The sequence below is a fragment of the Budvicia aquatica DSM 5075 = ATCC 35567 genome, assembly GCF_000427805.1.
Taxonomy (GTDB): Bacteria; Pseudomonadota; Gammaproteobacteria; order Enterobacterales; family Enterobacteriaceae; genus Budvicia; species Budvicia aquatica.
Window position 1 is genome coordinate 1 of record NZ_ATYS01000011.1, and the last position, 57,671, is coordinate 57,671.

Below are 57,671 nucleotides of genomic sequence, written 5' to 3' on the forward strand. Positions count from 1 at the left end.
TAAGGAACGCCAACCTGACGACCTAACAGGATGTGCTCACGAGTCTGTGGCATAGGACCATCAGTTGCCGCAACAACTAAGATCGCGCCGTCCATTTGAGCAGCACCGGTGATCATGTTTTTCACATAGTCGGCGTGTCCTGGGCAGTCTACGTGTGCGTAGTGGCGAGCAGGAGTATCATACTCAACGTGAGAAGTGTTGATGGTGATACCACGTGCTTTTTCTTCTGGTGCATTATCGATTTGATCGAATGCACGAGCGTTACCGCCATAAGTTTTAGCTAAAACGCTGGTGATAGCAGCAGTCAGAGTTGTTTTACCGTGGTCAACGTGGCCGATAGTACCAACGTTAACGTGCGGTTTTGTACGTTCAAATTTTTCTTTAGACACGATTATCTTCCTTTACTCTATCCCCCTCTATACGAGGGGGACTGGGATATAAGTTTTACCCGAGGCTTATCTAGCCTTACGAGCTTCAATGATTGCTGTAGCAACGTTGTTTGGCGCTTCGTTGTACTTCAAGAACTCCATAGAGTAAGAAGCACGACCCTGTGTTTGTGAACGCAGGTCTGTAGCATAACCAAACATTTCTGACAATGGTACCTGGGCACGCACGATCTTACCTGTGGCTAAGTCGTCCATACCTTCAATCATACCACGGCGACGGTTTAAGTCACCGATCACGTCACCCATGTAATCTTCTGGCGTTTCAATTTCAACTTTCATGATTGGTTCCAGCAGAACTGGTTTTGCCTTCATGAAGCCTTCTTTAAATGCCATTGATCCAGCGATTTTAAACGCGAGTTCCGAGGAGTCGACGTCATGGAAAGAACCGTCGAATAATGAAACTTTAACGTCAACGATCGGATAACCGGCCAGAACACCGCCTTTCAGCTGCTCCTGAACACCTTTATCAACCGCTGGGATGAATTCTTTAGGAATTACACCACCAGAGATTTCGTTCACGAACTCGTAACCTTTGCCACCAGATGTCAGAGGCTCGATACGTAGCCATACGTGACCGAACTGACCACGACCACCAGACTGTTTAGCGTGCTTACCTTCTTGCTCAACAGAAGCGCGGATTGTTTCACGATAAGCAACCTGTGGTTTACCCACGTTAGCTTCAACGTTGAATTCACGACGCATACGGTCAACAAGAACGTCTAAGTGTAGTTCACCCATACCAGCAATAATGGTTTGGCCTGATTCTTCATCACTTGATACGCGGAAAGATGGATCTTCTTGAGCCAAACGGCCCAGAGCGATACCCATTTTTTCTTGGTCAGCTTTGGTTTTTGGTTCAATTGCCACAGAGATAACTGGCTCTGGGAATTCCATGCGCTCAAGAATAATTGGATTCGCTTGGTCACACAGAGTGTCACCAGTGGTCACATCTTTCAGACCGATTGCAGCAGCGATATCACCAGCACGAACTTCTTTGATCTCTTCACGCTTATTAGCATGCATCTGTACGATACGACCAAAACGCTCACGCTTACCTTTAATTGGGTTCAGTACGGTATCACCGGAGTTAATAACACCAGAATATACGCGGAAGAACGTCAAGTTACCTACAAACGGGTCGGTAGCAATTTTAAAGGCCAGAGCAGAGAACGGCTCTTTATCATCAGCATGACGAACAGCAGGAGTACTTGCTGCATCATCTAATGTACCGTTAATAGCTTTAACGTCTGTTGGTGCAGGTAAATACTCAATTACCGCATCCAGCATCGCCTGAACGCCTTTATTTTTAAACGCAGAACCACAAGTAACCAGAATGATTTCGTTGTTAAGTACGCGCTTACGCAGAGCTTCAGTAACTTCTTCTTCAGTCAGCTCTTCGCCGCCTAAATACTTATCCATCAGCTCTTCTGATGCTTCAGCTGCAGATTCAAAAGCAAACTGCTGCCATTTTTTAGCTTCTTCCAGCATGTCAGCAGGAACGTCTTCATAAGTAAATGAAACGCCCTGATCTTCTTCGCTCCAGTTGATTGCTTTCATTTTCAGCAAGTCAACAATGCCGGTAAATTTCTCTTCAGCACCGATAGGCAGCTGAATTGGAACAGCATTAGCGGCTAAACGCGTCTTCAACTGCTCGACAACACGCAGGAAGTTTGCACCCATACGGTCCATTTTATTAACGAACGCGATACGCGGTACATGATATTTATTAGCCTGACGCCATACTGTTTCTGACTGTGGCTGAACGCCGCCAACAGCACAATAAACCATTACGGCACCATCCAACACGCGCATTGAACGTTCTACTTCGATGGTGAAGTCAACGTGTCCTGGGGTGTCGATGATATTTACGCGGTGAGCATCAAACTGCTTCGCCATACCAGACCAGAATGCAGTTGTTGCTGCAGAGGTAATGGTAATACCACGTTCTTGTTCTTGCTCCATCCAGTCCATTGTTGCTGAACCTTCGTGAGTCTCACCGATTTTATGATTTACACCGGTATAGAATAAGATACGTTCGGTAGTAGTTGTTTTACCGGCATCAATGTGAGCACTGATACCGATATTACGATAACGCTCAATGGGGGTTGTACGAGCCATTTTATTCCTCTATTACTAGGTCGTTCTTCAGATAACCCATGCGGGTCAACTTAAAAAGCGCCCGCATGGTTAGCATGACTACCGAAAAGGGATTACCAACGGTAGTGGGCGAACGCCTTGTTAGCTTCAGCCATACGGTGAACGTCTTCACGTTTTTTCACTGCAGTGCCTTTGTTTTCTGCAGCATCAGACAGTTCATTCGCTAGGCGTAAAGCCATGGATTTATCACCGCGTTTACGGGCGGCTTCTACTATCCAGCGCATGGCAAGCGCATTACGGCGAACCGGACGAACTTCAACCGGCACCTGATAAGTAGAACCACCTACACGACGAGACTTAACTTCAACAGTTGGTCTTACGTTGTCCAGAGCAGTTTCAAAAGCTTCCAGGTGTCCTTTTCCAGAACGCTGAGCTAAGGTCTCTAACGCATTATAGACGATAGCTTCGGCGGTAGATTTTTTACCATCTACCATTAAAATATTTACAAATTTGGCCAGTAAGTCTGATCCGAACTTAGGATCCGGCAGAATTTTACGTTGACCAATGACGCGACGACGTGGCATGGAAATACTCCGTTGTTAATTCAGGATTGTCCAAAACTCTAAGAGTTTATTTTGACATTAAGTTAAAAATGTTTGGCCTTACTTAACGGGTAACCATTAAGCCTTCGGCTTCTTCACGCCATACTTGGAGCGGGATTGCTTACGGTCTTTAACACCTGAGCAGTCCAGCGCGCCGCGAACGGTATGATAGCGCACACCAGGCAAGTCTTTAACACGACCACCACGGATCAGGATCACGGAGTGTTCCTGTAGGTTATGGCCTTCACCACCGATATATGAAGAAACTTCAAAACCGTTAGTTAAGCGTACACGACAAACTTTACGTAAAGCAGAGTTTGGTTTTTTAGGGGTGGTAGTATATACGCGAGTACATACGCCACGTTTCTGCGGGCAAGCTTCCAGCGCAGGAACGTTGCTTTTTGCAACCTTCATTGAGCGCGGTTTGCGTACCAGCTGATTAATTGTTGCCATTAAAAAAAGCTCCTGGGTTTTACTTCGTAAACACGTGATAAATCGATCCCTTAGCATATAGGTATACTGAGGGACGCAAAATTTTATGGCTGAAGCAGTGAAGTGTCAAGAAATATACAGCTATAGATGACTAACAGGACCATATATTTCTTATTTCTCTAAATATCGTTGGATAATATGGTTACTGGCCGAATAAAAGCGTGATTTGTTGAATTATATCTTGCCGAGTCGCCAATAGATCAGGTGTTACTTTAGCAGGAATAGAAAACTACCAGGCCATCTGCTGTGGATAGGCAACCGTCAACGCAACAAAGCCTTTATAATCAACTAGTTTAATGTCATCAGCAACCATAGTCAGCAATCCTCTGGCGATGACATCTTCCTGTAAAGCATAAACAGGAACTCCGCTGCTCATCAGCACGGAAAAATGCTGACTGCCAGAGACAGCCGAGGTTACCCCATCCTGAAACAATAATACGCAGTCATTCGGCCCGAGATGTCGTAATAAAGCCTCTATATCAAGATGAAACAAAGAGTGAGAAACAGTATGTAGCACGGCCACTCCTTAAAATGTGAGGATTACATCGTAAGCCGACAGGGATTGCTGCATTTGTTGACGGTTTAAATGAGCCGCATCCAGTACCAGATCAACATCATCATCAAGCCCTCTGGCGGAGAGTGACTCAGAGCAGATAAAACAGTTATTGATGTCATATAAAGCCAGAACACCAAAAGTCGCAATGTAATTACGTGATAAAATCGTTTCCGGTTTCTGCTGGGATAGCAGCTGAAAAACCCCGTCAGAGATAAAAAATAGCCCAATCTCTTCCGTTAATGCTGAGGTTGCCAAAACGGCATCCAGGCCTTCCCGCCCCCCAGAAGAGCCATGTGGTGCATGGGTAAAGACAAACGCAATCTTTTTCATCATCGGCAACCTAAAACTGAATAACACGATCGCTGGTTAGCATGGCTTCAGCCAATGTACCGAGCCCGCTCAAGACAAATCCTGATTGTAAATTCGCCGCAACCAGCGTCTGACGTAATTCAGCCTCCTGAGCATCAATAACACCCCGCCTCAACGCTGCTGCAACGCATACATTTAAAACTGTACCTTGCTGCTGCGCCAACGCTTGCCATGCTCTGACCAAATCAAATTCATCGCCTGCCGGTGAAACTAATTGGTTAGCGTTGCTGATACCTTCCCGATAGAAGAAAATACTGTCGATTTGGTGTCCGCTGTCGACTAATGCCTGAGAAAATTGATAGGCACTGGTTGCCTGCTGAGTGCCGTATGCGGGACCGGTGACCAGCAATACATAACGCAATTTCAACGTTCATTTCCCGAAAAATCACCGTTTTTAAACTGGCGAATATAAAGATAAACCGTATGTTTAGAAATATTCAGACGATCTGCCACCTGATTAATTGAATCCTTAATATCAAAAATACCCTTTTCGTACAGGTTAAGGACTATCTGGCGATTCTTGGCATTATTAGATACGTTACGATCGGCATTAACTTCTTCAATACTAAACTCTAGAGTTTGCGCAACTAAGTCATCAACCGATGAAGCGAAGTTTACATTGGAATGCGCTTCATTGGTTTCTGGCGGTAAAAATGTCTGCATGATCTGCGAGAAAGGAACATCAAGATTCATATTGATGCACAGCAGGCCAATAACCCGACGATCTTTATTACGAATAGCAATAGTCAGCGACTTCATCAATGAACCGCTTTTAGCCCGCGTGAAATAGGCTTTAGAAACACTGCTGTCATCATGGGACATCGCGTGCAGCATGCGCAAAGCCATATCGGTAATTGGAGAACCTATTTTACGGCCGGTATGTTCACCGTTAGCAATACGCACGGCTGAACATTTTAAATCTTCAAGGGAGTGTAGGACTATCTCGCAATGCGAACCAATTAGCATGGCTAACCCATCAACCACGGACTCATACGATTTAAGAATATCGTGGTCTTCAGCCGTAAAGGGTTTCTCATCCAGAGCTTCATACTCGCTCGATAACTGCGAACTTGGCATTGCCTTCTCTCCAATAATTTAGTCTATGTTCGTCCTCAGACAGAAAAGAAACCTGGAGACTCTGTTTCAGTAAGTCGCTCTAGTCTAACAAATACCACAATAACTCAGGTAATAAAAAAACCGCAGGATTTCTCTTGCGGTTTTTAGCATTCAGTCAGAAAGCTTATTTAGGTTCTGGACCTTTTGCTTCTGGTTTGATATCTAAAATTTCAACATCAAACACCAGCGTAGAGCCAACAGGAATCCCCGGAACGGCATTATCGCCATAAGCTAAGCTTGATGGGATAACTAATTTAATTTTCCCGCCTTTCTTAACGTGTTTCAGACCTTCGGTCCAGCCAGGAATGACGCTATCCAGACGGAAAGTTGCTGGTTGACCACGAGTATACGAGTTATCAAACTCGGTACCATCAATCAAAGAACCTTTGTAGTTTACAACAACGCTGTCGCTGTCTTTTGGTGCGTTACCAGTACCGGCAGCATCAACTTTGTACAGCAGGCCTGATTCAGTTTTCTTAACGCCTGACTCTTTCGCAAACTTGGTACGATACTCGGCACCCTTCTCTTCGTTTACTTTAGCTTCAGCAGCAGCTTTAGCCGCAGCTTGCTCTTTAATTCGAGCTTCGAATGCTTGCAGTGTTTGCTCAATTTCAGCATCGCTTAGCTTGCTTTTGCTATCAAAAGCATCGGTAAAGCCAGCCTGAATCTGAGTACGATCTAACACTACGCCCAGCTTATCTTGCTCTTTCAGTGAGTTATGCATATAACCACCTAATGAAGCACCTAACGCATAAGCGGCTTTCTGATCTTCATTGTCAAACTTAACGGTAGATGCTGCAGCGGCAGGTGCTACTGGAGCATCAGTTTTAGGCTTTGCATCTTCAGCCATAGCGCCGGTTGCCAGAGCCATAGTGGTTGCTAGCAGCGTTACTTTAAATAATGATTTCATCTACTTCTCCAGTGATAGGAAAACGTTCTGTAATAAAAATTTAGACCTAGTCTTTAGGTAAAAGCTCTTTATGTAACCGATTCATATTCGACAACAAAAATAACATTGGTTCGTCAAGATAGTAATTATATTAGCCGACAAACAGCAAAAATCTATACTACTGAAGAAAGAACATGAGCGAACATCGCAGTAAGTTACACTTAAGACACCGCCCATGCATCAGGAATTACTTAGATTTACTTGCGCCAGCCTGCAGCACTTTAATATTAAAAATCAACGTCGCATTTGGTGGTATTCCGGGCTGGGCCCCTTTAACCCCGTATCCTTGCTCAGGAGGAACCACTAACTTCACCTCACCGCCTTTTCCCGCCAGCTTAATTCCGCTACGTAATGCAGGAATAACATCACTGACTTTTAAAGCGATCGGACTGGTTGTTTTTTCAAACACTTTACCGCTAGCTAATGTACCGACCAACTCAATTTCAACCATGTCGGTATCTTTAATCGCTGCGCCGCTGCCTTTAGTGACGATCTGATAGAGTAATCCGGTTTTACTTTTCTTTACGCCGTCCTCTTTTGCAAAATCAGCCTGATAAGCCGCACCAATATCCAGCTCACGACGGGACTCTTGCTCAAATTTCGCTTTATTTAGCACATTAACTTGTTCATCAAACACCGCCATTGTCTTCTGGATAGTTGCCTCATCCATTTTTATGTCACTTTTAAAGGTGTCGACAATACCGGCAAGCACAATTTGAGGATCTAACGTGATATGCAACTTTTGTTGCTGGGCCATATTCTCTTGCAGATATCGGGCTAATGTCACTCCGCTGGCATAAGCTCGCTTCTGCTCTTCACTATCCAGCGTAAACTTAACCGGTGCCAAAGCTGATGTTTCTAATTGTTTAGTCGCAGGAGCTGTTAGCGGAGCAGCAGCCACAGGAGTGGGCTCACTGACGTTAACTTCTGTATCAGTCTTAACGACCTCAGCAGTGCCCGGAGCCTGCGTTGGCTCTTTAGCAACAGATTCTTCCACAACTACCGGTTCGGGCGCTGATTCTGGTACCGGTGATAATTCCGGCTCCGGCGCGGGTGCCACCGCGGTGGTTTTTTCTTCTGAAGCTTTAGTTTCTTGTTCTGCTGAGACTAAAACTGGAACAGCCTCAGGTTGAGCAGAAACGGCTACAGGCGCTTGTTTATCATCAGTTGACTGATTTGCCGATGCACTGAAGATCGGAAGCGTTAACAACAATACTCCGACGGTGCATAACCGCTTAGCTAAAAAAGACATCAATAAGTTCCTTGTGTTTCATTGTAGAATAAGAAAATTCGTATTCATTTCCCCTGCCATTACTAACTATGGCAAGTACACTCAATTAATGCGCATATTAATATCATATTCACCGCATGAGATTCATTAATATTCACCGGAGACAAGATGCAAAAGATGGACACTGACGAACTACTACAACGCTTCGAATTATTGGAGAGTAGACAGGCCTTTCAAGAAGTGACTATCGAGGACCTGAATCAGACCATAATCCAACACCAGTGGGAGATAACTAAACTCCGAGAGCAGCTGCGATTACTGACTGATAAACTCAAAGCATCACAACCGTCGATGATTGCCTCACAGTCAGAAGAAGTTCCTCCACCCCATTACTAATTCATATTGCCCGCTGAAAACCAAAAAAAATGGCGGCTTTTATAGCCGCCATTTTTAAATTTATCAATCGGGAATTAGTGACTACAGCCGCAGCCGCCGTTACCTTTTCCACCACAGCCGCCAGCGCCATGTTGATGATCGTGGTCATGTCCATGATCGTGATCGTGCCCGTGACCACCGCCACCACAGCAACCGCCACCTTCACCGTGATCGTGACCACCGCCGCCGCAGCAACCGCCGCCTTCGCCGTGATCGTGTTCACCATGTACGTGACCATGAGCTAATTCTTCTTCGGTAGCTTCACGGATCGCAACAACTTCAACGTTGAAATTCAGGTTTTGACCGGCCAGCATATGGTTTCCGTCAACCACCACGTGGTCATCTTCAACTTCTGTAATTTCAACAGGAACCGGACCCTGATCGGTATCAGCTAAAAAGCGCATACCAACCTGAAGTTCTTCAACGCCCATAAATACATCTTTTGGTACGCGCTGAACCAGCACGTCATCATAATTGCCGTATGCTTCATTTGCAGGAACAAAAACATCAAAACGATCGCCAACGCTATGTTCTTCTAATGCTTTTTCTAAGCCAGCAATCAGCGAGCCATGTCCATGCAGATAATCCAACGGTGCACTCACCGGAGACTCATCAACTAATACACCGTCTTCTGTACGAACCTGGTATGCCAGGCTGACCACTAGGTCTTTTGCTACTTTCATGATTACTCCTAACCGTTGATACTAAATTTCCGCTGATTGTAGCTGAAATCAACGGTGCTGTACTCACTGAGATAAAAATTTAGGCAATTTTATATTACTAAGTATGATGAATGTCGAATATTCATTTACATTAGCCAATATTTTTTGTCACTAATTCAAGGTGTCATTCTTATTATCTTGAGCTTCTTCATCAAGATCCCAACCATCAGACAGCTTGCTCTCATGCTGCATTTCACGCTGGAAAAGATTCTCCAGCTCTCGGCGCGCCTCGGCAACTCGAGATATCTGTTGAACGTCACTTTGACGATTCGGCACCAGTTCACGCAGCATATTTTCATCCAGTCGCTTAAAGTGCTGCTGAGCTCGATAAGCCTGATGAGGGTGCATACCTAAATTAATGAGTGTTTTACGACTGAGATCTAAGGCGCTGGCAAAAGTCTCTCTGGCTAATAGCTCTACGCCGGCATTGAGGAGCTCATGAGCTTCGACACGCCCTCTGGCCCGGGCAAGAATAGACAGGTTAGGAAAATATTGCTGACATAGGCGCACAATCGTCATTGTCTCTTCGGCCAAATCACTGGCAATAACAATGGCTTTTGCTTTCTCCGCACCGGCAGCCCGTAGTAACTCTAATTCCGTCGCATCGCCATAGTAAACTTTGTATCCGTAGCTCCTCAGTATGCCGACCTGACTAACATCACGTTCTAATACTGTCAGGCGAATTTCGTTGGCCATTAATAATCGGCCAACGACCTGACCAAAGCGCCCGAAGCCAACAATAATAACCTGCGGCTCATCGTCTTCTACATCGGCCTTTTCGTCACTCTCTTCAGAAGGGTTATAACGTCTTGCCAGAATTTTATCGACCATTTGCATCAGTAAAGGCGTTGTCATCATCGATATTGTCACCACAACCAGCAGCATCGCTATTTGGTTTACATCAAATATTTTTTGCGCTTGAGCTGCGGCAAACAGAACGAAAGCAAATTCGCCCCCCTGACTTAATACCGCGGAGAACTGTAACCGTTCGGAACGTTTAATGCCGAAGTAATGAGCCAAAACATACAATACAACGCCTTTGACCATCAGCAGGATAAAAACGCTGGCCAGTACCTGTAAGAGGTGAGAGTAAAAAACCCCGAGGTTTAGCACCATACCAACAGAAATAAAAAACAGCCCCAACAACAGCCCTTTAAAAGGTTCTATTGCGACTTCTAATTCATGTTGATACTCACTTTCTGCCAAAAGGACGCCCGCAAGGAACGTACCCAGCGCCATAGAGAATCCGATTTCCTGCATCAAGACTGCTGCCCCCAAAACCACCAACAGCGCGGTGGCGGTAAATACCTCACGAATCCCGGACGCAGCGACATAGCGAAACAGAGGCTTTAACAGATAACGACATCCCAGAACTAATATTGCCAGACCCAAAACTTTACTCAGAATGGTAAACCAGTCAGCATCAGCATTACCTTTACCGGCTAAAATGGGGACTAAAGCCAAAGCCGGAACAACCGCCATATCTTGAAATAATAAAACGGCAAAACCTGCCTGCCCGCCCTCATTACCCTGCATTCCCTTCTCTTTCATCAGTTGCAAAGCCATGGCCGTTGATGACATAGAGAGACCCAGTGCAGCAATAATCGCGGCAGAAAGACCAAACCCGGCCCAATACAGCAACCCACATAAAATGCCGGTCGTCAGTAAAACTTGGGCGGTGCCAAGCCCAAAGATAGGCTTTCTCATCTTCCATAATTTAGCCGGATTAAGTTCCAGACCAATAACAAATAGCAGTAATACCACGCCCATTTCTGAAAAATGGAGAATCTCATCCACATCATCAATCAGGCGAAATCCCCAAGGGCCAATGGCAATACCTGCAATTAAATAACCTAAAACTGCACCGATCCCCAATTTACGCGCCAGAGGCACCATCAGCACAGCAACAAACAGGAACAGCAAAACGGCGATCAATTGCGGTGACGTTTCCATTATGTACGTTCCTCAGCCAGTGATAAATTAAGCCACTGAGCAAACTCAAGAGCATGCTGCTGTAATTCGTCCCCTTCAATACGTCGGGCACGATAAAGAATCAACGGAGGAACCCACACCATTCCGCAGGCATTAGCCATAATTTTGAACGGCAGTAAAATATCGTCCAGAGAATAGCCAACCACACCACCCGACTGATAGCTCGCCTCAGTGGCGCCGGCGGTAACCACTAACCTAAATAATTTCCCGCTCAGCTCACTGGCACCAAGGCTGCCGGTAAATTGCAGATTTAGCACCCGGTCAATCCACTCTTTCATCAGGGCCGGGCAGCTATAAGTGTGAATAGGAAACTGGAACACAATAATATTATGCTCTCTGAGCAACTGATGTTCCCGATGAACATTTATAAAGAAATCAGGGTAATAGGCATATAAATCACGAACGGTGACGTTGTCCAGATTTCTGGCAATCTTTAATAATGCCCGGTTAGCGACCGAACGCTTAGGCTCCGGATGAGCGTACAATATAAGAGCCTTAGATAATTGCGACATTTTTGCGTCCCCTAAACATCGTCATCATTAACATTTTCCGCTACCATGCATGACTTATAAATTGCCGGCGGTAAAAACCACGATGACATATCATCGTCGCACCCGCTAGGTTTAGCTAAATTATGGGTAAGCTAATAAATAATAGCATTGAAATAATAGGCTTTTATTTAAAAGCCTGATTTATTTATCTGAAGCTAAACAGCACAAAAAAATGATTCTCAACAAACGGTTTGTGACAGTAAATCGAAGCCAATCTTTGGCCCGTCGCCTTTCCGATTAATAACCCAGTGACTGATAACCTGATACGTGGCCTTATGATTGTATTTTCTTCATTGCAAATCCGACGCGGTGTAAATGTCTTACTCGATAACGCAACGGCAACGATTAACCCCGGACAAAAAGTCGGTCTGGTAGGAAAAAATGGCTGTGGCAAATCAACCTTACTTTCCTTGCTAAAAGGCGAGCTTTCGGCCGACGGCGGAAACGTCACATTCCCTAGTAATTGGGCTATGTCGTGGGTCAATCAAGAAACACCAGCATTAGAAATTCCGGCTGTTGAATATGTTATTGACGGTGACAGAGAGTATCGCAGGCTAGAAAAAGCCCTGGCCGAGGCTAATCTGAAAAATGATGGCCACGAAATTGCCGTCGTTCACGGCCAGCTAGATGCTATTCAGGCCTGGACTATCTACCCGAGAGCATCAAGTTTATTACATGGCCTAGGATTTTCACAGGAACAGTTGCAACAGCCCGTCAGCGCTTTCTCGGGCGGCTGGCGAATGCGTTTAAACCTTGCTCAAGCGCTGCTTTGTCGCTCAGACCTACTGTTACTGGATGAGCCGACTAACCACTTAGATTTAGATGCCGTTATCTGGCTGGAAAAGTGGCTAAAAAGCTACACCGGAACATTGATTCTAATTTCTCACGATCGTGACTTCCTCGATCCAATCGTGGATAAAATCCTGCATATTGAACAACAGCAGATGAATGAGTACACCGGAAACTACTCATCATTTGAGCGCCAGCGGGCGACTAAACTGTCGCAACAACAGGCAATGTTCCAGTCACAGCAAGAAAAAGTTGCTCACTTACAAAGCTATATTGACCGGTTTAAAGCGCAAGCCACTAAGGCAAAACAGGCCCAAAGCCGAATCAAAATGCTAGAGCGCATGGAACTTATTGCGCCGGCGCATGTTGATAACCCGTTTAGTTTTAGCTTCCGTAAACCGGAGAGCCTGCCCAATCCGCTATTACGGATGGAAAAAGTCAGCGCCGGATACAACGACAAAACCATTCTGGAATCGATAAAACTTAATCTGGTTCCCGGCTCGAGAATTGGTCTGCTTGGCCGTAACGGGGCAGGTAAATCAACCCTGATCAAACTACTGGCCGGTACTCTTGCGCCACAGCAAGGTGAAATAGGTTTAGCTAAAGGAATTAAGTTAGGCTATTTCGCTCAACACCAGCTTGAAACCCTAAGGGCTGATGAGACCCCGCTACAGCATCTCAGCCGTTTAGCACCAAATGAGTATGAGCAACAGCTGCGGGATTATCTTGGCGGATTTGGTTTTCGCGGCGATAAAGTGACTGAAAATACAGAACGCTTCTCCGGCGGCGAAAAAGCCCGTTTGGTATTAGCATTGGTTGTCTGGCAGCGACCAAACCTACTGCTGCTCGATGAACCAACTAACCACCTCGACCTCGATATGCGTCAGGCATTAACTGAAGCACTGATAGACTTTGAGGGAGCTCTGGTTGTCGTTTCACATGACCGTCATTTATTACGTTCAACCACCGATGACTTATATCTGGTTCATGATAAAAAAGTAGAGCCTTTTGACGGCGATCTCGATGATTACCAACAATGGCTGGCCAACCTGCAGCGTTTAGAATCGCAGCCGGAAGAGGGAAGTAAAGAAACCTCCACCAACAGTGCTCAGGCACGTAAAGACCAAAAGCGCCGCGAAGCTGATTTCAGAACTCAAACCCAGCCTATCCGTAAAAAGATCGACAAACTGGATGCTGAACTGGAAAAACTGAGTAAACAGCTCAATGACATTGAGCAATCCCTCTCTGACAGTGCCATCTATGACATGGCTAAAAAAGCAGAATTAACCCAGCTATTGCAACAGCAAATAGCGGTTAAGTCAGCACAGGAAGAGAAGGAAATGACGTGGTTAGAGCTTCAGGAACAGCTTGAAGAAATGACAGCGGTGTTTAATCAGGACATTAGCTAACCAAGATTAAAGGCGCCACCCGGCGCCTTTATCAATCACAATAAGGCGACTGCGCCCTGTTCTAACCTAAATCCAGATAAAAAACACACAGCCAGCCGTCAGCACGCCCATGGTGAAATTAAAAATGGCCCATGACTTACGGCTTTGTAGTAAACGGCTAATAGCGGTACCAAAACCCATCCAGATAACACCAGCCACAATATTTACTGAACACATTGCAATACTGATGGCGATGACTGATGCGCTATAATTGCTGCCGGCTAAACTGTAGCTGGCAATAGAGCCAATTCCCATCAACCATGCTTTTGGATTTAAAGCCTGCAACAGTAACCCTTGATATAACCGCACCGGCTTGATAGTGCCTTTATCTGTTTCCAACTTTTCATAACGGGAAGTCGCAATCTTCCATGCCAGCCAGACCAAATATAAACTGCCTAAAATCTTGAGGGCTAAATGCAATTGAGGATAGGCAATAATAATACTGCCAACGCCCGCAGCCACCAGCAACAGCAATAACTGCATTCCGATCATAATACCCAGCATTAGCGGCAAAGTTCTGATAAACCCGAAGTTCGCCGTCGATGAAGTCAGTAACATATTATTCGGGCCGGGCGTCACTGCTGCAATCCATAAAAACATTAACATTGAAAGAAACCAGCCTAACTCCATTTTGCGTAACCCTTCGCTTTTGTGGTGTGTTTATTCATTCCATTCAAGCTAGCAGTGTGATATTGATCGCACAAGTCCCCTAGAGTGAATTTTATTTAGTTATGGATGCACAATTTCAGCCAATGCGGGGAGCGGCTAACCCGCATATACAAACTTTACTTCCGCGATTATTTCGACGAAAAATAAAACAACAGCCGGTCTGGCAACGTTTAGAGTTACCGGATGGCGACTTTATCGATCTCGCGTGGAGCGAAGATCCCCAGCAAGCCCGTCATAAACCGCGGCTGGTGGTGTTTCATGGGCTAGAGGGCAGTTTTTATAGCCCTTATGCTCATGGCTTATTAGATACATGTAAAGACCTTGGCTGGCTCTGTGTGGTTATGCATTTTCGCGGCTGTAGCGGTGAGCCAAACAGAAGCCCGCGAGCTTATCATTCGGGTGAAACCAGCGATACACGCTTCTTTTTAAACTGGCTGCAAGAAAACTTAGGCCAATCCCCTACCGCTGCCGTCGGATATTCACTGGGCGGGAATATGCTAGGCTGCTATCTGGCAGAAGAAGGACATCAGGTACCACTACAGGCGGCGGTAATTGTCTCAGCGCCTCTAATGTTAGCCCCCTGTTCTCAACAGTTGGAGCAAGGATTTTCCCGGATTTATAACCGTTATTTAGTCGGGCAGCTAAAGCAAAGTACCAAACGTAAACTCAGCCGTTATCCCGAAATACTGCCGCTGCCTGGTTTAGCCCTAAAACACATTCATTCACTGCGTGAATTTGATGATGCCATCACTGCACCGCTGCACGGATTCAAAGACTCATCGGACTATTACCAGCAATGTAGCGCCTTACCGCTGCTACCCAAAATAAGCATTCCGCTATTAATTATTCATGCCAAAGACGATCCCTTTATGGCTGCAGAAGTGATTCCGGCCAAAGAGTCCCTTCCCGATAATATTGAGTATCAGTTGACCGCACACGGCGGACACGTTGGGTTTGTCGGCGGCACATGGAGCAAACCTCAAATGTGGCTGGAACAGCGGATCCCCGAGTGGCTCAAACCTTATCTGGAGAAAACACTATGATTATTCCGTGGCGTGATATTCCTGCAGAAACTCTAGACAGCGTGATTGAATCTTTTGTTCTGCGTGAAGGGACAGACTACGGCGAATACGAAAAGTCCCTGGACCAAAAAGTAGATGATATCAAGCGGCAGTTGAAAAATGGCGATATCGTTCTCGTCTGGTCTGAATTGCATGAAACGATTAATATTATGCCTAAAAGTCAGTTTAACGAAGGTGATGAAGAAGCCTCTGAACAACCATATGATTTTTAAGTAACAATATGGGATTCATCTCGCCATCCCTGCCGGGCACTGCTCTACCGATAACAATGAAAATCAAGGAATCAGGCAAATGTCAGCAAAACACCCAATTATCGCGGTTACCGGATCGAGTGGTGCCGGTACCACCACAACCAGTCAGGCCTTTCGTAAAATATTTCAATTGCTGAATCTCAACGCAGCCAGAATCGAAGGTGATGCCTACCATCGTTATACCCGCCCGGAAATGGATGCAGAAATCCGAAAAGCCCGGGAGCAAGGCCGCCATATCAGTTATTTTGGTCCGGAGGCCAATGACTTCGCCCAGTTAGAAAATAGCTTCCTCGAATATGGAAAAACAGGTACCGGGCGCACCCGTAAATATCTGCATACCTATGATGAAGCCGTACCCTATAATCAAGTGCCGGGCACGTTTACACCTTGGCAGCCATTACCTGAGTCTACCGACCTTCTTTTCTATGAAGGGCTGCACGGCGGAATTGTTACCGCACAGCATAATGTCGTACAGCATGTAGACCTGCTGGTCGGCGTAGTCCCTATTGTGAATCTGGAATGGATACAAAAACTCATCAGAGATACCGTTGAGAGAGAACACTCACGAGAAGCGGTGATTGATTCAGTTGTTCGCTCAATGGATGACTACATCAACTACATTACACCGCAATTTTCCCGTACTCATATTAACTTCCAGCGGGTACCGACCGTCGATACATCCGATCCTTTCTCTGCAAAAAGCATCCCGACGATGGATGAAAGCCTGGTGGTGATTCATTTCAGAGGATTAACCGGCATCGATTTCCCGTATTTACTGGCCATGCTCCATGGTTCATATATCTCCCAAATCAATACGCTGGTTATTCCGGGAGGAAAAGTCGGATTAGCCATGGAGCTTATAATTACACCGTTAATACAACAACTGCTGGAAGGAAGGATTCTGGAATAACAGATAGCAGTTAAAATGAGCAAATAATCTCGAGTTGAATCGTTTAACCCTCATTTCGGTAAGACAATACGAGACTCTTTGCCTAACCTGTGTTACAACCATATAGCAGAACAAGTACATAAAATAAGTTATGCCTAAACGATGCAAAACAGGTAAATACCTCTTATTCTAATATGCATCGTCTAAGATAACGACGCTCACTGAGCAAACTATTATGTTCAGGAGCGGGCTAGGTTTCGGCGAGCGAATGACTTTGCTGTTTTAAGCAGTGATTACAAAGAGGATAACAACAAATGGTTCTCGGCAAACCACAAACAGACCCTACTCTCGAATGGTTTTTATCTCATTGCCATATCCATAAATACCCATCCAAGAGTACGCTTATTCACCAGGGTGAAAAAGCAGAGACTCTTTACTATATTGTAAAAGGTGCCGTAGCCGTTCTGATTAAGGATGAAGAAGGCAAAGAAATGATCCTCTCCTATCTTAATCAGGGGGATTTCATTGGTGAATTAGGCCTTTTTGAAGAAGGTCAGGAGCGCAGTGCCTGGGTAAGAGCAAAAACTGCCTGTGAAGTTGCTGAAATTTCATATAAGAAGTTTCGCCAACTGATTCAAGTTAATCCGGACATTTTAATGCGGTTATCCGCTCAGATGGCCAGCCGTTTGCAAGTTACATCAGAAAAAGTCGGTAGTTTAGCTTTCCTTGACGTAACGGGCCGTATCGCACAAACTTTACTCAACCTTGCGAAACAACCTGATGCAATGACTCACCCGGACGGAATGCAAATCAAAATTACCCGTCAGGAAATTGGACAAATCGTTGGTTGTTCCCGTGAAACCGTAGGACGTATATTAAAAATGCTGGAAGATCAGAATCTGATCTCGGCACATGGGAAGACCATAGTCGTTTACGGAACACGTTAATTATCAAGCAAAAACGGGTACAGCCTAGATAGCGTACCCGTTTATCCTCTCCGGGAAGCGTATGTGGCGACGTGTTATTTACCATCCTGAAGTTAATTACGCTCTGCGCCAAACGCTAGTTCTGTGTTTACCTATTGCTTTAGCCTGGTCTTTAGGTGAACTACGCTTAGGTTTCTTACTCTCACTGGTTCCCGCCTGCTGTAATATTGGCGGTCTCGATACTCCCCATAAACGTTTTTTCAAACGGCTGGCTATCGGTGGTTTACTATTTACCGTCAGCAGCTTATTGCTTCAACAACTGCTCTTCTGGTCAGTACCTTTACCCGCCTGTTTATTGATTTTAGCCCTGCTATTTGGTGTCACCGCTGAAATTAGTCCATTGCATGGCAGAATGCTGCCCGCAGCCATGGTTGCCGCAATATTTACCCTTAGTCTGGTTGGTGTTTATCCCCAATGGTATGCTCCTGCAATCTATATTATCGGTACCGTTTGGTATGGTTTATTTACCTACGTCTGGTTCAGGCTATGGCAAGAACAGCCAATGAGAGAAGCGCTGAGCCAGCTATACCGTGAGTTAGCCGACTACTTTGAAGATAAATATAGCCTGCTAACCCAGCACACCAATCCTGAAACCGCACTGCCGCCGTTGCTGAAACGGCAACAGCAGGTGATGGATACCATTACGTTGGTATACCAGCAGATCTATATGATTACCGATCTAAAGCACCCGCGGCATAAACGTTTAATGCAGGCATTTCAGGTGGCATTAGATCTGCAGGAACATATTACCGTCAGCCTCCATCAGCCGGATGAAGTTCAAAAGCTGGTGGAAGAGAGTCATGCCGAAGCGGTTATCCGTTTTAACGCTAAAATTATCAGCCAGCGGCTAAGGGTTTTGGCCGACAACATCCTTTACCATCAGCGGCCAACTGCGTTTAATATGGATAATGAACTCTCGGCCCTGGCAAAAATTGCTCACCAGCATCCGGACAATCCGGTAGGGGCTTTTTGCTACTACCATTTTAGCCGCATCGCCCACTTATTGAGCTCCCAATGTCCGCTGTACACCCGCAGCCTGATGCAGGGCCAAAATATACTGCCATTCTGGCGCGCCCTTAAAAGCTATTGTTCACTAAAATCTGTTGCACTGAGAAATTCAGCTCGACTGGGAATTACGCTGGCGGTAGGCAGCGGAATTGGTACCGTTCTTGATTTACCTAAACCCTACTGGATACTTCTGACCATCATGCTGGTCAGCCAGAATGGCTATAATGCGACACGAATCAGAATTCAGCACCGTGCATTGGGCACCATGTTTGGCATCATTGCCGGCGCAGGTATTCTTCAGCTTCACTATCCACAAAACACCATGCTGCTTTTAATGCTGGTGATTACTCTCTGCTCCTATCTCATTGTGCGAAAAAATTATGGTATCGCCGTCATCGGATTCACCATTACAGCGGTATATACCTTACAAATCATTGCTCTCAGCGGCATGGATATTCTGGTACCGCGTCTGATTGATACTGTAATTGGTTGTATTTTAGTCTTTGCCAGCACTATCTGGCTGTGGCCCCAGTGGCAAAGTGGCCTGCTGCGAAAAAATGCACACGACGCACTGGAAAGCTATCAACAGCACCTACGTATGATGTTCGATATGACGGATAACGCACCGGAGCTTTCATATACTCGAATGAAAGTGAATCAGGCTCACAATGCGCTGTTTACTTCACTTAATCAGGCGATGCAGGAACCGGGATTTAACTCGCGCTATCTTACCGATATGCGGCTGTGGATTACCCATAGCCAGTTTTTGGTAGAGCACCTCAATGGCATGACCGTTATCGCACGGGATCAGTATGTTTTGGTGCCGGAGCTGTCAAAGGCGTATCTAAACTCCTGTGAAATTGCCATTCAGATCTGCCAACAGCGGCTGGAATATGATGGCCCGAGCAGCGATACCAGTATGATGCAGATCATTGAGCCCGCGAATGAATTACCCGAAACCCTGATGGAAAGACATATCGAACGAGTGCTATCACATCTTAAAGCAATGCATACCATATCGTCACTGGCATGGCAGCAGCGCCCGCATCATGGAATTTGGTTAAAGCGCAAGTTACGCGATAATAATTAAAGAGGTGGCCGCCATATTGCCGGTAAGCGAAATGGCGGCATTAGAACTCAACGGCGGTATTAGCCTTGCGCTTCAACAATTGCCTTAACCGCCTTCTCAAACTTAGCCATTCCTGACTCCAGTTCTTCGGAAGTAATCACCAGTGACGGGGCAAAGCGAATCACATCCGGGCCGGCATTCAAAACCATTAACCCCTGCTCAACGGATGCTGCAAGAAAGTCTCTGGCTTTACCCTGATATTTCGGCTGTAGCTGAGCGCCTATTAATAACCCCAACCCGCGAACTTCAGAAAACGCATGATACTGATGATTGATCTCTTCCAAGCGGGAAACAATATACTGATGACGTTGCTGCACGCCGGATAAAACCGCCGAAGTATTAATCACATCAAAGGCAGCTTCAGCTACGGCACAGGCTAACGGATTTCCACCGTATGTTGTCCCGTGCACACCCGGCTCCATCACGCTAGCAATCTCATTGGTGGTCAGCATGGCGCTGATAGGGAAACCGCCGCCGAGCGCTTTAGCAGAGGTTAAAATATCCGGCGTTATGCCATATTGCATATAGGTAAACAGCGTTCCCGTCCGGCCCATACCTGACTGAACCTCATCAAACACTAACAGAGCCTGATGCTTATCACACAGTTCCCGCACCCCGCGTAAAAAATCAGCATCAACCGCGGTAATTCCACCTTCACCTTGAACCGGTTCAAGTACTACCGCACAGGTATGATCATCTATTACCGCTTTTACTGCGGCTAAATCATTGAAAGGAACGTGGATGATATCTGCCGGTTTAGGGCCAAATCCATCTGAATACTTGGGCTGACCACCGACCGAAACGGTAAATAGCGTACGACCATGAAAAGCATTATGGAAGGCTATAATTTTAGTTTTATAAGGACTATGGCGTTGAATAGCATAACGACGGGCTAGCTTGAAGGCGGCTTCATTAGCTTCAGCGCCGGAATTGGCAAAAAAGACTCGTTCAGCAAAAGTGGCATCAATCAGCTTTTTGGCCAGGCGCAACGCGGGCTCATTGGTGAACAAATTACTGGTATGCCAGATTGCCTCGCCCTGAGTTTTTAAGGCTGCGACCAGCGCCGGATGGCAATGACCTAAGGCCGTGACCGCAATACCACCGGAGAAATCTATAAATTCATTTCCCTGCTGGTCCCAGACTCGACTTCCTTGGCCTTTTACCGGCACAAAAGTCGCTGGAGCATAAACAGGCAACATAACACTATCAAACGTCTCACGGGTCACTGGAGCAGAGCCACTCATATCATTCAGCCTTATTATTTTTTCGTCAATGTCACAACATTATCAAAAATGAATATAAAATCAATTTATTCAAATAAAAAATCAAATTAATTATTTTTAATCATTTAAATTCAGTTTATTAGTAATAATTTATTTTGAATTATTAACCAAACCAATACCTGCCCACCTTCTTTTCTGGCGATAAAATCGTCTATTACTCCGAGTGATGCAAATCACAAATTTAAGATCTTCACATCATATTTATATCGAACATACTTGTATGGTAGTCACACTAGAAGTATCTTGAGCCAACTTTCTCATCTCACTAGATTCAAAAATGACCCATCAGGATGGATGAATTATGAAAATCGTAAAGGCCGAAGTATTTGTGACTTGTCCGGGACGTAACTTTGTTACCGTCAAAATTACCACCGATGAAGGCTTATATGGCGTTGGCGACGCAACGTTAAACGGGCGCGAGTTGTCGGTTGCCTCCTATCTAAAAGACCATCTTTGCCCGCAGTTGATTGGCCGCGACGCCCATCAGATAGAAGATATTTGGCAGTTCTTCTATAAGGGTGCCTACTGGCGCCGCGGCCCGGTCACTATGTCTGCGATATCAGCTATTGACATGGCCCTGTGGGATATCAAAGGTAAAGCCGCCAATATGCCGGTTTATCAGCTGTTAGGTGGAGCCTCCCGCACCGGCGTCATGGTTTATTGCCATACCACCGGTCGTAGCATTGACGAAGTACTGGAAGATTACGCAAAACACAAAGAGATGGGCTTTAAAGCGATTCGCGTGCAGTGCGGTGTTCCGGGTATGAAGACCACTTACGGATTAAGCAAAGGTAAGAATCTGGCCTATGAACCGGCCACTAAGGGTCATCATCCGGAAGAACAACTTTGGTCAACTGAAAAATATTTAGACTTCACGCCAAAACTGTTTGATGCCGTACGTAATAAATTTGGCTTCGACGAACATCTGCTACATGACATGCATCACCGCTTAACGCCGATAGAAGCAGCCCGTTTCGGTAAAAGCATTGAAGACTATCGTCTGTTCTGGATGGAAGATCCAACGCCGGCAGAAAATCAGGAATGCTTTCGCTTAATTCGTCAGCACACCGTGACGCCAATTGCCGTTGGTGAGGTTTTCAATAGCATTTGGGACTGTAAACAGCTGATTGAAGAGCAGCTAATTGACTATATCCGCACCACTATTACTCACGCGGGTGGCATTACCCATATGCGCCGCATTGCTGATTTTGCCGCAATGTATCAGGTTCGCACCGGTTCTCATGGCCCTTCGGATCTTTCTCCCATTTGCCACGCGGCGGCGCTGCACTTTGACCTTTGGGTTCCTAACTTTGGCGTTCAGGAATATATGGGTTATTCAGAAAAAATGTTGGAGGTATTCCCACATAACTGGACCTTCGACGATGGCTATATGCACCCAAGCGATAAACCGGGCCTGGGCATCGACTTTGACGAGAAACTGGCTGCGAAATATCCGTATGAACCCGCCTATCTTCCTGTAGCTCGTCTGGAAGATGGCACGCTTTGGAACTGGTAATCATTCGACTCTGAGCCCTATCATATAACCTGAATGAAGCATATTGCCTCATTCAGCCAAAACAACGAGATAAAAATAAGGCGTTAAAGATGGCTAATCTTTCTGAATCCGAAAATAACACTCCAATTATTAAACGTGTTGCCACAGCCTCAGCCATTGGTACAGCGGCTGAATATTATGATTTCTTTGCCTACGGTACAGCTGCTGTACTGTTTTTTGGTCATCTATTTTTCCCAAGTTCAGATCCATTAATTAGCACCCTTGCGGCATTTGCTACCTATGCCGTTGGTTTCTTAGCCAGGCCATTAGGCGGCATCGTTTTTGGTCATATCGGTGACAAAGTTGGTCGTAAAAAAGCATTAGTTATTACTATTCTCATCGTTGGTTTAGGCACGTTCTGTATTGGCTTGTTACCAACCTACGAAAAAATTGGCATATGGGCACCAATCCTGCTGATCCTGATTCGTATTTTGCAAGGCTTTGGGGTAGGAGGTGAACAGGCTGGTGCAGTCCTGATGACAGCTGAATATTCACAACCTAAACGTCGCGGCTTCTATGCCAGTTGGGTACAAATCGGAGCACCTGTCGGCTTCCTGTTGCCGCTGGCACTATTTGCCGCACTAAATGCAACGCTATCACCTGAGCAAATGATGGATTGGGGATGGCGAATTCCATTCTTACTAAGCCTACTGTTAGTCATCGTTGGGCTATTTATTCGTCTACGCATTGATGAGTCACCCGTTTTTGAACAAATTCGTGAAACAAAGGCCGCAGAATCCCGTCCAGTTATTGAGGTTATACGAGATTTCCCGGGTATCGTTGCAAAAGGCGTTTGTGCAAAATTGATTGAAGCCTGCACCTTTGCGATGTTTACCGTTATAGTTCTGGCCTACGCTAAAGCCAACCAACTCAATGAAACTATGCTGATGGAAACAATGATTATTGCCATCATCCTTGAGGTCATGATCATTCCAGTCATGGGGCACTTATCCGATAAGTTTGGGCGGAAACCTATCTATATCACCGGAGCCATACTGCAAGTCATCATGATCATTCCATTCTTTATGGCTATCAACCAAGATATATTCTGGTTAACACAGTTAGTCATGATTATAGTTCTGACATTTGGCCATAGCATGTGCTATGCCCCACAAGCTTCATACTTCCCTGAACTATTTCCAACACATATCCGTTGTAGCGGGATTGCCCTGATTTGGCAAACGGGCTCCCTAATTGGTAGCGGTGTACTCGGTCTGGTTGCCATCAAGATTCTACAAATGACCGGGGGACATTACTACGGACTGGCCAGCTATGTAATCATTTTAGGGGTTATTTCTGTTATTGGCCTGATGCTGATGCCTGAAAGTGCACCACAAAAAATCGGAAAAGAGCTCCACTCGTGGGAAAAATCGTAATATTAAAATAACAGGTTAATGGCATCGATATATAAACCTTTCGCTACATCAAACCACTTAGCCAGTGATATAGCGAAAGGCCCACAAATTACAGGAGGGTTTTATGAAAAGCGTTGTAATTAAACATCCAAGGAAATTGTCAAGTAAAGCGTTATTAAATCTTCCTGACAACATTGTTGTTCCGTCTTATGACAGAACCAAGATTAAACCGCGCATTGCTCATTTGGGATTTGGCGCTTTCCACCGGGCCCATCAGGCGGTGTATGCTGACCAGTTGGCTTCCCGGTTCGGCAGCGATTGGGGATTTTGTGAAATTAACCTGATTGGCGGCGAGCAGCAAATTTCAGATCTTAATGCTCAGGATTGCCTCTATTCGGTTGCTGAAATGGCATCTGAAGGCTGGTCCGGGCGCGTAGTTGGTGTCGTTTGTCAGGCAATTCATGGCGAAACAGACGGCATCGACAGGGTTCTGCAGGCCATGTCTGAACCTGAAATTGCTATTGTTTCGATTACCATCACCGAGAAAGGCTATTGCTACCAGCCGGCAACCGGAACGCTAATCGAAGATCACCCGCTGATTCAACATGATATTGCTCATCCGCAGGCGCCGAAATCAGCGCCCGGGGTTATTGTTGAGGCACTTCGTTTACGACGTAAGCGTCAGCTACCCGCATTTAGCGTTATGTCATGCGACAATATGCCGGAAAACGGCCACGTTACCCGCAACGTAATTTTAGGTTTAGCCAAGCTGCAAGACGCCGATTTAGCGAAATGGATTGAAGACCATGTCAGTTTCCCGTCAACCATGGTTGATCGTATCGTCCCTGCCGTCACAGCGGAAACCTTAGCAAAAGTCACACAACAGCTTGGAGGCATAGAAGATCCGGCGGGCGTTGCCTGTGAGCCTTTCCGTCAGTGGGTTATTGAAGATAACTTCGTTAACGGCCGCCCGGAGTGGGAAAAAGTGGGCGCTGAATTGGTACAGGATGTATTACCGTTCGAAGAAATGAAACTGCGCATGCTCAATGGCAGTCACTCTTTCTTAGCCTATCTGGGCTATCTGGCCGGTTACCAGCATATTAATGACTGTATGCAGGATGACAACTATGTCGCCACAGCCCGCCACCTGATGCTTAATGAACAAGCTCCGACCCTAAGAACCAAGGGGGTCGATCTAGCGGCTTACGCTGACTCGCTGATTCGCCGCTACCGCAACACCGCGCTGAAGCATCGGACATGGCAGATTGCCATGGACGGTACGCAAAAATTACCACAACGTATGTTGGATTCCGTCCGCTACCATTTAACGCATAACAGCAACTTTGACTGTTTAGCTTTAGGTATTGCAGCATGGATGCGCTATGTCGGCGGCATTGATGAACAAGGCCAGGCCATTGAAGTCAGCGATCCCCTGCTGAATCAAATACAAACGCTGGTTGGCGAAAGCCCGCAAGGGGAGCTGAGAGTTAAAGCATTATTATCTCTGGAAGTGGTATTTGGTAAAGATTTACCTATAAATCAACGATTCGTTAGTGAAGTGACTAATGCCTATCAGAATTTACTTAAATTAGGCGCCCGCGAATCCGTGGCTAAATTGGCACAACGTATTTAAATCGTCATGATTATTTAATCATTTTATATGAAATATCTAATAAGGCACCTGCGGGTGCCTTCAATTTTTTAAGGGCATTATCAATATCAAAAGCATGAATTAAAGGTGCCGATCAGCAATTAAATTTATCAGATAGTGATATTCATATGGAATTAAGTTAGCGAAACCTCGAACAAATACCTCTATAATGCAAAAATATTGCTAATAACAATAAAGGCATAAATAAGTCTAATGACCATTGTCTACCCATTCACTACCAATGAACCGGTTAATCAGCAAATATACCGACTGCTAAGACAGGAAATCGTTGATTGTACGATCCGTCCGGGGACTTTGTTGTCAGAAAAAGAAATTTCAACAAGGTTTAACGTATCAAGACAGCCGGTCAGAGAAGCCTTTATTAAGCTCTCGGAAACAGGACTAGTCCAGATATTGCCTCAGCGCGGTACCTTCGTTATGAAGATATCAGCCAAACGCGTCGCTGACGGGCGCTTTATTCGTGAGGCGGTAGAATCTGCGATTATTCGCCGGGTCGCATTAGCGATTACGCCGGAACACTTGCTGCAATTAAAACATAACTTACACCGCCAAGAACTGGCCGCAAGCAATAAGCGCACTAAAGAATTTCTAGAGTTGGATGACGAGTTCCACAGAACCTTTACCCAAATTATTGACTGCCCAATGGCATGGGAAACCATCGAAAGCATTAAAGCAACAATGGACCGGGTTCGTTTTATGAGCCTTGCTGATGTATCTCCGCCAGAAAGCCTGATTGAGCAGCACTATAAAATCTATCACGCATTAGAAAAGCACGACCCCGATGAGGCTGAAAATGCTATCCACCAGCATCTGATCGAAATGGTTTCAACCCTGACGACAATTTCAAGCCGTAATACAGACTGGTTTGAACCGAACGAGTAATCATCCAGCTTTCGGATAAAAAAAGCGGCATTTATCAGCCGCTTTCTTTGATCTGCACAGCCAGAATTTGTTATTTCTTCCTGCCACCTAAAATGCTACCTAGAATGCCACGAACAATCTGATTGCCCAATTGGCGAGTCATGGATTTGGCCGCAGTCTGAACGATGCCATCTTTTTTCCCGCCCCTCGGTCCGGTTGTGCCGAACAGAATGTCACTCAAGCCGCCAAACAATCCGCCGTCGTTACTCTCCGCTTGCTTGCCGGCAGGTGAACGAGGCGAGCCTGCTGGCTCATTTTCTGCCGCGGAAGATGCACCCGCCAAAAGTTTTTCGTAAGCTGATTCACGATCGATCATATCTTCATAGCGACCGTAAAGTGGAGAATGGTTCACCAAGTTATTGCGTTCATCGTCAGTCAATGCCCCCATTCGCGAACAGGGAGCAATAACAAATCCACGCTCAACCACATTCGGGCGGCCTTTCTCATCAAGAAAAGAAATTAATGCTTCACCAACGCCCAGCTCGGTAATTGCCTGCTCAGCGCTAAATGCCGGATTGGCTCTCATTGTTTCTGCCGCGGCTTTGACTGCTTTTTGATCCCGTGGAGTAAAAGCACGAAGGGCATGTTGAACGCGGTTACCCAGTTGGCCGAGTACGCTATCAGGAATATCCAGCGGATTTTGAGTCACAAAATAGACGCCCACGCCCTTAGAACGGATCAGGCGAACAACTTGCTCAATTTTCTGTAGCAGCGCCGCCGGAGCATCACTAAATAACAGATGGGCCTCATCAAAGAAAAAGACCACTTTCGGCTTATCCATATCGCCAACTTCAGGCAAATGCTCAAAAAGCTCTGACAGCAGCCACAATAAGAAAATTGCGTACAATTTTGGCTGGTTATAGAGTTTATCCGCTGCCAGAATATTCACGATGCCTTGACCGGATGCATCAGTCTTAATCAGATCGAAAATATCCAACATTGGCTCGCCAAAGAAAGACTCTGCCCCTTGCTGTTCAAGCGTTAACAATCCACGCTGAATTGCACCAATAGAGGCACTGGAAATATTGCCGTATTCCGTCTGAAACTGCTTCGCATTATCGCCAACAAATTGCACCATGGAACGCAGGTCTTTCATATCGAGTAACAATAGACCTTTATCATCGGCAATTTTAAACACTAATTGTAAAACACCGGATTGAACATCATTAAGATTCAACAGCCGGCCCAATAAGATCGGCCCCATATCAGACACGGTAGCTCTCACCGGGTGTCCTTTCTCACCAAAAACATCCCAGAAAACGGTCGGACATGCCGCCGGTTGCCAATCCGTTACCTTTAGCGCATCCAATCTAGACTGAAGCTTTGGTGATAATACGCCCTGGGCAGCAATACCAGACAGATCGCCTTTAACATCGGCCATAAAAACAGGAACGCCAATCCGGGAAAAACTTTCCGCCATTTTCTGCAACGTCACCGTTTTTCCGGTTCCCGTTGCGCCGGTAATCAATCCATGACGGTTAGCCAGTGCAGGCAAAATGGCCAACGCTAATTCATTACTTTTGGCGATAACAAGAGGTTCAAACATCAGAATGGGTCCTATTTAAAATGATTAACCACATACAGTATAAATGAGCGGGCAAAGAACATGAGTAAAAATCCACTAACGTAAATCCCGATAAATATTCCATTAACAATATCTATCACTTCATCATGAAACAGTCCCCTTCTCCATAGGTGAATCCATTCACCTATGGAGAAGGGGATTAAATGGGGATTAGGATCACGGTAATTTTTAGGCTTTTTCTATTATAATCAAGGCTAAAGAAGTACATAAATAAAGTGTGAGTACATAATAAGGAAACACTAATGGAAGCATCCTACCAACCTTTTTATCGTGAGCTGAGTCGTTTTATTGCTAAAGAGTGTATTTTTACCGACCCTTCCAGAACAATGGCTTATGGCACCGATGCCAGTTGCTATCGATTAATTCCTCAAATTGTTGTCAGGCTCGACAGCGAAAGAGAAGTTCAGCAAACGTTGGTTCTGGCTCAGAAATATAAACTTCCGGTCACCTTCAGAGCTGCGGGTACAAGTTTATCCGGCCAGGCGATTACTGACTCAATTCTTATTACGCTAGGCGATAACTGGCGGCAGTATAAGATTTTTGGCGATGCAGGTTATATCAGACTCAAGCCCGGCGTTATTGGTGCCGACGCTAATCGCTACCTTGCCCCCTTTGGCCGAAAAATTGGCCCGGATCCGGCATCCATTGATGCCTGTAAAATTGGCGGCATTGCCGCCAACAATGCCAGCGGAATGTGTTGTGGTACGGCCCAGAACTCTTACCAGACACTCCATGCCATGCGCCTGATTCTGGCCGACGGCACACTAATTGATACTGCCGACAGTGAGTCTATTGCCGCTTTTAAAAAGACCCACGGCCCAATGCTGGCACAGCTTCAGAGCTTATCTCAGCAGACTAAAGCCAATCCGCATTTGGCCGACCTTATCCGTCATAAATACCGGTTGAAAAACACTACCGGTTACAGCCTGAATGCGTTGGTTGATTTTGACGATCCGCTGGATATCCTGACCCATTTAATGATTGGTTCTGAAGGTACCCTTGGATTTATTGCTGAAATCACCTATGAAACCGTAGAAGAGCACCAATTTAAAGCCTCAGCACTGTTTGTATTCAGCGATATTGAAACCGCCTGTGAAGCTACCCGAATTCTGAAAAAACAACCCGTTTCGGCCGTTGAACTCATGGACAGAGGCGCATTAGCCTCGGTTGAAAATGAGGATGGACTGCCTGACTTTATGCCACTTCTGACGGACGACGCCACCGCATTGCTGGTTGAAGTCAGAGGGGCAGACCAAGAGACACTACAGAATAAGATGGCACAAATTATGTCATCTATCGCTGAATTCAATTTAGAACAACAGGTACCATTCACCGACAAGCCGGAAGAATTTGGTCGCCTGTGGGCTATCCGTAAAGGCATATTCCCGGCTATCGGTGCCGTTCGTCCGGTAGGCTCAACGGTCATTATTGAAGATGTCGCGTTCCCGATTGAGCAGTTGGCTGATGGTGTGAAGGATCTGCGAAAACTGTTTATCAAACATGACTATAACGCTGTTATTTATGGTCATGCGCTAGATGGCAATATGCACTTTGTATTCCAGCAATCTTTCGATACGCCGCAGCAAGTCACCCGCTATCAGGAATTTATGGAGGCTATCGCCCATCTGGTTGCGGTGGAATACAAAGGATCTCTTAAAGCTGAACACGGAACAGGCCGGAATATGGCGTCCTTCGTTGAGCTGGAATGGGGAAATGAAGCCTATGAGCTGATGTGGCAACTGAAGAATCTGCTCGACCCGCAGCACCTTCTAAGCCCCGGCGTACTGCTTAACCGCGATAATCAAGGGCACCTGAAAAATCTAAAACTATTACCGGCGGCTGATAAGCGAGTTGATAGTTGTATTGAATGTGGATTCTGTGAACCGGTATGCCCGTCTACCGCACTGTCATTTACCCCGCGCCAGCGTATTGTTATCTGGCGTGAAATAAACCGCCTGCGTCGCAGCGGTGATGATAATAAGCGATTAAAACTGCTAGAAAAAGATTTCCGCTATTTAGGTGATGATACCTGTGCAGCAACGGGCTTATGCGCCCGCCGTTGCCCGGTAGGCATTAATACCGGAGAACTGATCAGAGATATCCGGACTCAGCGCAATATGCGCCACGAGAAGGTCGCACGTTGGACCGCCAGTCACTTCACGACGATTACCGGAGGTGCACGTCTGGCTCTCAATACGGTAGCCGGAGCCAGCAAACTCATTGGTCCTCAGCGTATGGGGAAAGTCACCAAAGCGCTGTACACCCTAAGCGCAGGAAATATTCCATTATTAACCCCGGCGTTCCCGCGCGGCACCTCATGCCCACAGCCCCCTAAACTGAGCACCGGTGATGAGAAAGTCGTCTATCTGCCAAGCTGTGCCACCCGCACCATGGGTGCGGCCGTCACCGATCCAGATCAACGGCCATTAACACAAGTGGTTGAACAACTGCTCACTAAGGCCGGATTCAGTATTATCTATCCTGAAGGTTTAGATAGTTTATGCTGCGGAATGCCTTATAACAGTAAAGGTATCAAGACGGTAGCAGCAGAACGGCTTGCTGATATGGAACAGGCATTATGGCAAGCCAGTGAACAAGGTAAGTACCCGATACTGATTGATACCAGCCCTTGTGCGCTGCGGGCAGTGGAAGGTTTTACTAAGCCGATGGCACTGTTTGAACCTATTGGCTTCGTTAATCACTACCTGACGGATAAATTGGAGTTTATACCAGAAGACAAACCGGTGATGATGCATGTTACCTGCTCCAGCGTAAAAATGGGTCTGTCTGCACCAATGAAAGCGCTGCTTGACCGTTGCTGTAAGCAAGTTGTTATTCCTGACGGAATCCACTGCTGTGGATTTGCCGGTGATAAGGGTATGAAAACTCCTGAGCTGAATGCCAGCGCTTTACGGTTACTTAATCAGCAAGTACCTACTAACTGTACTGAAGGTGTATCAAACAGCCGGACCTGTGAAATAGGACTGTCGGAACACTCAGGTGTACCTTACCGCTCAGTGCTGTACCTGGTTGATCGGGTCACTAAGCCTCTGCCTAAAACAATAAGTTAGTCAGTGCTTACCGCTTTTAGCTAAAGCTTCTCTGATAAAAAAAGCGCCATCAGGCGCTTTTTTTATCATTATCAGATTGACCGTTATGGCAAAATCTTCGCAGAAGTAATCACAATGGGTGTGACCGGAACATCCTGGTGACCACTGACAGATTTAGTCGGAGCCGCCATCATTTTATCAACAACGTCCATGCCTTTAACAACTTTGCCAAATACCGCATAACCAAAGCTATCCGGGGTATTATCCAAAAACTCATTATCTACAACGTTAATAAAGAACTGGCTGGTTGCACTATCTACCACATTGGTACGGGCCATCGCTACCGAGCCTCTGACGTTTTTCAGCCCGTTTTTAGCTTCATTAGTAATCGGCGCGTTTGGTTTCTTTTGATTCATATCAGCGGTGAATCCGCCACCTTGGGCCATAAAGCCGGGGATTACGCGATGAAAAATAGTATCGTTATAGAAACCATCGTTAACATAAGCAACGAAGTTTCTGACAGAAACCGGGGCCTTGTCGCTATCAAGCTCAATCTCAATATTGCCCGCAGTGGTAGTCAATAAAACATGGGGGTTTGCAGCCAGTGCCGCTGGCGCAATAAACACCAGTGAAAACAGTGCTGCCAAAGTAATACAGATACGTTTAAACATGGGTACACACCTTATTGTTATTTAGACTAATCGATTTTAACTTTAGGGGATTTTAGAGTCTTTAGCCATCATCGGCTACTGATTTATACCTAAAATCATTCGAGTTGTCGGTAGGCGGTCAGGGAATATATTCCAGTTTAGTGCTTATCTGGAATAGTCGCCGGATAAAACAAAGGGCTTCAATAAAATATTGAAGCCCTTTAGTTCACTCAACAAAAATGCTTAACGTTTAAAATTAACCGACTCAGGTTGGTCTAAAAACAACGTTGTTTGGCTCGGCAAAGTTTGAGCGATGACTTTCCCGCCACGAATAGAGTATCGAGCCGGGGTTTGACGACGCACCGCATCAAAACCATTCTCCGCAGGAAGAATCACCAGATTGCCCGAACGCCCTGTTTCCAGCCCATAATCCTGCAAATTCAACGTTTTTGCACTGTGGGTCGTAATCAGGTTCAATCCGTCATTAATTTGACCATATCCCATCAGTTGGCAAACGTGCAGTCCCATGTGTAAAACCTGTAGCATATTGGCAGTTCCCAGCGGATACCACGGGTCAAATACGTCATCATGGCCGAAACAAACATTAATATCCGCTTCCAGCATCTCCTTAACCCGGGTAATACCACGGCGCTTAGGATAAGTGTCAAACCGGCCCTGCAGGTGAATATTCACTAACGGATTGGCGACAAAGTTAATACCGGACATTTTTAGCAGCCGGAACAAACGGGAAGTATAGGCGCCATTATAAGAGTGCATTGCCGTCGTATGGCTGGCAGTAACTCGAGCCCCCATACCATCACGATGAGCCAGAGCCGCTACTGTTTCAACAAACCGAGACTGCTCATCATCAATTTCATCGCAATGAACATCGATCAGGCGATCATATTTATTCGCCAGCGCAAAGGTTTTATGCAGCGACTCAACGCCGTATTCACGGGTGAACTCAAAGTGAGGAATAGCGCCAATAACATCAGCACCTAGACGCACTGCCTCTTCCAGCAACTCCACACCGTTAGGATAAGAAAGGATACCTTCCTGAGGGAAAGCCACTATCTGAACATCGACCCACGGTGCAACATCCTGCTTCACTTCCAGCATGGCTTTTAAAGCCGTCAGCGTTGGGTCAGAGACATCGACATGAGTACGTACATGCTGAATGCCGTTAGCCATTTGCCATTTAAGCGTCTGCATAGCACGAGTTTTGACATCATCATGGGTTAGCATTGCCTTGCGCTCGGCCCAACGCTCAATGCCTTCAAACAGCGTCCCGGACTGATTCCAGCTAGGCTCACCCGCCGTCTGGGTTGTGTCTAAGTGGATATGGGGTTCAATAAAAGGCGGAATCGCTAATCCACCTTCAGCATCAATAACATCACCAGCCACCGGTGCCGCTGACTGTTGGGGTTCAATCGCCTGAAAAATACCGTTCTCAATACGCAGTTGCCATAAACCTTCACGGTTTTGCAAACGGGCATTAGTAATGATTAAGGAATTATTCTGCATGACTAACCTCAGGTAACTTATTGAATTTACGATTAACGATAGGATTCATAATGAGATAACTCACTACACCACCTAAAACAGCATTAATAGGAACAACGCCCGGTAAATAGTTACCGGCAGCGATACCAATGGCGACAGCAAGGATAGCAACCCAGTTAACCACCATAAATTTTGCATCAGCAAAGCTATCATAACGACGGCGATTCATCAGGTAGTCGGCAATAATCACCCCACCGATAGGTGGAATTGCCGCTGACAGGAAGGTCAACCAGCCGACAAAGTTATTATATAGCCACAGAGCGGTCAGTGTACCTATCAGGCCATTCATCACGGATAGAGTACGGCTGGAGAGCCCGGTGATATTAGCGAAACCTAATCCGGAGGCATACAAAGCATTGTCATTAGTGGTCCAGATATTTAGCCCTAACACAACAATTGCCGGAATTAACAGGCCCTGAGCAATCATCACATCAGAAATATCAGCCATACCTACTGCCGCCGCACCCGCCGCGCCGAAGATAAACATCAGTGAATTGCCCAGAAAAAAAGCAATCATCGCAACCAAAACGGCCCCTTTCGCGTTACGACCAAAGCGGACAAAATCGGCGGTTAAAGTACCGGCGCTGACAAAAGAACCCACAACTAACGCCAGTGCCGTTGAGAAGCTGAGAGGGGTTGCCGGAATAATATCCCGAAGGTGGTCAATTCCGCCAACTTCGTTAACGGCCAGATATACGGAATAGCTGCCTAAAATGGCAATAGCGGGTACCGCGATAACTGACAGAATAGTTAACGCTGAGATACCAAAGAAAATGGTTACTGTCATCAAGATACCGGAAACCATAATCAACATATTGATATCTAACCCGGTAGCTTTACCGACTGGAATAGCAAACATCGCAACGCCAACGCCAAACCAGCCGACCTGAGTACCACCTAGCAGGAAGGACGGAAGCCATGAACCTTTAATACCAAATGAGTAACGAGCAAGAAGATGGGTAGAGAGTCCGGTTTTAGCACCGATATAACCGAGGAAAGCTGTATAAATACCGAGAAGAAGATTACCTAAAAACACTGCGAGGAAGAAATCATGAAAAGTTAAACCGGTACCGAGTGTACCGCCGGTCCACATACTGGCTGAAAAAAACGTTAACCCCAACATGACAAAAGTCAGTGCAACAACGCCTTTCCGCGCAGCCAGAGGGACGGGCCCCTGACTATAATTGTTATCTTGCGACACAATAACTCCTCTATAGTAAATTCGGGCCAAAAAATCCGGCGAATTGTATATGCTTCCCACAACAAAGCAATCGATTTCGTATTCCTTTACGTTGAATAACCTGTCATAGTGATGAAAATTAAGGTGTTTTTTTTATAAAAAAATGGATTGTCAATGACGAATTTCCCTCAAGCTTTGCTGTATATAACTATATTTTTAACTTCTCTTTCCGGTGCTTATGCCAGTGCACAACCAGAAACTGTAACTCAGCAGGCAGCAAAGTTTGTCCCTGAGAGTACCGTCGATAATTTTTATCAGGTCAGTGAAGAGCTTTATCGTTCAGGGCAACCCGGAGCTCCTCAAATGCAAGAGCTTGAGCAGCGGGGAATTAAATCAATTCTTAATCTGCGTAACTTCCATACCGATGACGCCGAAGCTAAAGGAACCATGCTCAATCTATTTCATGTCCCAATGGAAGCCGGGCGTTTTACTGAGCCACAGCTTATTGCCGCATTGAAAATCATGAAGGATGCACCAAAACCGATGGTGGTTCATTGCTGGCACGGCAGCGACAGAACCGGGCTAATGGTGGCAATGTATCGTATGGTTTTTCAGGATTGGTCAAAAGAAGCGGCGTTGGCTGAACTTAAACAACCCGAATTTGGCTATCACCAGTGGGCTTATTACAATATCATTCAGTATATTGAGCAGGTAGATATCAACAATATCCGCAGCCAGATCGACAGTTATTGACCATCGACATCACGAATGGTAAATGGCTCAAAGGGTGAGCAAAGTGAATCATCCAACTCTTAGGATAAGTGCAAATTTGTGAGCTAAAACCTGGATCCCCGCTTTCGCGGGGATGACGATATAGTCAGTTAATACGATATAGAAAAACTTAGCTAACAATCGCTTAGATACTAAAGCGGCATTTTCTGATTTATCGGATACGTAAAACCTTTATGGCAAAGTCACAAAACCAACGGCTTTATTGACTTTCTCCATGGTGGCTTTAGCCTTGATACTGGCTTTGGCGGCACCTTCGCGCATAACCTGCTGCAAGAAAGCTTCATCATTACGGAAACGGTGATAACGCTCTTGAAGTTCAGTCAACATTCCGGCTACGGCATCAGCAACCTCGGTCTTCAAATGACCATACATCTTACCTTCAAACTCTTGTTCAAGAGTTGCAATAGACTTGCCAGTCACGCCAGACAGAATATCCAATAGGTTGGAGATACCCGCTTTATTCACGACATCGTAGCGAATGACCGGTGGCTCATCGGAATCAGTCACCGCACGCTTCAGCTTTTTAGACACCGATTTAGGATCTTCTAATAAACCAATGACGTTATTACGGTTTTCATCCGACTTAGACATTTTCTTTGTCGGCTCCAACAATGACATTACCCGAGCACCTGATTTTGGAATAAATGGCTCAGGTACTTTAAATATATCGCCATACAGCGCGTTAAAGCGTTGTGCAACGTCACGACTGAGTTCAAGGTGCTGTTTCTGGTCTTCACCGACGGGAACCTGTGCAGTTTGATACAGGAGTATATCTGCAGCCATCAACACCGGGTAGTCAAACAGGCCAGCGTTAATATTTTCGGCATAGCGGGCTGACTTATCTTTAAATTGGGTCATACGGCTAAGCTCACCAAAATAGGTATAGCAATTTAATACCCAGCTTAGCTGCACATGCTCCGGTACGTGAGACTGCACAAAGATAGTGCTTTTCTTAGGATCAATACCGCAGGCAAGATACAGAGCTAAAGTATCTAACGTAGCTTTATGCAGTTTCTGAGGGTCTTGGCGAACGGTAATGGCATGAAGGTCAACGATGCAGTAGACACAATCATATTCATCTTGCATGTGTACCCACTGACGTAACGCACCCATATAGTTACCAATGGAAAGTTCTCCGGATGGCTGTGCGCCACTAAATACAATGGGTTTACTCATGATTTCTTCCTAATTATTCTTTGAAGTAAGCTGCCCGATAACGGGCAAGATATCGGCAAATGAAGTTAATACGCGATCGGGGTTGCTCAACGAAATAGATTCACCATAGTTATACCCATATGAAAAACCTATTGTCGGGCAACCAGCGGCCTGACCAGCCTGAATGTCATTGCGAGAATCGCCCACAAAAACCAACTCATTGGCCCGCAGACCCAAGCGTCCTAACACTAAATAGATCGGTGCCGGATGCGGTTTTTTTTCAACAACGTCATCACCACCGATAATCACGCTGAAGTAATCTAAAATACCAAGAGAGCTTAATAATGGTCGAACAAAAGGCGTAGGCTTATTGGTCACCAACGCCATTTTCATTCCGTCATTAGCCAGCTGCTTTAGGGTTGTTGCTACCTGCGGATAAAGCTCAGTACCGCTTTCAACCGACTGGCTATAGTGTCGGTCAAACAAAATTCGGGCACTGTCTAACTGTTCTTTTGCCATCTCGCAACCAGCCCAGTTCAATGCACGCATAATTAAAACGCTGGCACCGTTGCCGATCCAGTGAGATACCCTCTCCTGACCTGCTTCAGGTAAACCTAACGTTTTTAGCGTCGCATCTACTGCGCTGGCCAGTCCAGGTAAACTATTGACTAAAGTGCCATCAAGATCGAAACCTAAACCTCTGACTCCGTTAAATATCGGCATATTTATACCTTTGCTAGCTCAGCCCGCATTTGATCGATAACCGCTTTGTAATCCGGCTGATTGAAAATAGCAGAACCGGCAACAAACATATCTGCACCCGCCGCTGCAATTTCACCGATGTTATCCACCTTAACGCCGCCATCAACTTCCAGGCGAATATCAAAACCGCTGTCATCGATAAGCTTACGTACCTGACGCAGCTTATCTAACGTTGCCGGTATAAAAGATTGCCCGCCAAAGCCGGGGTTCACAGACATCAGTAAGATCACATCTAGCTTATCCATCACGTAATCAAGGTAGCTTAGCGGTGTCGCGGGATTAAACACCAGGCCGGCTTTACAGCCATTCTCTTTAATCAGTTGAAGCGTACGGTCAACGTGCTCAGAGGCTTCCGGATGGAATGAAATATAGCTGGCACCTGCCTTGGCAAAGTCAGGAACAATGCGGTCTACCGGTTTAACCATCAAATGCACATCGATAGGGGCAGTAATGCCATAATCACGCAATGCTTTACACACCATCGGACCGATAGTCAGATTGGGCACATAGTGATTATCCATAACGTCAAAATGCACGATATCAGCACCGGCGGCGAGAACATTGGCGGTATCATCACCTAACCGTGCAAAATCGGCAGAAAGAATAGAAGGTGCTATCAGAAAATTACTCATCTACGTGTCCACTCGTTATAGAAAATAGCGTTTTAGCAAAGATATGATTAAAAACGTAAAGTGCTGCCATTAAAAAGCAGCACTCAGGTATTTAATCAACGCTGGCTGTATAACGCCAGCAGTTCATCCACTTTAGTTCGTCCAAGAACGTTACGACTAATCGTTCGGCGACCTTTAACAACCACTAATTCTGCTGCACTGTACCATTCACGGGTTAGCTCCGTATCATGGTTAGAAATTAATACCGGCACACCAAGACTTTCAGAGACATCTTGAGCCAATAATGCCAACCGTTGCTGATCGTAGAGGTTGAAGCTATTGGTATGATAAGCCGTAAAATTAGCCGTTGCTGACAAAGGTGCATAAGGAGGATCGCAATAAACAACGGCTCCTTTTACGGCCTTCATCATCGTTTGCTCATAATTTTCACAAAAAAACGTGGCTCGTTTGGCTTTTTCGGCAAAGCAATACAGCTCAGTTTCGGGAAAATAAGGCTTTTTATAGCGACCAAAAGGCACGTTGAATTCGCCACTCAGATTATAACGACAAAGACCGTTATAACAGTGACGATTCAGATAAAGAAATAGCAACGCACGACGATAGGGATCACGACTTTGATTAAATTCAGTGCGCAGTTGGTAATAAACTGGCTCCTGATTATATTCGTCAGTAAAAAGCTCTCGCGAATCCTGAACTACCTGATCGGTACGCTGTTTAACGATGTTATAAAGATTAATCAGATCGCTGTTAATATCAGCTAACACATATTCATCATAATCCGTATTTAAGAACACCGAGCCTGCGCCAACAAATGGCTCAATTAAACATTCACCTCTCGGTAAATATTCACGTATCTCATTAACAAGAGGATATTTTCCTCCCGCCCACTTTAAAAAAGAACGGCTTTTTTTCATGCTGCGAGTCAGCTACTTATACAATTCAAAACGGCGTTTTGCACTCTGTTTCAAGCAGCACATTTGCACATCTATAATTTATTTTAGTTTTAGATCTTGGTGCACTTGTTGCACAGATCTTACCCATGGTTTGTTAGCTTGAACGTCTTTCGGTAGAGTCGATAAGGCAGCACGGGCTTCTGAAGAAGAAGCATAATTACCCGTAATTAGGATAAACCAAGGCTTACCATCGCGACGGGTAGGATAAACCCAGTAGTTGGTCATGTTATTCTTTTTAGCAAAAGCTAAAAGCGTATCTGAACGAGAGGCACTACTCACTTGTAAAGTCACATGACTTGCTGGAATCGCTGATAATTCAGTCACCGAGCCCGGGGTTGTAGAGCCCTTGACGCCAGATGTTTTACTACTTGTTGTTGATGCTTTAGTCGTTGTTGTTTCTGTCGTTTTTGTCGAAGTTTTCGTTTCGGTAGCGGGTTTAGCCTTAACCTGATTTGGCTGATTGACACTATTTTGATGGGATGTCGTCTGTTCTCCCTGAGACGAAGTCGTTGCCGATGATCCCTTTGGCGGTGGCGTCGTATTTGACGTTGATGACGAACCAGACATCTCCGTCTCTTTTAATCTGTTCAACTGTTCTTGCTGTGCTGAAAGTGCATCGGTAATTTCACCCGGAATCTCTACACGCTGTTGATTAGCCACTTCCGGCAGAGCAGGTGATTCAGTCGGGGTGCCTGACACCGGTGGGGCACTAATTTCCGGTACCGTTGAAGGTGGTGTTCCAGTCTGAGCATTAGCATCAGCTGGCTGAGATGTACCTGCAGGTGAATTACCTAAATTCACTTCCCGAGGCTGAGAATTGGTACTTTCAGGTGCAGGTGATTTCAATGCCGTACTGACCAGTAAAACCAGAAGCAATAGAACTAATATTCCAATACCAATTTTTATATGCTGGCGTGACAACGCCATACTTTTACGGGGCTTCGCTCGTTCACGCTGAGGAGCGCGATCGCTGGCATCAGGTCTCATACTATTACCATTAGATTCAGATTCGAAGTCTTCTTGCACTTTCCCACCCCTCAAAATAAATGACACACTACGACTACATTAAAATGCAACGCTTATGCAGAATAACCGAATTACAATTACCCGATTATATCAGGCAATGACTAATACCAGACAACACAACTTCGTGGGCAATCCCGCCTCTGACTTCAGATTGTCCGATAGCTGTCGGTAAAACTAAGCGTAACTCACCCGCCAGTGTCTTTTTATCCCGTAGCATATGAGGTAGATAAGCTTCTGGCTTCATACTCTCTGGCCCATTAACAGGCAGATTCGCACGCGCCAATAAACGCTTTATTCGGTCAACATCACTTTGACTAAATTGGCCTAACAATCTTGAAGTTTCAGCGGCCATAACCATACCCGCTGAAACAGCCTCACCATGCAACCAATTGCCATAGCCCATTTCAGCTTCAATTGCATGACCAAAGGTATGACCTAGATTTAACAATGCACGAACACCGCCTTCACGTTCATCTGCAGCAACAACCTGAGCCTTTATTTCACAACACCGGCGAATGCAATACCCCATCGCTTGGACATCGAGAGCTAACAAAGCATCAATATTCTGTTCGAGCCAATCAAATAAGTCAGCATCAAGAATAATGCCGTATTTAATTACCTCAGCCAGACCAGAGGATAGCTCGCGCGCAGGCAATGTTTTCAGGCAATCAATATCAATAACCACGGCAGCCGGCTGGTAAAAAGCACCAATCATGTTTTTTCCCAGTGGATGATTTACCGCGGTTTTACCACCAACGGATGAATCGACCTGGGATAACAGCGTTGTAGGGACCTGAATAAAGCGCACGCCCCGTTGGTAGCTGGCAGCTGCGAATCCCGTCAGATCCCCAATAACACCGCCGCCTAAAGCAATTAACGTAGTATCGCGGCCATGATTACCTTGCAATAGTTTAGTAAAGACCTGATCCATAACGGATAATGTCTTATATTTTTCACCATCAGGTAATATAGCGGTATCGACATTGACACCCAACTTTTCCAGACTGTGACGAACAACATCAAGATAAAGTGGCGCAATCGAATCGTTGGTGACAAGCAGCGCTTTGTCTCCGGCACGAAGAGGCTCAAAAGAAGCAGGATGATTAAACAGCCCAGCTTCTATAGTAATAGGATAGCTGCGCTCTCCTAAAGTAACGGTAACCCTCTCCATGACATGCCTTTCTTATATATCGTTATTGGGCTCAAAGCAGAATGAATGCTTTATAAATCAGCTGTTTTCAATCAATTGAATAATTTGATTCGCAACAACTTTGGCGCTTTGTTCATCAGTCTGAATGGTCACATCAGCAATTTCTTCATACAGCGGATTCCGCTCTAATGCCAATGCTTCCAGAACGTCACGTGGCGTATCTACTTGTAATAGTGGACGCTTTTTATCACGCTGAGTACGAGCTAACTGTTTTTCAATTGTGGTTTCTAAATAAACAACCACACCGCGAGCGGACAAGCGGTTACGAGTTTCTTTCGATTTTACAGAACCACCGCCGGTTGCCAGAACGATGCCTTGCTTTTCCGTCAGTTCATTAATTACTTTTTCTTCACGATCGCGAAAACCTTCTTCGCCTTCAACGTCGAATACCCAGGCTATATCAGCTCCAGTACGGCGTTCAATCTCGTGATCGGAGTCAACAAACTCCATATTAAGCTGTTGAGCCAACTGACGACCTATTGTGCTCTTACCCGCACCCATAGGGCCTACCAGGAAGATATTGCGTTTTTCTGCCATGTTTTTTGGTATTACTAAGATAATTCGTTAATGACAACCCGCCCCGCCAATTCAAAGCAGCTACGGGAGTACACCTGAAACCTCATAAGCATTATGTGTGAGATCAGACTGGAAATTATCTCAACACTATAGGTAGTTTGGCAACCGAATAAATTCGCTGCATTAGCTTCCGATGGGTGAAATGATAAATTCCCCATCAAATCCAACCCTAAACCTCATCGCTTGGTTTGATTCAGATAGACACTTGTAAGCTAAATCAGTCAACTCGTCAAATTTCCATGAGATTAAAAAAGAAAATAAACCGGTTGACCCGACGATTACCCGCTAAAAAAATTAAGCGTAATAATTTTATCTTATAGAATATTAACCACTTTCTATTTCGTTGTCTGATAATATTGGCGATGGTGTGATGATCGTCGGTGTAATAAAAATAACTAACTCCCGCCGGTTCTGTTTATTCGATTTTCGCTGAAAAAGTGCTCCAAGCAGAGGTATATCGCCTAAAAAAGGGACGTTTTCCATACCTGACATCTTGCTTTGCTGAAAAATGCCGCCCAGAACGATAGTTTCGCCATCAGAGACCGAAACTTGAGTTTTAATTTCCTGCGTATCAATAGTGAGTATTTCACCACCGTCACCTTTCTTTAGGCTTTTACCCGGCATATTCTGGCTAATCAGTAAGTCCAGTTCTAACCGCCCTCCCTGAAAAATTCGAGGAGTGACTTCTAATCCCAAAACCGCCTGTTTAAATTCAATCGATGTTGCTCCGCTGGAGCCACTTGATACTTCATAGGGGATCTCAGTTCCCTGCTTAATACTCGCCGTCTGTTTATTGACGGTCAGTAAGCGGGGGCTGGCAATGATATCGACATTATTTTCTGCCTCAAGTGCGGATAGCTCAAGGTTAAGAAACCGCCCCTTCAAGCGAGCAACCTGAAACCCTACCTGACCTGCCGGACTGGCAACGGGAAGATTAATATTAAATTTTCCGCGCATAGCGTCACTATTCAAATCAGTATCACTACTTAGTCCCCATTTAACCCCTAACTCTTCAAGGTTTTCATGATTCATTGTTACCACATAGGCGGTCAGCAAAACCTGAGGTTGAGGATAATCAACTTGCTGAATAAAAGCGCGAACGGCCTCTAACGAGTGACTAATATCCCGAACTATAATGGTATTAGTTCGGGTATCAGCAATAACACGCCCCCGCTCCGAAAGCAGGCTGCCTTTTTGGCTATTGACCATTTTGGCTAACTCAGTGACATCGGCATAACGCACTATGTGCTTAAATGTGGTTAACGGTTGCTCAGCTGTCCGCTGTTGCTGAATCTGTTCACTATGTTGACGACGGGCCTCCCTTTCTTGTCGAGGCATTACGATCATGACATTTCCATCGAGCTCTACCTCAAGCTGCCCCGCTTTTAAAATAACTGACAATGCCTGTTTCCAGGGCACGTTATCTAAACGGATACTCAATTTACCGTTCACGCTCTCCATCACCACTAAATTCAGATGTTGATAATCAGCTAACGCCTGCAATATTACGCTCAGAGGTGCATCCTGAAACTCCAATGAAATAGGCTTATTGGGTTGTTCCGGTTGTGCGAATAAAGCGGACGTAAAAAACAGGCTAAATATTGTCAACGCGGTTGTATATGCGAATGAAATCCAAAGGTTTCGGATGAAACGCATCATCACTTCCTTATGTTCAGTTCAATGGACTGTGTTGAATTACACCGCAACTCAGGCGAAGTCGAAGGCGAGAACAAAACGGTTCCGTAACCAATACGCTTAACCTGCCAATGAGCAACCGGTAATCTGACCTGTAAAAACACTTTAAGCCATTCGCCAGACGGCACCTGAATCCACCCTTTTCGCTCTGATTCTTGCCCAATAACGCCACGCAGGCGCCAGCTTGAGATGATTGAACCTTCGTCTTGTATCTCTTTTTGGCATACTGGCTCTAAGACCTCGGCAAAAGGATCCCGCCGGTTCAATTCAAGAGAAAGTACGCTGAGCCCTTCTGCCAACGTCAATGAATGCCGGAATAGACAAAGGATTAATCCAAGTATGGCGAGTAATAATCGACTCACTAATCCTCCATGTTTAGCTGATATAAGCTTAAGCTTATGGTTAGGTTTAGGCGGCCCGCTTCGCCAACCATCGTCAGATTTTCAATCGTGAATAACCGAGTCCCTTTATTAATAAGCTGAATAAACTCAAAAAATTGGAAGTAGCTGGCCTTTATATTTAGCTGCCAGCGATAAACAATAAAGCCTGCGTCCTCATCTGCCACGGTCGGCTGACGTTTTAAGCCAATAAGCTGACCACCCGATAGCTTTACGTAATCAGTAACCTGCTGGGTTAATTTCGCCGTTAGCGATGAACGATAGCGATGGGGTTGGTGCTGTTCTTTTAACCGCTGAACCCGATCAATCAGTTGTTCCGCTAACGGCAAAGTAGCTAATTGTCGCCGATAGCCATCAGATAATATCTGGGCGGTCATAATCTGCTGGTGGGTAGCCTGATTACCTGAGCGGACGGGCATAATAAAGAAATACCAAAGGACGCTAAAAAGCGTCAGACTGGCAATGACTCCCACCAGATGACGAATCCATGCAGGGCCCGATGCAATAAATTGCCAGTCGATATCAGGCGTAAGATTCACAATGAACCCCCGCTCCGCTGCGCTGAAATAGAGAAAATGAACAGATCGGCATCTGCCGTAGAGGCAGTAATCTTGCCTAGTTGAACATTTTGGACCAAAGGCATACTTTCGGTTTGGCGATAAAAATCAACTACGGATAGATATCCTCTACCCTGACCCTCAATGTTCAAGCGAGAGCCAACAATATCGATGCGCTTAAACCCAATGGAAGGTGTTAAGGTTTTTTCAAAATAGGTAAAAACTTGCCCCAAACTGGATACAGACGTTTTAATCCGAAGAATTTCTTGTTGGTAGCCAACCTGTCTGGCAAGTTCTTTTTGATATCGCTTAATCTCAGCCAGTTGTTTAACCTGTTGGAGATTGAATTCCGTAACTGCCGCCAGAGTTTCAGCTAATGCATGTTGTTGAGTATTCACTGAATAAGCCGCCAATCCTAAGCCACTGACTGCACAAGCTAAATAACAGAGAACCAGCAAGACAAATCGTTTCACTCTTTTTTGCTGCTTCTCAATGCGCCACGGAAGAAAGTTAACCTGTAGCATTAAGCATCCTCACGCCTTAATGCTAAGCCACATGCCAGAACGAACTGATGAGGCTCATCTGGCAGCGGGGGTTGCATTTGATGCAACGCCACCATAGGAGACCAACACTGGACATTCGCCGGCAGTTCGGAAGTATCACCCAAGCCGCTAAAGTAAATATTATCAATATGTTGCCCTGATAGTTGGCGAAAAGTTTGTAAAGCGCATGCCATTCTGTCCGGACATGATTGCCCGTCATTTGGCAATAAACGATAGGCAAACGCCTGATTAAGTGGTGATACAACAAGATACTGATGTTCTAACTGATGCACTAATAAGTAGTCAGAATTGATAGCCGCCATGCTGGCCATCGCTCTTAAAACACAGGGGACAGTATCAATAATGTCTGGAAATATACCAGCTTGAGCTAACAGCGTTGTCCATCGCTCAATGTCAGTACGCCGGGCCGCAGTAATCACCATATTCTTGGTACTTTCCGATTCTGGAGATACTGAAGAGATCGCTCGATAATCAACGGTTAACTCCCTTGCCGATAAAGGAAATAGCTTGACCACAGACGCCTCGACAAACCAGCCCTGCTCCTGTGGCGAAAGCTTTTGCGCAGGCAAACTAACTGATTGCTGAAGTATGGCTCCTGCAGGAAGAGCCACCCTGATAGAAACACCTTTTGGTAGCTGTCGGTGCCATTTTTTAAGTGCCTCAATAAATTGATACGAATTTGTTGTATCGGCATGACTAAACAGCGGGGCTATCACGGGCTGGTAAAACCAATGCCTCAATTGCCAGCCATAGCGTTGATGTTGAACGGCAAAGGCGTAAAAACCGCTTTCCTGAATATCTAAACCAACCTGCCAGATCCTCATTTTTTGAACTCTCCTTTTCATCTTCCGCCGATAAAAGAACGTATCCACAAAGCAACGTTGCCTTTATACTATCCAGTAGCTGTTTATAAACCACACAGTGGCCACGTTATGGGAAATCTCAGGTGAAGTTCGTAAAGTATCTTTTCATTATTGCAATCTGTTGCTTTTTTTTGGGAATTGGCGCTATTTTTGGTCTCTATAAGTATCTTGAGCCAGAGTTGCCGGATGTCTCTACCCTAAAAGAGGTCCGCTTACAGACACCTATGCAGGTGTTCAGTGCCGACGGTGAACTTATCGCTCAGTTCGGTGAGAAGCGTCGTATCCCGTTAACGCTGGAGCAAATCCCACCGCAGCTAATTCATGCATTTATTGCAACTGAAGATAGCCGCTTCTACGAACACCACGGAATTGATCCGATTGGTATCATTCGTGCTGCAGTAGTGGCCGTAAATGCAGGTTCTGCCAAGCAAGGGGCGAGTACTATCACCCAGCAGTTGGCCAGAAACTTCTTCCTGAGCCCTGAAAAAACCATCATTCGTAAAGCCAAAGAGGCTTTTCTTGCGATACGCATTGAAAAGTCGATGACCAAAGATGAAATTCTTGAGCTTTATCTGAATAAAATTTATTTGGGTTATCGCGCTTATGGCGTGGGTTCAGCTGCACATGTTTACTTTGGTAAAGAGGTCAGTCAGCTAACCTTAAGTGAAATGGCGATGATTGCAGGCTTACCTAAAGCCCCATCCACTTATAATCCGCTCTACTCACATGACCGCGCCCTAACGCGTCGCAATACTGTGCTTTATCGCATGCTGGAAGAGAAATACATCACCCAGCAAGAGTATATGGATGCGAAAAACTCACCGTTAATCGCAAACTATCATGAACCTGAAATTGCCTTCGCTGCCCCATACTTAGCAGAAATGGTGCGTCAGGATATGATGGAGCGCTATGGTGAGAATGCATACACCGATGGCTATAAGGTTTACACCACCATCACTAAAAATCTGCAAGTGGCCGCCACTGAAGCCGTGCGCAACAATATCATCCAATATGATATTCGCCATGGCTATCATGGCCCTTCAAGCGTGTTGTGGAAAGCAAGTGAAACGCCATGGGATAAGCAGCAAATTGTTGATTCTTTAAAGGCTATCCCTAGCTATGGCCCGCTTACACCGGCCGTTGTAACTCAAACCGAAGCACAGCAGGCAACGCTGATGTTAGCCGATGGACAACCGCTGGTATTGCCGTTCTCTGCTATGCGCTGGGCTCGCCCGTTCCTTAATGACCGAGCTATGGGCCCTAGCCCGAAAAAAGTTACCGACGTCGTTCAGGTTGGACAACAGATTTGGATACGTAAGAATAATGATGATGCCTGGGTTTTATCACAGGTACCGAATGTAAACTCAGCATTAATCTCACTCGACCCTCATGACGGAGCAGTAAAAGCCTTAGTCGGTGGATTTGACTATAACCACAGTAAATTTAATCGAGTTACTCAGGCCGTTCGTCAGGCAGGTTCAAACATTAAGCCATTTGTATACACCGCAGCATTGGACCGTGGCTTAACGCTGTCGACTTTATTAACCGACTTACCGATCAGCCTGAGCGTTGGCGGTGGTAAAATCTGGTCACCCAAAAACTCACCGCCACGATATGACGGCCCACTGCGTCTTCGTGTGGGTTTAGGCCTGTCAAAAAACGTTATGATTGTTCGTGCTATGCGGGCCGTTGGCGTTGACTATGTTGCTGATTATCTGCAACGTTTCGGATTCCCGGCACAAAATATCTCTCGAACAGAATCACTGGCGTTAGGTGCCGCATCCTTTACGCCAATGCAGGTTGCCCGCGCCTATGCAGTCTTTGCAAATGGCGGATACTTAATTGACCCTTACTTTATTTCAAAAATAGAGAATGACAGTGGTTCAGTCGTATACGAAGCCAAGCCTAAAGTTGCCTGCGGATTTGACTGTGATATTCCAGTTGTTTTTGGTGATACCGAAAAATCCCAGGCCCTGATAAGCAATACCATTGATTTAAGCACGCAGACCGATGAAGCAGCTGCGACTGCTCCACAACCAACTGACCCTAGCGATGATGGTAGTGATGAAGTCGATCCGTTAACTGAAAGTGCCGTTAACAGCATCGTTCCTGTCCCTAATCTGGAAAAGATTGATCCTAATAAGGTGCCAGTAAAAGATGAATCACCTTATGCTCCGCACGTCATTAGCTCTGAGTTAGCCTTCCTGATGCAGGATGCGTTAAAGAGTAATGTCGCCGGTGAGCCGGGCGGCGGGTGGAATGGTACAGGCTGGCGAGCTGCCAGAGATCTCAAACGTAATGATATCGGTGGTAAAACCGGTACGACTAACGGTTCAAAAGACGCTTGGTTCTCGGGCTTTGGCCCATCTACCGTCACCTCAGTCTGGATTGGTTTTGACGATCATCGCCGTGGTTTAGGCCGTGGTGAAGCCGGGGCGCAAAGTGCCCAGCCGGCTTGGATCGACTTTATGAAAGTCGCATTAAATGGTCTGCCGGTTCAACAAACGCCTAAGCCTAAAGGCATTATTAGCGTCATGATTGATATGTATAGCGGCCAGTTAGCCAGCGGCGGGCGTAGTAAATCAGAATTCTTTATTAAAGGAACTGAGCCAACTACCCGTGCTGTTTCAGAAATAGGTACCACGGTAACTGACGGTGGCGAAACACAAGAGCTATTCTAAACCGCACTCACTAAAAAGGCCGTTCAACTGAACGGCCTTTTTGTTTAATATTTTTATATCCGCCAATACAGCCAACTATCTCTGGTTTAGATACTCTCTGGCAAGAAATAGTGCACTCACATTACGCGCTTCATTAAAATCACTTAGTGCTAACAGCTCTATCATCTTACTCTGTGGCCAGCTCACCAGCGTTAACGGTTCGGGCTCATCCCCTTCAAGCTTCTGCTCATATAAATCTTCGGCCAATACGATGGTCATTGTGCTGGCGAAATAGGATGGAGCAAGCGTCAGTTTAGAAAGAACCGTTAACTTTCTCGCACCGTAGCCAATTTCTTCCATCATTTCTCTATTTGCCGCAACCAGAACATCCTCATTCGGTTCCACCAATCCTTTAGGAAAACCAAGCTCATAATCTTCTATTGCCACCGCATATTCTCTAATTAAAAGAATATTGTCATTCAATACCGGTACAATCATTACCGCCTGACGCCCTTCCGGTAATAAGCGTTCATAAACTCGACTTTCACCGTTACTGAAGGTTAAATCGACCGACTGAATCCTGAACATACGCGAGCTGGCCACAGTCTCAACATTAAGTATTTTAGGTTTTTGTTGTGTTTTACTCATCGCTTATGTCCCGGACAGGAAAATTCCCATAATGAAATATATCTGATTTTGTTTATAATACAGCTGATAACTTATTTCTGGTCGACTAACCAAGCTAAAATTGAAAGATCGCTGATAGTTTACCTTACTATACTCAAAATAATTCAAGGTATAGGATAAAAAGACCATAGGCATTTTTGAACAGTACGCAGCTCCTTACCTAAAGGGAGAAGTGCAGCCACTCATTCTAGCCAATCGACTTTTATATAGAGAACGATTTACAGGTTACCTCTGGTAAATGAGTCAACCAAGCATGGCATATAGAGAGTAAGACGTTTCGCTAATTGTGCAAGGATCTCAAATAGTGAACCATACAGAAATAGATTGAACCATTATTAATAACAACCAATTACAAAATTAGCGGGCTTATCTGTGAGAGTTTTCCATGTTAGTAAGTGATGATGTAAACGTATTCATCATATTATTGCTTATTATTTTTGTTGTGCTTCTGGGCATGGCTATCTACCAATGGAAATTACGCAACAAAATCAGAAACAGCGAAAATAACGATCACAACTTACCTTTTGTACATAACAGCAATCGTAAATTGTCGCTAGACGAAAAGTTAGCTATTGATGAATATCTGGGATTTCTGGAAACGCAAAATAAAGAGCAAAATAAAACGGCTACATCCATTAAGTCGGCCCTGACCCCCTATAGTGACAATATATATTCATTCAATGCGCCCATTACTACGCTCATTACCTCTGATGAAAAAAATCCAATTAAGCGCTATTACATTAACGGTATTGAAATCGCACTTGATTCCGACTGGATTGAGTACATTCAGGATATCAATCAGGTAGACGTGGTTAAAACGCAAACTATTCCATTAGTTATCGAATTAAACGGGCAAAAGCTGACTGACTATGTATTAACCAAACGCCAGCAAACTCAGCCAGAACCGCAACCACAGCAAAAATCGTTCGAAAATAGAAATCAAGAAAATAACGAAAACGTTGAACTGATTCGGCTACGTAAAGAAACGGTTGAAGAATTTAACTTAAAGCATAAAAAACGGCTCTACGAATCGGTCATTCTTTCCGTTGCTTATACTATTATCTTCTTTAGCTTGCTTAGCCCTACCGTGCTGCTGCCATGGTTAATTATTCTAGCTGGGGTTCTGCTGGCAATTGGATTGTGGCGTTTACTTCGCTACTCCACCAAACGCACCCAGTTCAATATTCATTGCCTACGGGGAACGCCTAAACGATGGGGGCTGTTTGGTGAGTCTGACACTGACCAATTAACCAATATTTCTGTTGGCACCATTGATTTGATTTATCCCCCTCACTGGCAGCCTTATATTGGCTATGATATCGGCCATACCACCAATATTGATATTTATATAAATCGCCACGTAGTGAAGCAAGGTGACTTCTTGTCATTACATGATGAGTCAGTCAATTTCCCGCTACATCACTGGGGGAAAAATCTGGTTCTGGCAATCACTTCCCTGTTTATCATTCTATTATTAGTATCATTCATTCCGTTAAAGCTTCCGCTTCAACTGAGTATGGCGTGGCTACAGGGTACGAAGAATGTCACGGTGACTACGCCAGAACAACTGGCTGCGGCAAATATCAAAATAGGCGATCGCTTAACTGTCAGTGGTAATGGTATGTGTAGCATACCGGCAATATACCGTAGTGATATCACCTACCCGTTTATGCCTTTTGACTGTACGGAAGTGTATTGGGGGGTAACAGACTTACCTTCGCTGCCGTCATCAGCAGTCATCGATAATGCTATTGCACTGCTGGATAGCATGAACTATCAGCTTAGCCCGTTAAATGTTCAGGCCGCCAAAAGTAATCCTGAATTAGCTAAAACAGCGCAGAAGGCCGGCATGACGGTAATCCCTGATTTTTCTGACATTGTGATAAAAACAGAAAACTTATGTCGTGATTCTGGTGACTGTCGCCGATTAAAAAACTCTTTATTAGTTCTGAGTAATGAAAAAGAGTGGGAATCTTTGGTTGAAAAATCTCAAAATCAATCAATTCAAGATACTGATGTATTCCTGCGCCCGGTCGCCGCTGATGCACTTCGTTCTCAGGTAAACTCAATAGTGTCATCCTTTTTCTACAGCCAAACACACTTGGCTGCACAGGCGTTATACAACAAACCTAAAGGTGGTTTTTACATCAGAAATGATGATGATGAAAAACAGATGGTCAATAATGAAGATATCCAGGATTTAATGCATCCTAGTATTCCACTTGACACGCTTTATGATAATACTGCTATTAAACAATGGTTTGAGTTGCAACGGCTGTCGAAAACATTGCTGAATACGGATTTTTCATCCAGCGGCATCGTTATCGAACTTGGCAAAATGGATAACGACACCACAAGAATCTCGCTGCATAGCGAATCCAGCCTAATCTCGTTTTGGCGCTACTTTGGCGCAAGCCTGCTGTTTATCGTGATGCTCTGTAGCCTGGTTTACAATACCATCATGTTAGGGATTCGCGTCCGTAAGAACTCACAGCGGATATCAAAAATTCAGGATTATTACGATCGGTGTTTTGCGAAAAATTTAAGGCTCAAACTGCAGCAAAGCTAATACGTATATTATCCGCCGCTAACAAACAGGATGCTGCCTTGATTTTCGGCATTTTGCCCATATGTTTAAGTATCTGAATATTTCATCCTGCGTTATCCAGCCGAATGTTGCACGATTAGCCGCCGCAGTGAATCAGGAGAATTTATGTCTGCCAAAATAACCGAAGAGCCAGAAATACGACTCGATAAATGGCTTTGGGCTGCCCGTTTTTATAAGACCAGAGCCATTGCCAGAGAGATGGTTGATGGCGGTAAGGTTCACTACAATGGCCAACGGGCTAAACCCAGTAAATTGGTTGAAGTCGGCGCTGAAATTCGATTACGTCAGGGTAACGATGAGAAAACAGTGCGTATAGCCGCTCTCAGTATCCAGCGGCGCGGAGCAAACGAAGCTCAGCAACTTTATACTGAAACAGCCGAGAGCATTACCAAGCGAGAGAGCGTATCGCAAGCCCGTAAGTTAAATGCGCTTACTATGCCCCACCCAGAGCGCAGGCCAGATAAAAAAGAGCGACGCGACTTAATCAAATTTAAATATGGCGAGAATGAATAATCGATCTTGGTGCTGATACTAAAGACACCATTATTTATCGCTCGCCTTAATGAGAGAAGAGAAATGCCAAATACAGACAAGCTCCACCGTTACCTATTTGAAAAACATGATGTCCGGGGAGAATTGATCTCCTTGAGCGATACTTATAGCCAAATACTTGAAAATCATGACTACCCGGTTGCCGTTCAACGTCTGTTAGGCGAAATGCTGGTTGCCACCAGCCTGCTAACTGCAACCTTAAAGTTTAACGGTGATATTACCGTTCAGCTTCAGGGTGACGGACCGGTTAAGCTGGCGGTGATTAACGGTGACAACTTACAACAAATGCGCGGCGTTGCCCGGTTACAGGGTGAAGTTGGCGAACACGACTCATTAAAGCAGATGATCGGTAACGGCTACTTAGTCATTACCATCATGCCAAAAGAAGGTGAGCGTTATCAGGGTGTTGTCAGTATTGACGGTGAAACGGTTGCCGAATGTATTGAAGAGTACTTCCGCCAGTCGGAGCAGCTTCCCACTCGCCTATTTATTAAAACCGGTGCGCATAATGGTAAAGCGGCTGCGGCGGGTATGCTGCTACAAGTATTACCAGCACACCAAAGTAACATCAGTGAATTTGAACATCTTGCCGCATTGACTGAAACAATCAAATCTGAAGAATTATTCAGCCTGAATGTGGAAGAGATATTACATCGTCTATATCACGAAGAAGATGTCACATTATTTGAATCGCAAAATGTCAGTTTCCACTGTACCTGTTCCAGAGATCGCTGTGCTCAAGCACTGATTGCCGTCTCTCCGGCAGAGATTGACTCGCTTCTGACCGAAGATGGCAATATTGATATGCATTGTGATTATTGTGGCAATCATTACATTTTCGAAAAAATGGATATCGATGCAATTCGTTTAAACAGTGGCAGTGATATTGGAAACAATACTCGCCATTAATCTTAATACCGGGAATGAAACGCATTCATTCTCGGTACATCCGTCTTATTATCTGGCTATTTACCTCCCCTTAATCGTTTCACGTCTCATATTCTAGCGACCTAGATCGCATCTCTTATCAAAATTTAGAACAATATGCCGAACCTTGATAGTTGTCTCAGTCATCGTCAGGAAAGCCTTTACAATCATATTCAGTATTCATCTTTTTAAGGAAAAATTATGAGCACAAACCGCATCACAGCAAAAGACCTGACAACTTATGGGATCCAAGGTGCCACTGAGATCGTGTATAACCCAAGCTATGATTATCTGTATAAAGAAGAAACACGTTCGGACCTGCAAGGATTTGAAAAAGGTAAGCTAACTAAATTAGGTGCAATATCCGTTGATACCGGTATTTTCACCGGACGCTCACCTAAAGATAAGTATATTGTTCGCGATGATACAAGCCGAGATACCGTCTGGTGGGCAGATCAGGGAAAAGGCAAAAACGACAATAAACCTATTACTCCGGCAATATGGGCTGACCTAAAAAAATTGGTCGCAAATCAACTTTCAGGTAAGCGCCTATTTGTTGTTGATGCTTACTGCGGAGCCAATGCAGACACTCAATTAAAAGTTCGGTTCATCACAGAAGTCGCGTGGCAAGCACACTTCGTTAAGAATATGTTCATCCGCCCCACCGATGAGCAGCTACAAAATTTTGAACCTGACTTTATCGTTATGAACGGTGCCAAATGCACCAATCCTAACTGGAAAGAGCAAGGTCTTAACTCTGAAAACTTTGTTGCCTTCAACTTAACCGAGCGCATACAGCTGATCGGCGGAACCTGGTACGGCGGAGAAATGAAGAAAGGTATGTTCTCTATCATGAACTACCTACTGCCGCTAAAAGGCATTGCCTCAATGCACTGTTCTGCCAACGTGGGCGATAAAGGGGATGTGGCCATATTCTTTGGCCTATCCGGTACCGGTAAAACAACCCTGTCAACCGATCCTAAGCGCCAGTTAATTGGTGACGATGAACATGGCTGGGATGATGACGGAGTCTTTAACTTCGAAGGCGGCTGCTACGCGAAGACCATTAAGCTGTCTCCGGAAGCTGAGCCCGATATCTATAACGCAATTAAGCGCGATGCTCTGCTGGAAAACGTTACCGTGCTCGATGACGGTACCGTTGATTTTAACGATGGTTCTAAAACTGAGAATACTCGGGTTTCTTATCCGATTTATCATATCCAGAATATCGTTAAGCCAGTGTCTAAAGCCGGTCATGCGAAGAAAGTCATTTTCTTAACGGCCGATGCCTTTGGCGTATTACCGCCGGTGTCTCGCCTCACGCCAGACCAAACTCAGTATCATTTCCTGTCCGGTTTTACTGCAAAGCTGGCAGGAACTGAACGCGGAATTACTGAGCCAACGCCAACGTTCTCGGCGTGTTTTGGTGCCGCATTCTTATCCTTACACCCGACGCAGTATGCGGAAGTCCTGGTTAAGAGAATGAAAGCTGCGGGTGCTCACGCTTATTTGGTCAATACCGGCTGGAACGGCACCGGCAAGCGTATCTCTATCAAGGATACACGAGCCATCATTGATGCCATCCTGAATGGCGATATTGATAAGGCGGATACATTCACCCTGCCAATCTTTGATTTAAGCGTTCCGACTTCCTTACCGGGCGTTGATCCTACAATTCTCGACCCACGTGATACTTATGCGAGTGAAGAAAAGTGGCAAGAGAAAGCCAAAGAGCTGGCTAAGCTGTTTATCACTAACTTCGATAAATATACGGATACTTCAGCAGGTGCTGCATTAGTTGCCGCTGGGCCGCAGTTAGAAGAAGAAAAAGTGTAAAGCAGGATAGCGTTCTTCTTAATGCAAAAGGCGCCGTAAGGCGCCTTTTTACCGTTAGCTTGTAACTAAACAGAATACCTACAGCATTAGTTATTCTCGCTCCATTCGAAAAGGGATACTTTAACCTTCAATCCCCCGCGAGAGCTGGTTCCCATCAATATTTCACCATCATGACCGTCAATAATTCGCCGAAGAATCGCCAGCCCTAATCCTGTTCCACTGATGCTTCGAGCACTGTCTCCGCGCACAAATGGCTGAAACAATATCTCTAACTGATCTTCAGGAATACCGGGGCCATTATCTTCAATCTGGAACCAAACCCGATGGTATTCACGCCCGCTGCTGACCTTAATCCAACCGTTACCATATCGGGATGCATTTACCAATAAATTGACCATCGCACGCTTAATCGATAACGGGTGAATATTAGCCATCAGTTCACCATAAAACAGTTCCGTTTCTATGCACTCTTCATAACCGGTACTGGCTGAAACAACCTCAGCCAAAATGCTATTGATATCACCCGGTTCAGTATGAAGTTCCCTTCCGGTTCTCAAATAATCGATGAATTGCTCAATGATGGCATTACACTCTTCGATATCTTTGTTGATCGACTCCGCTAAATACTCCTCTTTCTCGCCCATCATCTCAGTAGCTAAACGGATACGGGTAAGAGGAGTTCGAAGGTCATGGCTGACGCCGGCCATCAGCAGAGTCCGGTCATCATCAAGCTGCTTAACGCCGGAAGTCATCCGGTTAAACGCACGGGTTACCGATCGGATTTCAGAGGCGCCATATTCACGCAGTGGCGGCGAGGGAATACCCATGCCAACCTGCTGGGCAGCATGTTCAAGATCGGCCAGTGGCCGATTCTGAATGCGAATAAATAACCAGGCTCCGCCAATGACCATCAGAATAATCGCCAGCGTGTAGCGAAACAGCGGAGCAAATTCGCCCTGACGAATTTCCGTTAGGGGAACCCTGACCCAAATATCAGGAGAGAGAGACGTTTTAAGCCAAACTACCGGCGAATGATTACCCACCTGAATACGAACCTCAGTAGGTCCGCCAAGCTGCTGTTCCATCTGTTTGCTTAAGAAGTCATAGCTTTGAGCCCAGCGCAGACCCGTCTCTTCTGCAGAAGCATCGGTATGCAGTGAAATTCCCAGTTCGCGATACATTTCTTGCCGGAACTGAGGCGGAATAATCAGATAAGTACCATCCTCAAGCTTTAGCTTGTCGGTCATTAGCATACGAACTTCGTATGCTAATACCTTATTAAACTGCTGAATACTTGGCAGAATGGCAAAATTAAGAACTACAAAGTAGGTCGTTACCAAACTGATAAACAGTAACGACACTATTAATAATAATGTACGAGCGACCGAACTCCGGGGAGGGAATCGCCAAAAACTCATGCAGCGCTACCATCCGGAACAAATACGTAGCCTAAACCCCAAACGGTCTGGATATAGCGAGGATGAGCCGGATCTTCTTCAACCATGCGGCGCAGGCGGGAGATCTGAACGTCAATTGAACGCTCCATGGCGCTATATTCTCTTCCTCGAGCCAGATTCATTAACTTATCACGCGACAGCGGTTCTCTCGGGTGGCTGACTAAAGCTTTTAATACGGCAAACTCGCCGCTAGTTAAAGGCATTGGCTCATCGTCACGAAACATTTCACGGGTTCCGAGGTTCAGTTTAAATTTACCGAATAAAATGACGGCCTCTTCCTGAGAAGGTGCACCCGGTAGTTCACTAGCCTGACGTCGTAATACCGCCCGAATCCGTGCCAACAATTCACGCGGGTTAAACGGCTTAGGAATATAGTCATCAGCACCGATTTCCAGACCAACGATACGATCAACTTCTTCACCTTTAGCCGTTACCATAATAATTGGAATCGGATTACTTTGGCTGCGCAAACGACGGCAAATAGACAGGCCATCTTCCCCCGGAAGCATGAGATCAAGCACCATCAGATGAAATGATTCTCTCGTTAGCAGACGATCCATCTGCTCTGCGTTGGCCACACCCCGAACCTGAAAACCCTGTTCGGTAAGATAGCGTTCTAATAAACCACGTAAACGCATATCGTCGTCAACAACCAGAATCTTATGATTCTCTTGCATGATTTTGCTCCAAAGGTTTTATTGTCTAACAACAAATAAACTACAAAATGTAGATTTAATTGAGACAACGTAAATTGTATAACTGACAAGAGTAAATTGTTACAAAGATTAAATATCAACAAAATAGCTGAAATTAACCGCTGAATACACACTCATTCCCGTCAGGAAAACTAACCCGCCAACCCATACTTTTCTTATTCATATGATGACTTAGTCAAATGGCTGATAGCGGATATCTAAAATCCAATATGTGGCTATACCATTTGGTGTTTGTACGCTGACTTCATCATCAACTTTTTTGCCTAACAGCGCCCGGGCTACCGGCGAATCAATAGAAATCCACTTTTTCGCTGGTTCAAACTCATCAGGGCCGACTAAGCGAAACACATTCACCTCGCCGTCTTCATTCTCAACCTTGACCCACGCGCCGAAAAATACTTTGCCTTCCTGCTGAGGATTTGG

Annotated in this window: 53 protein-coding genes (1 of these 53 running past the window's edge); 18 read left to right on the forward strand and 35 right to left on the reverse strand. The window is 45.4% G+C overall.

What is annotated here, in order from left to right:
- The 10 genes from YWE_RS26825 to YWE_RS28945 all read right to left on the reverse strand — a co-directional run.
- A partial coding sequence (locus YWE_RS26825; RefSeq protein WP_036015375.1) for a GTP-binding protein occupies window positions 1-389 on the reverse strand: 389 nt, incomplete at its 3' end.
- 66 nt (window positions 390-455) lie between these two features.
- A complete protein-coding gene (gene fusA, locus YWE_RS0106685; RefSeq protein WP_029093824.1) occupies window positions 456-2,564 on the reverse strand; it encodes an elongation factor G in 2,109 nt (702 codons plus the stop codon).
- Between the two features lie 92 nt (window positions 2,565-2,656).
- A complete protein-coding gene (gene rpsG / locus YWE_RS0106690; protein WP_029093825.1) occupies window positions 2,657-3,127 on the reverse strand; it encodes a 30S ribosomal protein S7 in 471 nt (156 codons plus the stop codon).
- A gap of 96 nt (window positions 3,128-3,223) precedes the next feature.
- The gene (rpsL, locus tag YWE_RS0106695; RefSeq protein ID WP_029093826.1) at window positions 3,224-3,598 is read right to left on the reverse strand and encodes a 30S ribosomal protein S12; all 375 of its coding nucleotides are present in this window, start codon (window positions 3,596-3,598) and stop codon (window positions 3,224-3,226) included.
- 268 nt (window positions 3,599-3,866) lie between these two features.
- Window positions 3,867-4,154 (reverse strand): sulfurtransferase complex subunit TusB, encoded by a 288-nt coding sequence (tusB, locus tag YWE_RS0106700; protein ID WP_029093827.1) that lies wholly within the window; start codon window positions 4,152-4,154, stop codon window positions 3,867-3,869.
- A 9-nt stretch (window positions 4,155-4,163) separates the two neighbouring features.
- Entirely contained in the window at window positions 4,164-4,523 is a 360-nt protein-coding gene (tusC, locus tag YWE_RS0106705) for a sulfurtransferase complex subunit TusC (protein WP_029093828.1), read from the reverse strand.
- A 10-nt stretch (window positions 4,524-4,533) separates the two neighbouring features.
- Window positions 4,534-4,923: a sulfurtransferase complex subunit TusD gene (gene tusD, locus YWE_RS0106710; protein WP_029093829.1), complete on the reverse strand. Its 390-nt coding sequence runs from the start codon at window positions 4,921-4,923 to the stop codon at window positions 4,534-4,536.
- A 2-nt stretch (window positions 4,924-4,925) separates the two neighbouring features.
- A complete protein-coding gene (locus tag YWE_RS0106715; RefSeq protein ID WP_029093830.1) occupies window positions 4,926-5,639 on the reverse strand; it encodes a helix-turn-helix transcriptional regulator in 714 nt (237 codons plus the stop codon).
- A gap of 163 nt (window positions 5,640-5,802) precedes the next feature.
- Window positions 5,803-6,588 carry an FKBP-type peptidyl-prolyl cis-trans isomerase gene (fkpA, locus tag YWE_RS0106720; protein ID WP_029093831.1) on the reverse strand — a complete coding sequence of 262 codons (786 nt, stop codon included), beginning with the start codon at window positions 6,586-6,588 and terminating at the stop codon, window positions 5,803-5,805.
- Between the two features lie 226 nt (window positions 6,589-6,814).
- Window positions 6,815-7,879 carry an FKBP-type peptidyl-prolyl cis-trans isomerase gene (locus tag YWE_RS28945; RefSeq protein ID WP_051323237.1) on the reverse strand — a complete coding sequence of 355 codons (1,065 nt, stop codon included), beginning with the start codon at window positions 7,877-7,879 and terminating at the stop codon, window positions 6,815-6,817.
- A gap of 147 nt (window positions 7,880-8,026) precedes the next feature.
- Between YWE_RS28945 and YWE_RS0106730 the strand changes: the two genes are divergently transcribed.
- Entirely contained in the window at window positions 8,027-8,254 is a 228-nt protein-coding gene (locus YWE_RS0106730) for a protein SlyX (RefSeq protein ID WP_029093832.1), read from the forward strand.
- A gap of 74 nt (window positions 8,255-8,328) precedes the next feature.
- Here the strand turns inward: YWE_RS0106730 and slyD are convergent, their stop codons facing one another.
- From slyD to kefG, 3 genes are all read right to left on the reverse strand, one after another.
- Window positions 8,329-8,976 carry a peptidylprolyl isomerase gene (gene slyD, locus YWE_RS0106735; RefSeq protein WP_029093833.1) on the reverse strand — a complete coding sequence of 216 codons (648 nt, stop codon included), beginning with the start codon at window positions 8,974-8,976 and terminating at the stop codon, window positions 8,329-8,331.
- A 150-nt stretch (window positions 8,977-9,126) separates the two neighbouring features.
- A complete protein-coding gene (gene kefB, locus YWE_RS26835; RefSeq protein ID WP_051323238.1) occupies window positions 9,127-10,968 on the reverse strand; it encodes a glutathione-regulated potassium-efflux system protein KefB in 1,842 nt (613 codons plus the stop codon).
- Window positions 10,968-11,519: a glutathione-regulated potassium-efflux system ancillary protein KefG gene (gene kefG, locus YWE_RS0106745; RefSeq protein WP_029093834.1), complete on the reverse strand. Its 552-nt coding sequence runs from the start codon at window positions 11,517-11,519 to the stop codon at window positions 10,968-10,970. Before kefG ends, kefB begins: the two co-directional genes overlap by 1 nt.
- 314 nt (window positions 11,520-11,833) lie before the next feature.
- On the opposite strand from kefG, the gene YWE_RS0106750 reads away from it, so the two are divergent.
- Complete coding sequence (locus YWE_RS0106750; RefSeq protein ID WP_029093835.1) at window positions 11,834-13,756, forward strand: ABC transporter ATP-binding protein; 1,923 nt, start codon at window positions 11,834-11,836, stop codon at window positions 13,754-13,756.
- 66 nt (window positions 13,757-13,822) lie between these two features.
- On the opposite strand, the gene YWE_RS0106755 is transcribed toward YWE_RS0106750, so the two are convergent.
- Entirely contained in the window at window positions 13,823-14,425 is a 603-nt protein-coding gene (locus YWE_RS0106755; RefSeq protein WP_029093836.1) for a LysE family translocator, read from the reverse strand.
- A gap of 101 nt (window positions 14,426-14,526) precedes the next feature.
- On the opposite strand from YWE_RS0106755, the gene YWE_RS0106760 reads away from it, so the two are divergent.
- The 5 genes from YWE_RS0106760 to YWE_RS0106780 all read left to right on the forward strand — a co-directional run bounded on the left by YWE_RS0106760 (window position 14,527) and on the right by YWE_RS0106780 (window position 19,770).
- Entirely contained in the window at window positions 14,527-15,507 is a 981-nt protein-coding gene (locus YWE_RS0106760) for a hydrolase (RefSeq protein WP_029093837.1), read from the forward strand.
- On the forward strand, window positions 15,504-15,758 hold the full coding sequence (locus YWE_RS0106765; RefSeq protein ID WP_029093838.1) for a YheU family protein: 255 nt from the start codon (window positions 15,504-15,506) through the stop codon (window positions 15,756-15,758). The genes YWE_RS0106760 and YWE_RS0106765 overlap by 4 nt, the downstream gene beginning before the upstream one ends.
- A gap of 79 nt (window positions 15,759-15,837) precedes the next feature.
- Window positions 15,838-16,707 carry a phosphoribulokinase gene (locus tag YWE_RS0106770; protein WP_029093839.1) on the forward strand — a complete coding sequence of 290 codons (870 nt, stop codon included), beginning with the start codon at window positions 15,838-15,840 and terminating at the stop codon, window positions 16,705-16,707.
- A 293-nt stretch (window positions 16,708-17,000) separates the two neighbouring features.
- Window positions 17,001-17,633 carry a cAMP-activated global transcriptional regulator CRP gene (crp, locus tag YWE_RS0106775; RefSeq protein WP_027273485.1) on the forward strand — a complete coding sequence of 211 codons (633 nt, stop codon included), beginning with the start codon at window positions 17,001-17,003 and terminating at the stop codon, window positions 17,631-17,633.
- Window positions 17,634-17,694: 61 nt separating this feature from the next.
- Window positions 17,695-19,770, forward strand: coding sequence for a YccS/YhfK family putative transporter (locus tag YWE_RS0106780; RefSeq protein ID WP_029093840.1), 2,076 nt, complete (start codon window positions 17,695-17,697; stop codon window positions 19,768-19,770).
- A 59-nt stretch (window positions 19,771-19,829) separates the two neighbouring features.
- Here YWE_RS0106780 and argD read toward each other — a convergent pair whose 3' ends face one another.
- Window positions 19,830-21,053: a bifunctional acetylornithine/succinyldiaminopimelate transaminase gene (argD, locus tag YWE_RS0106785; protein ID WP_029093841.1), complete on the reverse strand. Its 1,224-nt coding sequence runs from the start codon at window positions 21,051-21,053 to the stop codon at window positions 19,830-19,832.
- Window positions 21,054-21,393: 340 nt separating this feature from the next.
- On the opposite strand from argD, the gene manD reads away from it, so the two are divergent.
- The 4 genes from manD to YWE_RS0106805 all read left to right on the forward strand — a co-directional run bounded on the left by manD (window position 21,394) and on the right by YWE_RS0106805 (window position 26,556).
- On the forward strand, window positions 21,394-22,608 hold the full coding sequence (gene manD / locus YWE_RS0106790; RefSeq protein ID WP_029093842.1) for a D-mannonate dehydratase ManD: 1,215 nt from the start codon (window positions 21,394-21,396) through the stop codon (window positions 22,606-22,608).
- Between the two features lie 89 nt (window positions 22,609-22,697).
- Window positions 22,698-24,023 (forward strand): MFS transporter, encoded by a 1,326-nt coding sequence (locus YWE_RS0106795; protein ID WP_029093843.1) that lies wholly within the window; start codon window positions 22,698-22,700, stop codon window positions 24,021-24,023.
- A 103-nt stretch (window positions 24,024-24,126) separates the two neighbouring features.
- The gene (locus YWE_RS0106800; protein ID WP_036015383.1) at window positions 24,127-25,635 is read left to right on the forward strand and encodes a mannitol dehydrogenase family protein; all 1,509 of its coding nucleotides are present in this window, start codon (window positions 24,127-24,129) and stop codon (window positions 25,633-25,635) included.
- Between the two features lie 231 nt (window positions 25,636-25,866).
- Complete coding sequence (locus YWE_RS0106805) at window positions 25,867-26,556, forward strand: GntR family transcriptional regulator (RefSeq protein WP_029093845.1); 690 nt, start codon at window positions 25,867-25,869, stop codon at window positions 26,554-26,556.
- 70 nt (window positions 26,557-26,626) lie between these two features.
- Here YWE_RS0106805 and YWE_RS0106810 read toward each other — a convergent pair whose 3' ends face one another.
- The gene (locus tag YWE_RS0106810) at window positions 26,627-28,141 is read right to left on the reverse strand and encodes a helicase HerA-like C-terminal domain-containing protein (protein ID WP_029093846.1); all 1,515 of its coding nucleotides are present in this window, start codon (window positions 28,139-28,141) and stop codon (window positions 26,627-26,629) included.
- Between the two features lie 281 nt (window positions 28,142-28,422).
- On the opposite strand from YWE_RS0106810, the gene YWE_RS0106815 reads away from it, so the two are divergent.
- Window positions 28,423-31,251: an FAD-binding and (Fe-S)-binding domain-containing protein gene (locus YWE_RS0106815; protein WP_029093847.1), complete on the forward strand. Its 2,829-nt coding sequence runs from the start codon at window positions 28,423-28,425 to the stop codon at window positions 31,249-31,251.
- 83 nt (window positions 31,252-31,334) lie between these two features.
- Here YWE_RS0106815 and YWE_RS0106820 read toward each other — a convergent pair whose 3' ends face one another.
- From YWE_RS0106820 to codB, 3 genes are all read right to left on the reverse strand, one after another.
- Window positions 31,335-31,901, reverse strand: coding sequence for a peptidylprolyl isomerase (locus YWE_RS0106820; protein ID WP_029093848.1), 567 nt, complete (start codon window positions 31,899-31,901; stop codon window positions 31,335-31,337).
- Between the two features lie 222 nt (window positions 31,902-32,123).
- Window positions 32,124-33,404, reverse strand: a complete 1,281-nt coding sequence (locus YWE_RS0106825) for a cytosine deaminase (RefSeq protein ID WP_029093849.1) — start codon at window positions 33,402-33,404, stop codon at window positions 32,124-32,126.
- On the reverse strand, window positions 33,394-34,644 hold the full coding sequence (gene codB / locus YWE_RS0106830; protein ID WP_029093850.1) for a cytosine permease: 1,251 nt from the start codon (window positions 34,642-34,644) through the stop codon (window positions 33,394-33,396). The genes YWE_RS0106825 and codB overlap by 11 nt, the downstream gene beginning before the upstream one ends.
- A gap of 153 nt (window positions 34,645-34,797) precedes the next feature.
- Between codB and YWE_RS0106835 the strand changes: the two genes are divergently transcribed.
- Window positions 34,798-35,376, forward strand: coding sequence for a dual specificity protein phosphatase family protein (locus tag YWE_RS0106835; protein WP_036015386.1), 579 nt, complete (start codon window positions 34,798-34,800; stop codon window positions 35,374-35,376).
- Window positions 35,377-35,586: 210 nt separating this feature from the next.
- On the opposite strand, the gene trpS is transcribed toward YWE_RS0106835, so the two are convergent.
- The 12 genes from trpS to pilM all read right to left on the reverse strand — a co-directional run bounded on the left by trpS (window position 35,587) and on the right by pilM (window position 45,766).
- Entirely contained in the window at window positions 35,587-36,591 is a 1,005-nt protein-coding gene (trpS, locus tag YWE_RS0106840) for a tryptophan--tRNA ligase (RefSeq protein WP_029093852.1), read from the reverse strand.
- Between the two features lie 9 nt (window positions 36,592-36,600).
- Window positions 36,601-37,293 carry a phosphoglycolate phosphatase gene (locus YWE_RS0106845; RefSeq protein WP_029093853.1) on the reverse strand — a complete coding sequence of 231 codons (693 nt, stop codon included), beginning with the start codon at window positions 37,291-37,293 and terminating at the stop codon, window positions 36,601-36,603.
- 2 nt (window positions 37,294-37,295) lie between these two features.
- Window positions 37,296-37,964: a ribulose-phosphate 3-epimerase gene (gene rpe, locus YWE_RS0106850; protein WP_029093854.1), complete on the reverse strand. Its 669-nt coding sequence runs from the start codon at window positions 37,962-37,964 to the stop codon at window positions 37,296-37,298.
- Window positions 37,965-38,059: 95 nt separating this feature from the next.
- Window positions 38,060-38,878, reverse strand: coding sequence for an adenine-specific DNA-methyltransferase (gene dam / locus YWE_RS0106855; protein ID WP_029093855.1), 819 nt, complete (start codon window positions 38,876-38,878; stop codon window positions 38,060-38,062).
- Between the two features lie 78 nt (window positions 38,879-38,956).
- Window positions 38,957-39,943, reverse strand: coding sequence for an SPOR domain-containing protein (locus YWE_RS0106860; protein WP_036015390.1), 987 nt, complete (start codon window positions 39,941-39,943; stop codon window positions 38,957-38,959).
- 85 nt (window positions 39,944-40,028) lie between these two features.
- Complete coding sequence (gene aroB / locus YWE_RS0106865) at window positions 40,029-41,114, reverse strand: 3-dehydroquinate synthase (RefSeq protein ID WP_029093857.1); 1,086 nt, start codon at window positions 41,112-41,114, stop codon at window positions 40,029-40,031.
- Window positions 41,115-41,171: 57 nt separating this feature from the next.
- Window positions 41,172-41,690: a shikimate kinase AroK gene (gene aroK / locus YWE_RS0106870; protein ID WP_029093858.1), complete on the reverse strand. Its 519-nt coding sequence runs from the start codon at window positions 41,688-41,690 to the stop codon at window positions 41,172-41,174.
- A 363-nt stretch (window positions 41,691-42,053) separates the two neighbouring features.
- Window positions 42,054-43,385, reverse strand: a complete 1,332-nt coding sequence (gene hofQ, locus YWE_RS26840) for a DNA uptake porin HofQ (RefSeq protein ID WP_084167014.1) — start codon at window positions 43,383-43,385, stop codon at window positions 42,054-42,056.
- Window positions 43,386-43,387: 2 nt separating this feature from the next.
- Window positions 43,388-43,786: a hypothetical protein gene (locus tag YWE_RS0106880; RefSeq protein ID WP_029093859.1), complete on the reverse strand. Its 399-nt coding sequence runs from the start codon at window positions 43,784-43,786 to the stop codon at window positions 43,388-43,390.
- Window positions 43,786-44,361: a hypothetical protein gene (locus YWE_RS0106885; RefSeq protein WP_029093860.1), complete on the reverse strand. Its 576-nt coding sequence runs from the start codon at window positions 44,359-44,361 to the stop codon at window positions 43,786-43,788. The genes YWE_RS0106880 and YWE_RS0106885 overlap by 1 nt, the downstream gene beginning before the upstream one ends.
- Window positions 44,358-44,903 (reverse strand): PilN domain-containing protein, encoded by a 546-nt coding sequence (locus tag YWE_RS0106890; RefSeq protein WP_029093861.1) that lies wholly within the window; start codon window positions 44,901-44,903, stop codon window positions 44,358-44,360. The genes YWE_RS0106885 and YWE_RS0106890 overlap by 4 nt, the downstream gene beginning before the upstream one ends.
- Window positions 44,903-45,766: a type IV pilus biogenesis protein PilM gene (gene pilM / locus YWE_RS0106895; RefSeq protein ID WP_029093862.1), complete on the reverse strand. Its 864-nt coding sequence runs from the start codon at window positions 45,764-45,766 to the stop codon at window positions 44,903-44,905. Before pilM ends, YWE_RS0106890 begins: the two co-directional genes overlap by 1 nt.
- A 122-nt stretch (window positions 45,767-45,888) precedes the next feature.
- Here pilM and mrcA point away from each other — a divergent pair, with 122 nt between their 5' ends.
- Complete coding sequence (gene mrcA / locus YWE_RS0106900; RefSeq protein WP_029093863.1) at window positions 45,889-48,486, forward strand: peptidoglycan glycosyltransferase/peptidoglycan DD-transpeptidase MrcA; 2,598 nt, start codon at window positions 45,889-45,891, stop codon at window positions 48,484-48,486.
- A 75-nt stretch (window positions 48,487-48,561) separates the two neighbouring features.
- Here the strand turns inward: mrcA and nudE are convergent, their stop codons facing one another.
- Window positions 48,562-49,113 (reverse strand): ADP compounds hydrolase NudE, encoded by a 552-nt coding sequence (gene nudE / locus YWE_RS0106905; protein ID WP_029093864.1) that lies wholly within the window; start codon window positions 49,111-49,113, stop codon window positions 48,562-48,564.
- A 424-nt stretch (window positions 49,114-49,537) separates the two neighbouring features.
- Here nudE and YWE_RS0106910 point away from each other — a divergent pair, with 424 nt between their 5' ends.
- From YWE_RS0106910 to pckA, 4 genes are all read left to right on the forward strand, one after another.
- Window positions 49,538-51,721 (forward strand): IgaA/UmoB family intracellular growth attenuator, encoded by a 2,184-nt coding sequence (locus tag YWE_RS0106910; RefSeq protein WP_029093865.1) that lies wholly within the window; start codon window positions 49,538-49,540, stop codon window positions 51,719-51,721.
- A gap of 144 nt (window positions 51,722-51,865) precedes the next feature.
- Window positions 51,866-52,273 (forward strand): ribosome-associated heat shock protein Hsp15, encoded by a 408-nt coding sequence (hslR, locus tag YWE_RS0106915; protein ID WP_029093866.1) that lies wholly within the window; start codon window positions 51,866-51,868, stop codon window positions 52,271-52,273.
- Between the two features lie 63 nt (window positions 52,274-52,336).
- On the forward strand, window positions 52,337-53,221 hold the full coding sequence (hslO, locus tag YWE_RS0106920) for an Hsp33 family molecular chaperone HslO (protein ID WP_029093867.1): 885 nt from the start codon (window positions 52,337-52,339) through the stop codon (window positions 53,219-53,221).
- 219 nt (window positions 53,222-53,440) lie between these two features.
- A complete protein-coding gene (gene pckA / locus YWE_RS0106925) occupies window positions 53,441-55,075 on the forward strand; it encodes a phosphoenolpyruvate carboxykinase (ATP) (protein WP_029093868.1) in 1,635 nt (544 codons plus the stop codon).
- An 86-nt stretch (window positions 55,076-55,161) separates the two neighbouring features.
- Here the strand turns inward: pckA and envZ are convergent, their stop codons facing one another.
- From envZ to greB, 3 genes are all read right to left on the reverse strand, one after another.
- Entirely contained in the window at window positions 55,162-56,493 is a 1,332-nt protein-coding gene (gene envZ, locus YWE_RS0106930; protein WP_029093869.1) for a two-component system sensor histidine kinase EnvZ, read from the reverse strand.
- On the reverse strand, window positions 56,490-57,209 hold the full coding sequence (gene ompR / locus YWE_RS0106935) for an osmolarity response regulator transcription factor OmpR (RefSeq protein WP_029093870.1): 720 nt from the start codon (window positions 57,207-57,209) through the stop codon (window positions 56,490-56,492). Before ompR ends, envZ begins: the two co-directional genes overlap by 4 nt.
- A gap of 210 nt (window positions 57,210-57,419) precedes the next feature.
- Window positions 57,420-57,671 carry the 3' portion of a transcription elongation factor GreB gene (greB, locus tag YWE_RS0106940; protein WP_029093871.1) on the reverse strand. It continues 231 nt past the right edge of the window, so the window shows 252 of its 483 coding nt (coding positions 232-483); the start codon falls outside the window, past its right edge; the stop codon is at window positions 57,420-57,422.

Bases quoted from the DNA above. Each gene is read 5' to 3' on its own strand.
- fusA (WP_029093824.1), bottom strand. From the start codon at position 2,564: ATGGCTCGTACAACCCCCATTGAGCGTTATCGTAATATCGGTATCAGT.
- rpsG (WP_029093825.1), bottom strand. From the start codon at position 3,127: ATGCCACGTCGTCGCGTCATTGGTCAACGTAAAATTCTGCCGGATCCT.
- rpsL (WP_029093826.1), bottom strand. From the start codon at position 3,598: ATGGCAACAATTAATCAGCTGGTACGCAAACCGCGCTCAATGAAGGTT.
- tusC (WP_029093828.1), bottom strand. From the start codon at position 4,523: ATGAAAAAGATTGCGTTTGTCTTTACCCATGCACCACATGGCTCTTCT.
- YWE_RS0106715 (WP_029093830.1), bottom strand. From the start codon at position 5,639: ATGCCAAGTTCGCAGTTATCGAGCGAGTATGAAGCTCTGGATGAGAAA.
- fkpA (WP_029093831.1), bottom strand. From the start codon at position 6,588: ATGAAATCATTATTTAAAGTAACGCTGCTAGCAACCACTATGGCTCTG.
- YWE_RS28945 (WP_051323237.1), bottom strand. From the start codon at position 7,879: ATGTCTTTTTTAGCTAAGCGGTTATGCACCGTCGGAGTATTGTTGTTA.
- YWE_RS0106730 (WP_029093832.1), top strand. From the start codon at position 8,027: ATGCAAAAGATGGACACTGACGAACTACTACAACGCTTCGAATTATTG.
- slyD (WP_029093833.1), bottom strand. From the start codon at position 8,976: ATGAAAGTAGCAAAAGACCTAGTGGTCAGCCTGGCATACCAGGTTCGT.
- kefB (WP_051323238.1), bottom strand. From the start codon at position 10,968: ATGGAAACGTCACCGCAATTGATCGCCGTTTTGCTGTTCCTGTTTGTT.
- kefG (WP_029093834.1), bottom strand. From the start codon at position 11,519: ATGTCGCAATTATCTAAGGCTCTTATATTGTACGCTCATCCGGAGCCT.
- YWE_RS0106750 (WP_029093835.1), top strand. From the start codon at position 11,834: ATGATTGTATTTTCTTCATTGCAAATCCGACGCGGTGTAAATGTCTTA.
- YWE_RS0106755 (WP_029093836.1), bottom strand. From the start codon at position 14,425: ATGGAGTTAGGCTGGTTTCTTTCAATGTTAATGTTTTTATGGATTGCA.
- YWE_RS0106760 (WP_029093837.1), top strand. From the start codon at position 14,527: ATGGATGCACAATTTCAGCCAATGCGGGGAGCGGCTAACCCGCATATA.
- YWE_RS0106765 (WP_029093838.1), top strand. From the start codon at position 15,504: ATGATTATTCCGTGGCGTGATATTCCTGCAGAAACTCTAGACAGCGTG.
- YWE_RS0106770 (WP_029093839.1), top strand. From the start codon at position 15,838: ATGTCAGCAAAACACCCAATTATCGCGGTTACCGGATCGAGTGGTGCC.
- crp (WP_027273485.1), top strand. From the start codon at position 17,001: ATGGTTCTCGGCAAACCACAAACAGACCCTACTCTCGAATGGTTTTTA.
- YWE_RS0106780 (WP_029093840.1), top strand. From the start codon at position 17,695: ATGTGGCGACGTGTTATTTACCATCCTGAAGTTAATTACGCTCTGCGC.
- argD (WP_029093841.1), bottom strand. From the start codon at position 21,053: ATGAGTGGCTCTGCTCCAGTGACCCGTGAGACGTTTGATAGTGTTATG.
- manD (WP_029093842.1), top strand. From the start codon at position 21,394: ATGAAAATCGTAAAGGCCGAAGTATTTGTGACTTGTCCGGGACGTAAC.
- YWE_RS0106795 (WP_029093843.1), top strand. From the start codon at position 22,698: ATGGCTAATCTTTCTGAATCCGAAAATAACACTCCAATTATTAAACGT.
- YWE_RS0106800 (WP_036015383.1), top strand. From the start codon at position 24,127: ATGAAAAGCGTTGTAATTAAACATCCAAGGAAATTGTCAAGTAAAGCG.
- YWE_RS0106805 (WP_029093845.1), top strand. From the start codon at position 25,867: ATGACCATTGTCTACCCATTCACTACCAATGAACCGGTTAATCAGCAA.
- YWE_RS0106810 (WP_029093846.1), bottom strand. From the start codon at position 28,141: ATGTTTGAACCTCTTGTTATCGCCAAAAGTAATGAATTAGCGTTGGCC.
- YWE_RS0106815 (WP_029093847.1), top strand. From the start codon at position 28,423: ATGGAAGCATCCTACCAACCTTTTTATCGTGAGCTGAGTCGTTTTATT.
- YWE_RS0106820 (WP_029093848.1), bottom strand. From the start codon at position 31,901: ATGTTTAAACGTATCTGTATTACTTTGGCAGCACTGTTTTCACTGGTG.
- YWE_RS0106825 (WP_029093849.1), bottom strand. From the start codon at position 33,404: ATGCAGAATAATTCCTTAATCATTACTAATGCCCGTTTGCAAAACCGT.
- YWE_RS0106835 (WP_036015386.1), top strand. From the start codon at position 34,798: ATGACGAATTTCCCTCAAGCTTTGCTGTATATAACTATATTTTTAACT.
- trpS (WP_029093852.1), bottom strand. From the start codon at position 36,591: ATGAGTAAACCCATTGTATTTAGTGGCGCACAGCCATCCGGAGAACTT.
- YWE_RS0106845 (WP_029093853.1), bottom strand. From the start codon at position 37,293: ATGCCGATATTTAACGGAGTCAGAGGTTTAGGTTTCGATCTTGATGGC.
- rpe (WP_029093854.1), bottom strand. From the start codon at position 37,964: ATGAGTAATTTTCTGATAGCACCTTCTATTCTTTCTGCCGATTTTGCA.
- dam (WP_029093855.1), bottom strand. From the start codon at position 38,878: ATGAAAAAAAGCCGTTCTTTTTTAAAGTGGGCGGGAGGAAAATATCCT.
- aroB (WP_029093857.1), bottom strand. From the start codon at position 41,114: ATGGAGAGGGTTACCGTTACTTTAGGAGAGCGCAGCTATCCTATTACT.
- aroK (WP_029093858.1), bottom strand. From the start codon at position 41,690: ATGGCAGAAAAACGCAATATCTTCCTGGTAGGCCCTATGGGTGCGGGT.
- hofQ (WP_084167014.1), bottom strand. From the start codon at position 43,385: ATGCGTTTCATCCGAAACCTTTGGATTTCATTCGCATATACAACCGCG.
- YWE_RS0106890 (WP_029093861.1), bottom strand. From the start codon at position 44,903: ATGCTACAGGTTAACTTTCTTCCGTGGCGCATTGAGAAGCAGCAAAAA.
- pilM (WP_029093862.1), bottom strand. From the start codon at position 45,766: ATGAGGATCTGGCAGGTTGGTTTAGATATTCAGGAAAGCGGTTTTTAC.
- nudE (WP_029093864.1), bottom strand. From the start codon at position 49,113: ATGAGTAAAACACAACAAAAACCTAAAATACTTAATGTTGAGACTGTG.
- YWE_RS0106910 (WP_029093865.1), top strand. From the start codon at position 49,538: ATGTTAGTAAGTGATGATGTAAACGTATTCATCATATTATTGCTTATT.
- hslR (WP_029093866.1), top strand. From the start codon at position 51,866: ATGTCTGCCAAAATAACCGAAGAGCCAGAAATACGACTCGATAAATGG.
- hslO (WP_029093867.1), top strand. From the start codon at position 52,337: ATGCCAAATACAGACAAGCTCCACCGTTACCTATTTGAAAAACATGAT.
- pckA (WP_029093868.1), top strand. From the start codon at position 53,441: ATGAGCACAAACCGCATCACAGCAAAAGACCTGACAACTTATGGGATC.
- envZ (WP_029093869.1), bottom strand. From the start codon at position 56,493: ATGAGTTTTTGGCGATTCCCTCCCCGGAGTTCGGTCGCTCGTACATTA.
- ompR (WP_029093870.1), bottom strand. From the start codon at position 57,209: ATGCAAGAGAATCATAAGATTCTGGTTGTTGACGACGATATGCGTTTA.